Source organism: Oscillospiraceae bacterium CM, from assembly GCA_022870705.1.
Classification (GTDB): domain Bacteria; phylum Bacillota; class Clostridia; order Oscillospirales; family Oscillospiraceae; genus Sporobacter.
The window spans coordinates 950,734-1,007,869 of the sequence record CP072107.1 but is presented as its reverse complement, the minus strand read 5'-3'; the positions used below and the strand labels follow the sequence as shown (position 1 = coordinate 1,007,869).

Here is a 57,136-nt window from a genome sequence, read left to right as displayed (position 1 = left end):
ATCGGCGGGACGGTTCATGCCCACGGTGACCACCGCATCGCGATGACGGCCGCCGTGGCTTCCGCCGTCTGCGACGGCCCCGTCGTCATCACCGGGGCTGAGGCCGTCTCCAAATCGTACCCCGGATTTTTCAGTGATTTTGCCGCGATGGGCGGCACTTTTGAGGAGGTCGTTTAAATGGCATCCGTCTATGGGCAGAACATAAAAATTTCGATTTTCGGGCAGTCACATGGTGCGGCGATCGGCGTTGTCATCGACGGGCTGCCTGCCGGTGAAAGGCTCGATCTGGACGCGCTCGACCTGTTCTTATGCCGCCGTGCGCCGGGCAATAACAGCTATTCAACGCAGCGTAAGGAGCTCGACAGGCCGGAAATTCTCTCCGGCCTTGTGGACGGCGTGACGTGCGGCGCGCCGCTGGCGGCCGTCATCCGTAATACGAATACACGCTCCGGCGATTACGGCGACCTTCAGGATGTACCGCGCCCGGCGCACGCCGACTTTACGGCGCATATGAAGTTTCAGGGCGCCAATGATATTCGCGGCGGCGGTCACTTCTCCGGCCGCCTGACGGCTCCCCTCTGTATCGCCGGCGGCATCTGCCTTCAACTATTGCAGCGAGAGCAGATTCAGGTTGCCGCGCATATTGCCGCGCTTGGCGCTGTTGCCGACCGGCGCTTTGACCCGGCTCATATCACGTCCGGTGACCTTGCGCTGTTGCACGGTGCCGACTTCCCCGTACTTGACGACGCGGCGGGCAGCGCGATGCGCGCCTTGATTGACACGGCACGCGCAGACGGCGACTCTTTAGGCGGCATTATTGAATGCGCGGCTGTCGGCCTGCCTGTCGGGCTCGGTGACCCGATGTTTGACGGCATGGAAAGCCGCATCGCCGCCATTGTCTTCGGCATTCCGGCTGTGAAGGGCCTTGACTTCGGCAGTGGTTTTGACGGTGCGCGCCTGCGCGGGTCGGAGAACAACGACAGCTTTTACATGGACGGCGACACCGTTCGAACACGCACGAACAACCACGGCGGCATTCTTGGGGGCATTACGTCCGGTATGCCGCTTGTCTTCCGCGCCGCCGTCAAGCCGACGCCGTCGATTGCCAGGGAGCAAAAAAGCGTGAGCTTTTCCGGTAAAAAAGACGTGACGCTCTCCATCCACGGCCGTCACGACCCCACGATCGTCCCACGGGCCGTCCCTGTTATCGAGGCGGCCGCCGCTATTGCCGTTTTAGACGCGTTTATCGCCTTTAAGGGCTATCAAAGATAAGGAGCAACACCATGGATATCAACGACCTCCGAACAGAGATTGACCGTGTCGACGAGGACATCATCCGGGCATTTACGCGCCGGATGGAAATTTCAGCAGCGCTTGCAGCCTACAAGAAAGAAAACAGCCTGCCGATCTTTGACCCGGCGCGCGAACGGCTGAAGCTCAATGCCATCGTCGAAAAAACGCCGGAAGAACTGCGCACATACACGGCGTCTCTTTACACACTCCTGTTTGACCTCAGCCGGTCGTATCAGGAGAAATACTATCACCCCGTTTCGCCGCTTGTCGGAGACATCACGACCGCCGTTGAGGAGACAGCCAAACTCTTCCCGCGGGACGCCGTCGTCGCCTGTCAGGGCATCGAGGGCGCTTACTCGCAGCTGGCTTGCGAAAAGCTTTTCGCTCTGCCGAACATCCTTTACTGCTCAACGTTTGACAGCGTTTTCGCTGCCATTGACGCGGGCCTTTGCAAATATGGTGTTTTGCCGCTGGAAAACAGCACGGCGGGGTCTATCAATAAAATCTACGACCTCATGATGAACTATCACTTTTACATTGTGCGCAGCGTGCGGCTGAAAATCGACCACAACCTGCTTGCCAAAAAAGGCACCGCACTCAAGGACATCAAGGAAATCTACTCCCACGAGCAGGCGATCAACCAGTGTGCGGCTTTTATAAAAACACTGACCGGCGTCACCATTACCGCGTGTGAAAACACGGCCGTTGCCGCCCAGCTGGTCGCAGACTCGAGCCGGAAGGACGTTGCGGCGCTTTCCTCCCGCAATTGCGCCGACCTGTACGGGCTCTTAAGCCTTGCCGATTCCGTTCAGGACAAGGGCAACAACTATACGCGCTTTATCTGCATTTCGAAAGCGCTTGAAATCTACCCTGGGGCTGACAAAACGAGCATCATGCTGGCGCTGCCGCACAAGCCGGGCTCTCTGTACAGAATCCTCGCCCGCTTTTACGCGCTTGGCATCAACCTCATCAAGCTGGAAAGCCGCCCCCTCCCCGACCGCGACTTTGAGTTTATGTTCTACTTCGACCTTGATACGCCCGTCTACTCCCCGCAGTTTACCGAGCTCATCGGCGAGCTTGACGCCATCTGCGACGAGTTCCGGTATCTCGGCAGCTATTCGGAAATCGTATGAAACAGTATGGTCTGCTCGGGGAAAAGCTCACGCACAGCTTTTCCCCGCTTATCCACGCAAGCCTTGGCGATTATGCGTACAAGCTCTATGAAGTCGCGCCGGAGAATGTCGCCGCCTTTTTGAACCAAGGGGATTTTGACGGGCTAAACGTGACGATTCCCTATAAAAAAACGGTCATCCCGTTTTTGTCCGGCTTGACCGACAAGGCCAAAGCCATCGGCAGCGTCAACACGATCACGCGGCGGCCGGACGGGGCGCTTGTCGGTGACAATACCGACTACGACGGGTTTTTGTACCTGCTCAAAAAGGTCGTCAAAACCGCTGCGGGCAAAAAGACGCTCGTTCTTGGCAGCGGGGGCTCTTCCCTCGCCGTTCGGGCCGTCCTGACAGACGATAAGGCCGCCGCCGTCGTTACCGTTTCGCGCGGCGGCGCGGACAATTATGACAATCTGTCAGGCCATGCGGATGCCGCCCTCCTCGTCAACACAACACCCGTCGGTATGTACCCCTATAACGGCGCGTCACCCGTTGACCTCGGCCTGCTTCCGAATCTTGAGGCCGTCATCGACATTATTTATAATCCGGCGAAGACATCATTGATGCTTGACGCCGCGGCGCGCGGTATGCCCTGTATCGGCGGGCTTCCCATGCTCGTTGCGCAGGCCAAGCGCGCCGCCGAGCTCTTCACCGGCAGGCCGATCGACGACGGCGTTATTGACGAGATCACCGAAAACATCGCCGGGACGACACGCAATATCGTCCTCATCGGCATGCCGGGCAGCGGCAAATCAACGACGGGCAAAGCGCTTGCACGCGCGATAAACCGCCCGTTTGTCGACACCGACGAGCTCATTGCCACGCGGGCCGGGAAAAGTATCCCCGCCATATTCAGCCAACTGGGAGAGTCGTCGTTCCGTCGGCTGGAGACGGATATTTTGCGTGACGTTTCCAAGGAGAGCGGCACGGTGATTGCAACGGGCGGCGGCATCGTCAAATCGCCCGAAAATCTGCAGCTCATCCAGCAAAACAGCGTCTGTGTCTTTCTCGACCGCGCGCTGACTGATCTCCCCGTTTCCGGGCGGCCGCTGTCGCAGCAGCTGGGTGTCTCGGCGCTTGCCGAAGAGCGTTTGCCGCTTTACAGCAGCTGGTGCGACCATCGCATCACCGTCACGAGCGTTGATGAGACCGTCGCGTCCATCCGGGCGGCAACGGGCATTTAACGGGTATCCCGCTGTCTGATTCTGAACAAAAGAAGGGCTAAACGATGAAATTTCTTGTGATTAACGGGCCGAACCTCAACCTATTGGGTCTACGCGAGCCGGGCATCTATGGCAGCCAAAGCTACAGCGACCTGCTCGATTTCATTGGCGGCGCGGCCAACAACGCCGGTGTCGCAGTCGAGCTGTTTCAGTCAAATCATGAAGGTGCAATCGTCGACGCCATTCAAAACGCGTACGGAACGGCCGACGGCATTGTCATAAACCCCGCCGCTTATACGCATACGAGCATTGCCATTTTGGACGCGCTCAAAGCGGTGGCGCTGCCTGCCGTCGAGGTGCATATCTCCGACATCACAAGCCGGGAAGCTTACAGGCAGCGCTCCTACACGTCGGAAGCGTGCCTGAAAACGATTGCGGGCAAGGGCTTTGAGGGGTATCGGGAAGCGATTCTATTCTTAAAAGAGCATATCGCAAAGGCCGCCGACTAACGGCGGCCTTTATCATAAGAAAAGAGCCTGCAAAGCAGGCTCTTTTGTTTTAAGCGTTATTCGGCAAAATCGGAGTCAATCAGCTGGCAAAGCGTGTCGACGGCCTCGACCTCGTCCGGCCCGTCGCCGACGATGCTGATGACCGCGCCCTTGGCAACGCCGAGTGATAACACACCAAGAAGGCTTTTCGCATTGACCTTGCGCTCGTCTTTTTCAATCCAGAGGCCGCTTTTAAATTCGTTTGCTTTCTGTATTAAGAAGATGGCCGGTCTTGCATGGAGCCCAACCTGATTCCTGATCGTCGCGTTTTTAATATACATGAGCGTTTCCTCCTAATGAATACGGCAGGTTCTGATAATTCACGCTTCAAGTCGTTGTTCTAACTCATACTTTACCAAACAGGTGCGGCATCGTCAAGTCGATAATACGAATTTCAGTACAAATGACAATGCGTTTATTATCCCTTGAGTTCGACAATGGTGACACCCATCTCCCCTTCGCCGTAGCGGCCAAGACGAAATGATTTGACGTTGCTGTCTCGCCGGAGGCTCTGATGCACGGCTTGGCGCAAAGCGCCGGTGCCCTTGCCGTGAATAACCGTGACTGTCTGGAGGCGGGCAAGCCGTGCGTTGTCCAGATAACGTTCCAAAATGGGAATCGCCTCATCCGTCATCATGCCGCGCAGGTCGATTTCCGAACTCGCGCCGACCGTATGGAGCTTCGCCGATGATTGGATAACTGCCTTTTGGCGCTGTGCCTTCGGCGTTTCAACAAGACGTACCTCTTCCGGCCGGGCTGTAATTTTCATGGCACCCGCCTGAAGGGACAGCGTCCCGTCGGGTGAAATGTCGGCGACCGTCGCCGTTGTGCCGAGCCCGACGAGCATCACCGTGTCCCCCGGTGCGACGGGGCGCTGCGGCGTCTCGGCTACGGTCTCCCACGTACTGTTGCGCCGGGCGCTTTCCGCCTCGTTAAGACGGCGGTAAACGTCTGATTTCATGGCGTTCGCCTTTTGCCAGCCGTCGGCCTTGGACGATGCACGGCGGACTTCTTTAAGTTCCTCCATCACGTCGTCGGCCGTTTGGCGCGCCGATTTTAAAATGCGATCCGCCTCGCGCTGGGCAATAGCCGCCGCCTTTTCCCGCTCACGCGCCGTCGCGGCTAAATTTTCCTCGGCTTTTTGAGCCTTTTCAGCGGCTTCCCGCAAGAGACAGCGCGTTGTTTCGCGCTCAACTTCCACGTCGCGCCGCAGCTGCTCTAAGTTCCCAAGGACCTCTTCAAAGGTCGCGCTGCCGGTGTCAACGCGCCGGGCGGCGTCACGGATGATCTCTTGCGGCAAGCCGAGTCGGGCGGAAATGGCGAAGGCGTTTGATTTGCCGGGCACGCCGATTAAAAGCTTATAAGTGGGGCGGAGCGTCTCCACATCAAACTCGCAAGCGGCGTTTAAAACGCCCTTTGTCGTCATAGCGTACAGCTTAAGCTCCGGATAGTGCGTCGTCGCGGCGGTCACGGCACCCTTTTGGCGCGCGTTGTCAATGATCGCGGCAGCCAGCGCCGCGCCTTCAACGGGGTCTGTGCCCGCGCCGAGCTCATCGAACAGAAGAAGCGATCCGTCTGTACAGTGTTCAAGGATGGCGACAATATTCGTCATGTGCGCAGAGAACGTTGACAAAGACTGCTCGATGGACTGCTCATCACCGATATCGGCGAGAATGTTTTTGAAAACCGGCACGCTGCTGCCGTCCTCCGCCGGCAGGTGGAGGCCGCACGCGGCCATTGCCGACAAAAGGCCAAGTGTTTTCAATGCGACGGTTTTGCCGCCCGTGTTTGGGCCTGTAATCACGAGCGTGTCCGTCTCCCCGCCGAGGCGCACGTCGATGGGAACGGCGGTTTTGGGGTCTAACAGCGGGTGGCGGGCGCGGCGGAAATGAAGCCGCCCGTCCTCGGAAATGGCGGGCTCGCAAGCGTTTTGCCGGTATGACAGCTTTGCTTTGGCAAAGATGAGGTCGAGGGCGGACAGCGTTGTCACATTGCCAATGATCGCTTCCCCGAACGTTGCCGTTTCGGCTGAAAGCTCCGCCAAAATACGGTCAATCTCCTGTTTTTCCGCGGCGAGCAGTTCACGGATTTCATTATTGAGCTGCACAACGGCCATCGGCTCGACAAATAACGTTGCGCCGGAGGCGGAGACGTCATGGACGAGGCCCGGGACGGCCGATTTCTGCTCGGCCTTCACCGGGACAACATACCGGTCGTTTCTCAGCGTGATGATGGGGTCCTGTAAGGCTTTTGCATACGTTGGCGACGCGATGATTTTCTGAAGCGTCTGACGGACCCTGTCACCGGCAAGGCGCATTTTCCGGCGTATGTCCGACAGCGCGGCGCTCGCTGAATCGGCAATTTCGTCAACGGCGACGATGCTTGTCGAGATTTTCCCCTCGAGATATTTATTGGGCACGAGCGCGTTAAACAGATCATCAATCGGTGTTTTTTCCGCTCTGTCGCCGGCGGCATAGGCAACAGCGTCGGCGGCGGCACGCAAGACAGCCGCGACGTCGAGAAGTTCGCCGGTCGATAATACGCCGCCCCTGTCCGCCCGGCGCACGGCGCTGCGCACGTCGCGCACGCCGGAAAAGGACGGGCTGCCGCGCAGGACCATCATCGTCTTCGCGGCCGTCGTTTCCGCCAGAAGCGCACGCACAACCCAAGGATCGTCCGACGGGGTCAGCGCGAGCGCTGCCTCCTTGGCCCCGGGGGTGTACGCCTCGGCAGCCAGAAGCTGCAAAACAGCCGGGAGTTCAATTGTTTTCAGTGACTTTTCAAACAGCGTCATGTGTGATACCTTCAAGGCCTATAGTATGTATCCTCCGCCCATTTTGCCGGATTGTCATCGATATACTTCCAGACATCGCTGTAATCCCGCTCATTTCGGATGATATGCTCGTAGAAATTTCTCTGCCAGAGGATTTTATTTTTTGCGCCGCTCATCTCGTTGTACCGTCGCGTTGTAAATGATTTGAGCTGACCGACAAGATTCGGTAGGGGCGGGTTTCCATGCCCGCCCTGGCGCAATTGCTTACAGCAACCCCTTGTAATAGTCCAGCGTTTTGAAGCCGCGGCCAAGCTGGGCGAGCGCGTAGGACTCCGCGGCGCGGGACAATCGCAGGAGCGCCTCAGGCTCAAGCTTGAATGAGAAGACTTTTTTCGCGTCGGCTGAGACGATATAGCGCAGCGCTTCAAGCGACGCATTGCAGAGCGGTAACGCCTCCCCGCCACCGCACACGCGGCAGCGAACGCCCCCGCCGACGGGGTCAAGAACAGGCGACTGAACATCCGCCCGCGAGCAGACATGGCAGGAGAAGACAGCCGGTTCAAAACCGGCCAGGCACAAAAGGCGTGTTTCAAAAGCGGCCTTAACGCGCTTTTCGTTATTCTCCCCCGTGCTTAAAAGATACAGGGCGTTGAGCCCGAGCGACAAGATATCCGGATTCGGGCTGTCCTCATCGGATACGGCTTCCAGGAGCTCGGCAAAATACGCGCCGAGCGATAAAAGCGTCACATCGCGTGACAAGCCGGAAAAGAGCTCAATCGTCCGCGCTTCCGTCAGCGTCCAGCGGTCACGGCTTTGAAAGAGCGTCATTTCGGAATACGCCAGCGGCTGCGCGGCGGCGGCAAGCGCACTGCTCCGGCGCATGACGCCGCGAGCCGACACCGTGAGCTTTCCCTCTGTCGACGTCAGAACCGTTAATATTTTGCTTGAATCCTTATACGCCGTCTCGCGCAGAACAAGCCCCGTCGTGTTTATGTACATCGGTTTTTATTCCTTTGACAGCGAGGCCTGCCTGTTATTGCGGCAGGCCTCTTTATGTTGCACGTTGATTTTACGACGCCGCCGGGCGGTCTGTCATGTCGCTTTCCATAACAGGCGCTCTGTCCCGGTTTGCTGCGGCATACAAAAGGTAATAAGAAACGTCGCCGGTCTCGGCGAAGAGATCCCAAAGATTTTCCGAAGTCACCGCCGGTCACCTCCGATAAGTTTATTGTTATCGGGCAACTTGCGAATATCAGCGGTAATTTTTTCAGCATGTCGAAATGTGTTGTTTCGACGACACACCTTAAAACTCAGCTATCCGTATAACCGAAATTGCGGAGCAGCGTCTGGCTGTCGCGCCAATTTTCCTTCACCTTAACCCAAGTCTGCAAAAAGACTTTTGTACCCATGAATTTTTCGATGTCGATACGCGCGAGCTGGCCGATTTTTTTGAGCATCTCGCCGTTTTTGCCGATGATGATGCCTTTGTGGCTCTGCTTTTCGCAGTAGATTGTGACGTCAAGGTCGATGATGCCGTCGTCCCGTTCTGAAAACTTCGTCACCTCGACGGCCGTCCCGTGCGGCACCTCGCGGTCAAGGCAGACGAGAAGCTTTTCGCGCACGAGCTCAGCGACAATCTGTTTTTCCGGCTGATCGGTCACCATGCCCTCCGGAAAGAGCGCCGGGCCGGGCTCGGCAAATTTCTCCAGCTCATCAAGAAGATCTGTCAGGCCGTCGCCCTGCTTTGCCGAAATGGGAACGACTGCGCCAAACGCATACGCTTCGGTATAGCGCGCAATGACCTGCAGCAAGGCCTCTTTTTTAATCGTATCGATTTTATTGATGACGAGGATGGCTGGAACACCGTTTTGTTTCAGCTGTTCCAGGAGGAGCTGCTCCTGCGTGCCGACCGTTTCAACCGGCTCGACGACGAGGGCGACGGCGTCAACCTCGGCAACGCTTTCCTTGACAATACCGACCATAAAATCGCCGAGGCGTGTTTTCGCCTTATGAAAACCGGGCGTGTCTAGAAAGATAAACTGTGTGTCCCCCCGCGTGACGACGGCTGTGATTCTGTTGCGCGTCGTCTGCGGTTTATTTGAAACGATGGCGATCTTTTCTCCGGCAAGGGCGTTTAAAAGCGTCGATTTACCGACGTTCGGTCTCCCCGCGATGGTGATCATGGCTGTTTTTGCTGTCATTATCATATCTCCTGATTACAAGTGCGGCCGCAGCCGGTAGCGAGGCAAGCATGAATGCCGTTACGGCGATGTGCGAGGCTGTAAACGCAAAAAACCGCGTCAATTTTTCACCGTTGAAAAAAATGATCCCACCGACGGCGGCGCTTAAAAGAGCGGCCATCAAAACGGCGCCTGCCGCCATATCTTTGACGCGTCCGATGGCGGCGCTGTATTCGGGATTGAGCGCGTCACAGAGTTTTTCAACTGCCGTGTTTAGAAGCTCCGCGCCGGTCACAAGGCCGATACAGAGCAAAACGAGTGCCCACTCACCGGCCGACAGGCGGCAGATGGCCGACGACAGCAACACATAGATCGCCGCGGCCAGATGAACGCGGCAGTTGCGCTCGGACTTCAGGCAGAAAATAACTCCAGAAAACGCGCAGCGAAAACTCTTTTTCATCCGCTTATCCAAACCTTTTCCAAAATGGCCTCTTCGCGGGCACGCATACGCCGCTTCTCTTCCCCTTCGTCGAGGTGGTCATAGCCCAATAGGTGCAAAACAGAATGGATCGTGAGATACGCCATCTCTCTGTCGAGCGGCTGGCCGAATGCTCTAGCCTGGCTTTTGAGCCTGTCCAGCGACAGGACAATATCACCCAGCGGCAGAAGGCCCGTATCCCTGTCGATTTCCGACAAGACGGGGTCAAAAAAGCCCGGCGTCAGCACCTGCTGCGGGAAGGACAAAACATCCGTCGCGCTGTCCTTGCCACGATACGCGCTGTTGAGCGCTCGGATACCCGCATCGTCGGTAATAAGGACGCTGACAAAACATGGCCTGTCCACATCTTCCATAGAAAGCGCCGTCACGATACTGCGGCGCAGGAGGGCGATATCAAGTTCCAACCCGGCGGTGAGGACGCGGCTTTTCACGTCAATGCGGTGCTTTTTCACTTTTTCTTCTCCTGCCCGGCGCCTGCTTGCCGGTTTCCGGCTTCACTTTCTCATAGCGGTCATATGCGTCAATAATCCGCTGGACAAGGACATGGCGGACAACGTCGGCCCCTGTCAGGCGGCAGATGGCCACATCGTCGACACCCTCCAGCACACGCATGGCCTCTTTGAGGCCGCTCGTCTTATCGCTTGGCAGGTCGATTTGCGTGATATCGCCCGTGATGACGATTTTTGACCCGAAGCCGAGGCGCGTTAAAAACATTTTCATCTGCTCGCGGGAGGTGTTCTGCGCCTCGTCTAAAATGATAAACGCATCGTCCAGCGTCCGTCCGCGCATATAAGCCAAGGGGGCAACCTCAATGTTGCCGCGCTCGAGGTATTTCGTGTACGTCTCAGCGCCGAGCATTTCAAACAGCGCGTCATACAAGGGGCGCAGGTACGGATCAACCTTGCTTTGCAGGTCGCCGGGCAAAAAGCCGAGGCGCTCGCCCGCCTCGACGGCCGGGCGCGTTAGAATAATCCTGTTGACAGACTTGTCCCGAAACGCGGCGACAGCGGCGGCCACAGCGAGATACGTTTTGCCGGTACCGGCCGGGCCTATGCCGAGCGTCACGGTCTTTTTTCCGATTGCCTCGACATATGTCTTCTGCCCCAGCGTTTTGGCCTTGACGGGCTTGCCTTTGGCGGTGATGCAGATCACGTCGCGCGCCAGCTGGCCGATTTTGTCGTCCTGCCCCTCTCGGACAAGCCCAATGATATACCGGACGCTGCGCGCGTCAATATTTTCACCTTTCGCCGCTAGGGACAAAAGGCCCGATATGGCCCGTTCGGCATAGGCGACGTTTTCATCATCGCCGGAAAGGCCGAGCTCGGAATTTCTGTCGGTAATTTTAACGCTCAGTTCCTCTTCAATCAGGCGCAGATTTTCGTCGAAGGAGCCGAACACGCTGATGATATGCTCCAGCCTGTCGACACTCATCGTCTTTTCCGCCATGGTCAGTTCTCCGTTTCATTTGTTTTTGGTGGCTGCTCTTTTGCCTGCTGCTGCTCTTCGGCCGTGAAGGGGCGCAGAGCGGCAATCTGCTCGGTGCATTCGGCCTTCAGCGTGACGACAACGATGTCCCCGTTAACGGCCGTGTCAAACGTTGTTGTGATGACCTGCCCGTCGTCACCGATTGTTTTATTCAGCCGGTCGAGCAGGCGCTTTTCCAAAAGCTCCGTCGCTGTTAAAAGGGACATCTGCGTACCGGACGGCTTGTAGTCTGTATACGTCTCTTTAACAAACGCGATCGGCAGGATATTTCCCGTCGGCAGCCGCAAAACTGTTGTTTTTGTTATTTTATCATAATCATCAAACACAATTCCACCGTTTAAATATAAATTTATCCTTTTTCCGGCAATGATAACCGCTGTTTTTGTCTGTGTTTTACCCGTATAAGCTTTTTCCGATGCGGGCAGGACGATCTGGGCGGAGAACGCATACCATGTCCGCGCGGTGACTTCCCCCATCGCGTGGACGGTTCGCCGCCCGGATGATATTGAATCCATAATGCCGCTCACGAGGACGTCGCCCGCCTCTACCGTCGCGCCTTCCTGGACGGCGCGCGCGCCTTCCAGAACGCTCATTTTCGTGATGACGCCGGATTTTGTGGCGTAGACCATGGACGGGGTATTTTCATCGACGATTTCCGGCTTTGGAATGCGCTCGCGCACCAAAACGTCTGCCCGGCTCCCGCTGACGTTGATGGCAATCCAGGATAGACGCGGGAGCTTCATCAGCAAGTCGTTTGATATGGCCTCCGACGAGATAGACGGGCCGAAGGTGCCGATGCCGATACCATGCGCTTTCAGTTCAGACAAAATTTCCGGCGTCGTCACCTTATCGTTGCCTTCAACGTGAATTTCCCAGATGAAAAGAGACGAGCTCCAGACGGCGGCAAACATCAAAACCATCCCGGCGAGCAGGACATAGCGTTTGCGGATTTTCCACAAAAAAAATGGGACGCCCGTCTTTTTGACCGGTCTTGCATCAAAACCGGCCTTTTCGGCGAGCGCCCGCAACTTACTGTAGCCTTTTATGGGCAGCGTCAGACGGACGTCCGTCTTTGAAATGCAGTGTAAATCCCAGAATTCAATACCTTCTTGCGCGCAAAGGTTAATAAACCGCTCCGGGTACGGGCACGCCACCTCGGCCCGGATGCTGCCGCGGACGAAATTGATGGCTTTTTTCATGATATCCCTCTATTCAAAGTCGATGGCGGCGATGAGCCCTTTAACGAGCAGCTCCTCGGCGGTCATTGAAACGAGCTCCAGCCGCTCGCCGGTGATTTTGACGACGACGGCCCCGCCGTTTACAGCAATCAAACTGCCGTCATATTCAATGAGGCCTTTATGGCACTCGATATGCACTTGCCGGTTCCCCGTGACCGTCAGCTTCGGCTGCCCCGCGAGTACTTCACCCGGAAGGTCGAACATTTCGACGGCGCGGTCTATGAGCCTGTTTCTCACTTTGTCTGACTTCACCGATTGCTACCTCCCCGCGCGTCTGTACGGCGCTATTAATGTTTATGCGCCGGACGGAAAAAATACGCCCTCCGGCGCATATGCTTTTCCGGAAGGTGTTGACATCATGATGCGTATCATGTTTCATAAAAAAGTTTTTGACGCGCTCATATGCCTGGCGCTGTTGACGGCTGTCGCGGCACTTGTCGTCTATCCGGCCGCGTCTATCAAGGCCGCCAGCGATGGGCTGTCGCTATGCCTCAACGTCATCATTCCGTCGCTTTTCCCGTTTTTCGTCTTGTCGACGCTTATCGTTGAGCTTGGTATCGCGCGTTATTTCGGACGCTTTCTGGAGCCTGTCATGCGCCCTTTATTCAACGTCGGCGGGACGTGCGCCACGGCATTTGTTCTGGGCTTTGTCGGCGGCTATCCCGTCGGTGCCAAGACGGTCATCGCGCTGTATCAAAACGGCAGCTGCAGCAAAAACGAGGCTGAGCGCCTCTTGTCCTTCTGCAACAACTCTGGGCCGGCGTTTATCCTCGGCGTCGTCGGGGCGGGCATTTTTTCGAGCAGCGCCGTTGGCCTCGTTCTCTATCTGGCGCACGCCGCTGCGTCCGTTGCCGTCGGGGTGATCTTCCGCTCCTGGGGGGCCGCTGCCGACCGCGGCAGCGACGCCCGGCTGCCGGAAATCGCCGCCAAGCGTTTTACCGCCGCGTTTACCGACTCTGTCGTTTCAGCCTTTCAGACGACACTGAACATCTGCGGGTTCGTCATCTTTTTTACCGTATTCATCCGGCTGCTGTTTTTTGCCGGTGTGATCCCGTTTTTCGCCGGTCTGATCGGCGCTGTTTTCGCGCCGCTCGGTTTTGACGCCGCGTGGGCCGAGCGCCTTTTGACCGGCTTTATTGAGCTGACGAGCGGCGTTTGGAGCCTTCAGGGGGCGTCTGGGACGCTGTCGGGCTCGATGGCGATGGCGGCATTCATGCTCGGCTGGGCGGGTCTGTCCGTCCATTGTCAGGTTCTCTCGTTTATCGGGGACAGCGGTTTGTCCGTCCGAACCTATATTTACGGTAAAATCATTCAGGGCGGCTTGTCAGCCGTCCTTGCCTATTTTCTGGCAAGGCTGTTTGTTTTTAAGCTCCCGGCGGCCGTTTATCTCGCGCAGCAGGTCAAAGGCATCGCGTCGCTTAATTTTACCGCCGCGGCCCAGGTCTCGTGTCTGAGCGCTCTGGCGGTGCTTATCTTATTTATTTTGGCGGCGCGTCTGGCAGAAAAAAAGCGCCGCGGTCGTCTCCGGCCATGGCGATAATCAGGTCATCTGTTGCGGCAAGTGGGAATTGGTGTTAAAAATATATTTCTATGTGCGAAGAATCGAGCCGTTTTTATTGAAAGTGCCTGTCCGGCGCGGTATAATGTGACGAGATGGCGTTATCCTGCGGGAGGTTTTTGTCATGCTGTTCAATCGTCATATCGCCCCGTCGTGTTCCCATTGCCGCTATGGAACCATCATCAGTGACGGCGAGGTCGCCTGCGTCAAACGCGGGATTACGCCGGCGCACGGCGCGTGCCGCCGATATATTTACGATCCTTTAAAGCGTGAACCGGAGCGGCCGCAGTTTCTTCACAAAAAGAAGCCGGGCGAGACGCCCGGTGAGGACGCGTTTGAAATTTAGCCAAAATTTTATTCCATCACAAGTCAATCGCCCGGCAGCTGACGGCACCGTGTTCGATCTCGAGCACGGCGCCTGTTTTTTTGCCCATGCCGGCGCTGCCGGGGTTTATGACAAGTACGTCCTGCACCGTTGTCGCAAGCGGCCTGTGCGTATGCCCGAACAGAACAACATCGGCCCCACGGCAAAGAGCTGTATTCACAAGCGAATCGAGCGACATTTTGACGCCGTATAAATGACCATGCGTCATAAAAATCCGTTTGTTGTCGATGACAAATTCATCGATGTCCGGCTCATGGCCGTGATAGTCGCCGTTGCCGCGGACGGCGCGGCAATATACATCGGGATACGCCCGGCGCAAACCGGCGGCGTCGCGCTCATAATCCCCGAGATGAAGGATAAGATCGGGCTTTTCATCAAAAACGGCGTTGAGCATGGGCTGCAACTGGCCGTGGGAATCTGACAGCACGAGGATTTTCATAAACATCTCCACCAACGCGGGCTATAGAGTCACCACATTGTTTTTCCGGAATATACTGATTTAGAACGGTCTGGGCTGGTCTGCTTTAAAATCACGCTTTAAGCACACCGTCATGAAAGGATGAACTTTAATGGGATTTGACTATGGGAAAGCGACGAACGACTTTTTAAACACCGCAGCCGGCGCGCGGTTTTCCGGCAAGAAGGAAGAATTGGAAAAGCTGATCGACTCACCGGAGGGCAAAAGCGTCCAGAACCTGCTCAGCGGCAGCGAAGGTGACCTCATGAACGCGCTGAATAACGGTGACACCGCGACCTTGAAAAACGCGTTATCCACTATTTTAAAAACAGAGGAGGGCGTACACCTCGCAGAGCAAATTCTTAAAATGATGAAGTGACGACATAATATATCGCGGAATGGAGGTGCAGTATGAGCGAGCTTGAAGATAAAATCAATAAAATCCTGACATCTCCTGAGGATATGGAAAAAATTATGGGCATTGCCCGCTCCCTCTCCGGTTCGATTGGTTCCGGCTCATCGCCCAGCGGAACGGGCGGCGATGTGGCGAGTATGCCCGACCTGACAAAAATCGCCTCAACGCTCGGCGGCCTCGATCCGAAAATGACGCGGCTGATGACACGGCTGATCGGCGAGTACTCAACAGGCAGTAATGACAAGTCCGTGCTGTTAAACGCCATTAAACCTTATCTGAAGGAAGAGCGCCACGCCAAAATCGACAAAGCGGCGGAGATCGCAAAACTTGCAAAGCTGGCGAAAATCGCGCTGGCCGAATTTTCCGGAGGTGGCGGTGGTGTATAACAGGTACATCGGGAACACTGGCAAATACGTTCGCGTTCAGGACGCGCCAACCATACAAAGCGCGCGGCGCGGCGCACCGGGCGCCGGTGCCGCGCGGCCAACACCCCCATCACCTGCCCACGGCGATGCCGGTATCAAAAGCAAGCCCATCAACGCGGGTGCTGCCGGTAACGGGCTGGGCAGCCTTTTCGGCGGTATCAGCAGCGGTCTTGGGAGCCTTCTCGGTGGGCACGGCGGGCTAAACAACCTCTTTGGCGGGTTCGGCAATGGTCTCAAGGGGGCTTTTGACAATCTGCCCTTCGGGCTCGATATTGGCGACCTGCTTTTGTTCCTTCTGCTTTTGTTTTTCTTTATAGAAAGCGGTGATGAGGAGTTTCTCATCATTCTGGCCTTTTTGGCGTTCAGTATTATTAATGAGCACTGACGGGATTTGTACCATCCGGCAGGGTAAACGCCGCCTTGTCCGCCGAGGCAGTGTAATCCATAGCCGTTTGGCGGTAGACGAGCTTTTGCCCGTCATACTGCTCGGCCCCAATGAGCAGGCCGCTGGCAACGGCGATATGACAGATGGTCTTATACCCCAGCAAGGGCGATTTAAAAGTGACGGAAATGCAGCCTTCACCGGCATATGTATCATAAACGGCATCTGTAATGCTGCTTTTGTCGAGCGATAAAACATCTTCATATGTCAGCAGCATTTGATAGCTGTCCAATACAGTCCTGTCATCCCCCGATGCCTCAAACGGCATTTCGCGGGGGTTTTTTTCGCCGTTATACCAGATATAAACCGTCCCACCGGTGATGACAATATGCTTTTTCGAGCCTGCCATCTCGACGATGAGTGCCTGTAAATCGTCTAAGACGACGGTGCTGATGCGGCTCGTCGCGCTGCCGCCGGAATAGGCGCTTTCCACAACGACGGTTCTCGAATATTCAGCCGGTCGCACAAGCGTTGCAATCACGTTTTGAACATTATCCGGCGTTACCGCAACGCGGTCCGATCCAAAAAGGCCGCCGTCGGCAGATAAAACGCCCGTCGTGCCGGGCAGGTCACCCGTCGATGACGGCAGCGATAAAACGCGCGCGTCACGCGCGGCATATGTCAAAATAAACCCGACGGCGACGACGAGAACGATCAGCACGACGCCGAGCAGGCTGATAAAACGAACACGTTTAGCGCTCATCGTTCTCCTCCGGCTTTTTTGCCGCGGTCTCCTTTGGCGTGTCTTCCTTACCGTCGCATTGTGACGGCTCGGTGGGCGTCTCATCCGGCGCCGTTGGCTTTTGCTCCAAATCTTCCGGGCTGTCGGCCGGGACGTCTTTTCCAACACTTTTGAGGACGATGAGGCCGATGACGGCGGCGACGACGAGGGAAGCCAGCATGATGATCGCCCGGATTTCTCCCTTCGTCGTGATGACGACAGCCGACAAGCCTAGGATGCCACTGATGGCGTAAGCGATAGCGACAGCCTGCTTCTGGCTGAAGCCGATATCAATGAGGCGGTGGTGGAAATGGCCCCTGTCCGGGGACATTGGGTTTCTGCCGCTGAAAAGACGGCGCATGAAGGCAAACGTGGTGTCAAACAGCGGCAGGCCGACGACGAGAAACGGCACGGCAAACGAAATGATCGCGTAAAACTTGAACAGGCCGATAATCGACACAGTCGCCAGCACATAGCCGAGCAGGAGCGCGCCGGTGTCGCCCATGAAAATCTTGGCGGGGTTTTTATTATACGGCAGAAAGCCGACGCAGGAACCGAACAGCGCCGCCATCATCAGTGCGACATTGACGTCCGCAACGAGGACGGCAATAATGAGCATTGTGAGTGAGGAAATGGCCGAGACACCGGCGGCAAGGCCGTCCAGCCCGTCTATGAGATTGACGGAATTGGTGATGGCGACAATCCACAAAACCGTGACCGGGATGGCCATGAAGCCGAAATTAAAATATTCCGAGGCACTCCAAATATTCGGATTCGTGACAATGTTGATGATGATGCCGTGATAGACGGCGATGAGCGCCGCGAAAATCTGAACAACGAATTTAACAAGCGCGGGCAATGGCATAATATCATCAATCACGCCGACAATGACGATGACGACAGAACCTAATAGGATGCCCTGCACGTACCGGTCGATATCGGCAAACAGGACTACGCTGAGTAAAAAACCGAGAAAGATGGCAAGCCCCCCAAGGCGCGGGATGGGCACCGAGTGCATCCGGCGGCCGTCTTTCGGCACGTCGAGCGCCCCGACACGCTGCGCAAACGACTTGACGATCGGTGTGGCGGCAAAAGTGATGATGAAGGACGCCGCAATGGCAAGGCCCGCCTGCAGAAAAAGTTCCGTTGACATAGACGCTCCAGTTGCGTATCATGCGTTGGCGTTTCTTACGCCGTTTTGTGATACGAACGCCGCTGTTACGGCACGCGGCCCGCCAATTCTCGTCAGCCCTTTTGGATAAAGCCGACCTTTTTATAAACCTTCCGCAGCGTTCTGTTCGCCGCCGCGGCCGCTTTTTGAGCCCCTTCCGTATAAACGCTTTCGAGATAGGCTTTGTCGGACAAGAGCCGCGCGGCCTCCTCGCGAATTGGGCGCAGCAGCTCGACGACGGCCTCGCCCACGGCCGTTTTAAACGCACCGTAACCCTGCCCGTCAAACGTGCGGGCGACATCATCAAGCGTTGTGCCGGTGGCGACGGCATAAATCTGCATCAGATTTGATACGCCCGGTTTTTTCTTGACGTCATAGCGGATTGCCGTTTCGCTGTCCGTCACGGCGCGCTTAAAAGCGCGCATAATGTCCTCCGGCTTGTCCATCAGGCAGATGCAGCCGCCTGCGTCCTGCTCGGACTTTGACATTTTGTTCGTCGGCTCCTGCAGGCTCATCACCCGCGCGCCGACCTCCGGGATGAACGGCTCCGGCAGCTTAAAAACGTCGCCGTATATGGCGTTGAAGCGCCCGGCAATGTCCCGCGTGAGCTCGACGTGCTGCTTCTGATCCTCGCCGACGGGGACAAGGTCGGCCTGATAGATGAGAATATCCGACGCCATCAAAACGGGATAGGTAAAAAGCCCCGCGTTGATATTTTCCGTGTTTTTCGCCGATTTGTCCTTAAACTGCGTCATGCGGGACAGCTCGCCGTACATCGTAAAACAGCTGAGCACCCAGGTGAGCTCGGCGTGTGCCGGGACATGGCTTTGGATGAAGATGGTATTCTTTTGAGGGTCAAGCCCGCAGGCGATGTACTGCGCGATCTGCTCCAGCGTCGTTTTGCGCAGTACGGCGGGGTCCTGCCGGACGGTAATGGCGTGCAGGTCTGCCATCATGTAATAGCAGTTGTAGGCCTCCGACAGGGCAACCCAGTTTTTAATCGCGCCGACGTAGGAGCCGAGCGTTAATGCGCCGCTTGGTTTAATGCCGGAGAGAATAATTTTTTTGTCTTCCATAAGCTATTCCTTTTGACGGGGGCGGCAAGCCGCCCCCCCTGTTTTTTCATCATACAGCGGCTTTTACCGGCGCACCCGGTCTATTGGCCGCTGTTTTTCTTTTTTACATCGTCAAGCGCCCGCTTCATGGCCTTCTTGCCGCCGAACATGTTTTTGATTTTTTCCTCTTCAATCCGGCGCGCGTCAAGCCCGGAATAAATAAGCTCTTTTTGGAGCTTAATATAGCTCTCATAGCGGCCGTTGGCAAGTTTGCCCGTTTCGAGCGCGCGGCACACCGCACAGCCGGGTTCGACCGTATGCGTGCAGTCAGCAAATCGGCAGGATAACGCAAGCGCTTGGAAATCTTCAAACGTTTTGGAGAGGTCTGCCGAGAAAAGCTGCAATTCGCGCATACCCGGTGTGTCGATAACGATGCCGCCGCCCGGCAGCAGCATCAGCTGTCGGTGCGTCGTCGTGTGGCGGCCGCGCCCATCTTGCCGGACAGCGCGTGTTTCAAGCACATCACGGCCCAAAAGGCCGTTAATAAGCGTTGATTTGCCGACGCCGGAGGAGCCGACAAACGCGACGGTTTTCCCTTTTAGAAGGTAGCGCTTAAGCGCCGTATATCCCGTGCCGTCTGCTGCCGACGTTGCGACGATATCCGCGCCGGAGCTGGCGGCGGAAACCGCCGCTATGCGCGCCGGGGCATCTGGGCAGGTATCGGCTTTCGTCAGGACGACAACGGGTGTCGCCCCGCTATCCCACGCGACGGAGAGATAGCGCTCTAAACGCCGCAGGTTATAATCGCCGTCCATCGCCATGCAGAGAAAAACAGTATCGATATTCGACGCGACGACCTGCAACGCGCCGGATGTCCCGGCGGCGCGCCGCTGGAAAACACTTTTTCGCGGCAGTATACTGCGGATGACCGCCTCACCGGCTGATGTATTGCCCCTGTCGATCATGACCCAGTCACCGACAGCGGGGTAATCGCCGCTCCCGACCGCCCTGTGGGACAAGCCGCCCGACACGCGGGCCATCGTTTCACCGTATTGGCTGATAGCCCCGTATATGTCGTGGTGCTGCGTTGTGATGCGGGCAATATTCAAGCCGTCATACAGGGCCGCTTCACGGCTTATACAATCATCCAGCCCGTAGTCTTTCAGGTTAATTTCCATTTCTGTATCCTCCAAATTTCATACGGTTTTTGGCGTTCTTGGAGGGCACATACTTTTGTTTATGCCCTCCCGGGGAGGACACACTCCGACAATATCATATTAAAGAACAAAAATTAGTCTCCTTTCATCGGCGCGCCGGTGGCGCGTGGTACTCGGCGCGGTTCAGCCAAGGCCGAACGACGCGGCAAGCTTTTTAAAGGCGGGCAGGGACCGCTCAATCGCCTCTTTTGCCACGCAATAGGCGATTCGGATGTAACCGGTGCAGCCAAAAGACGTACCCGGTACGACGAGGATATTAAACTTTTTCGCTGCCTCGCAAAACACCTTATCGTCGACAGGTGTTTTAACCCACATGTAAAACGCGCCCTGCGGATAGACACAGTCAAAACCACAGGCGACAAGGCCGTTGTACAAAAGCTTTCTGTTTTGGTCATACGCGCCGATATCCGTCTTCTCATTCAGGCAGCGGGCCACGGCCAGCTGCTGGAGAGACGGCGCGTTGACAAAGCCGGAAACGCGCGTTGCGATACTGGCGGCGTCGTAGACAAGCTGAAAATCATCAATTTCCGAGGGAATGACGATATAGCCGATGCGCTCGCCGGGGAGCGAAAGCGACTTCGACCACGAATAACACACGAGCGTGTTTTTATAGAGCCTTGTGAGATATGGCACATCGACCCCGTCATAGCAGAGCTCGCGGTACGGCTCATCGGAGATGATATAAATCGGCGCGCCGAATTCCTTTTCCTTAGCCGATAGCACCGCGGCAATTTTTTCGAGCGTTGCTTTGGTATAGAGAACACCCGTCGGGTTGTTCGGGGAATTGATGATGACGGCCTTTGTTCTGCTTGTTACGGCGGCGGCCAGCGCCTCGGCTTCAGGCTGGAAGTCCGTCGTGTTGGGCGGAACGACGACGAGCGCGCCGTCATAATTGGCAACATAATTGCCGTATTCGACGAAATACGGGGCAAAGACAACGACTTCGTCACCGGGGTTTAAGAGCGTTTTGAGGACGACGTTCAGGCCGCCGGCCGCGCCGACGGACATGATGATATTACCGTCACCAAACGATGTGCCGAAGCGGCTGTTGAGATGCGCGGCAATCGCCGCGCGGACTGGGGCGTAACCGGTATTTGACATGTAGCCGTGGACGAAAATGGCGTCCTCTTCGTTTAAAATATCAATCATAGCCTTTTTAACGGCGTCGGGCGCCGGAAAGTTTGGGTTGCCGAGGCTGAAATCAAAAACGTTTTCACGCCCGTATAAGGCTGCCAGCCTGTTGCCCTCTTCGAACATGGCGCGGATGGCCGAGTTGTTTTGGGCCAGCTTTTTCATTTTTTCAGAGATCATGGCTCTCTCTCCATTCTATGGATGCACTTTTTTACAATGAAATATTTTAGCATATCGTTAGCGGATTCACAATGTCAAAATCGGCGGGAATGCGCTGGGCGATTGATAATAGCCCCTACGGGACGGCGGCGGGATTGGGGCGGGGCGATGTGGGCATAGCCCCCTACTCTCGTGCCCGGGATAAGGGCAGACACAAGGTCTGCCCCTACGCATGATGTTAGACAGACGAGCGAAAATATTTCACCCCCATGAAGATAATTGGGGGTCATAGGGGGCGCAGCCCCCTATACATCTATTGGGTGGGCGGGTGGGTTATTTTTGATATTCAAACTCGAGATTATAGATGCTGACCGTATCGCCCTCATGAATCCCCAACTGCTCCAGTCGGTCATAAACACCGGCCACGCGCAGAGACCTGTCAAAAAACATCATGGACTCATTGTCGGAGAAGTTGACGTTGCGGACAAGGCGCTCCATCCACGGGCCCTCGACGACCCACACGTCGTCATACGTTTCAATTTTTATATCGTCAGGCGTGACGGAGACGGGTTGCTCCACGTATTCCGGCTCATAGACATAGACAGGCGGCAAGTGCGCGAGCTTCGCCGCTGCGGCCTTCATGAGTTCTTTCACCCCGCTGTTAGTCGCGGCTGAAATTTCATATAGTGGGAGCCCCTGCTCTTTAATATAAGCACGGAAATTTTCAACAAGTTCCGTGTTTTCCGCGATATCGGTCTTATTGGCCGCAACGAGCTGTGGGCGCTCGGCAAGCGCTGGGCTATATTGCTTCAGTTCCTCGTTAATCGTTTTGAAATCCTCGACGGGGTCACGGCCTTCGCTGCCGGAAACGTCCACCACGTGGATGAGCAGTCGGCAGCGGTCGACATGGCGGAGAAAAGCGTGGCCGAGACCGGCTCCTGTGTGCGCCCCCTCGATGATGCCGGGGATGTCCGCCAGGACGAAGGAAACGCCTTCGTCAATGTAAACGACACCGAGATTCGGAAATAGCGTTGTGAAGTGATAGTCGGCAATTTTGGGGTGCGCTTTGGAGACGACGGACAACAGCGTCGACTTGCCGACGTTGGGAAAGCCTATGAGACCGACGTCGGCCAATAGCTTGAGCTCCAGGACGACCTCTTTGTCCTCACCGGGCAAGCCGCTTTTGGCAAAGCGCGGGGCTTGGCGCGTCGGCGTCGCGAAATGACGGTTGCCCCAGCCGCCGCTGCCGCCACGGGCTAAAACATACGACGCCTCTCCCGTCATATCCTTGATAATAGCGTTTGTCTCTTTATCCCGAATGAGCGTGCCGTCCGGCACCTTGATTATGAGATGCTGGCCATCCTTGCCGGTGCAGACTTTGCTGCCGCCGTCGGCACCGTTTGGCGCAGTGTACTTGCGCTTATAGCGAAAGTCCATCAGGGTAGACATGTTCTTGTCCGTTTGAATGACGATGTCCCCGCCGCGGCCGCCGTCCCCCCCGTCGGGCCCGCCGGCGGGAACGTATTTTTCGCGGTGGAAGGAGACGGCACCGTTGCCGCCGGCACCGGCTCTGACGCGGATGGTCGCTTTATCTACAAACATATAAATTTTCCTTTTCCATATTTTCCTTAATTCAGTCTGCCCTGTTTTCAGAACCTTTACGCGAGCCGGATGACAACGTCCAGGATCTTTGCCATTTCGCCGCGCGTGATGTTGGCCTTCGGCAGCAGCTTGCCGCCAGCACCCGAGATGACACCGGCTGATACAAGCGTTGCCGTTGGCACGGTGGCATAATCGGCCACCGATTGATAATCCGAATAAGCGGCCAGCGCTGACGCCGGGGCGTCCGGCAGGCTGTGCTTCAGCGCGCTGAGCGCACGGTACAAAAACGAGAAGGCCTGCTCGCGTATTAATGGCCCCTTCGGGTTAAACAGCGCGCTCCCGTCACCCTTGGCAATGCCGACAGATTCCGCCCAGGCGATGGCCGCGGCATTATAGGCGTCAGGCGCGACGTCCGTAAAGGAGGATGGGCCGCTCACAGCGGGTTTTCCGGCCGCCCGGTAGAGCATCAGGATAAAATCGCCGCGGCTGATTTCGTCATTGGGCGCAAAAAGCGTGGGTGTGACGCCGGAAACGATACCCTTTTGGAAGAGATCCTTAATATACGGCCCGGCCCAGTGCGTCGTCGTATCTGTGAAGCCGGTTATTGTGACCGGGATCGAAACCATCGCGCCACCGACCCTGACCGTCACAGCGCCTGTCACGCCCGCCGTTGCCCCGGCTGTGAAAAGCCCGCCGGAAGACACGCTGCCGACGCCGCCTGCTGCTTCATATGTAAAGGCGGCGGTGTCCGCACAAACAGCGCGGCCGTAATACGACGCCGCCGACGACAGCTGCACCGTATCGCCCGGCCAAAGCGTCAGTGCCGTCACGGGCTTTCCCTGTGCGGTGACGCTTATATCAGTCGGTTTGCTGATGATGAAAACAGCGCCCGTCCCGCTCGCGCCCGTTGACGGCGACGTGAGGGTGAGCGTCTCCGTGCCGGCTGCGGCGCCGGCTTTATACACCATCCCCGTCACCGCACCGAGGGCGGCACCCGACATTTTCATGTCGGACGGCGTCGTCACCGGTTTATACCCGCTGTCCGACGCGGCGGGCTGCAGCGTCACCGAGGAACCCGTGAGCAAGATGACGCCGTCATTGACAAGCCCGAGGTTTTTCGCTCTCCCGTCGGGCACTTTGTCGGTGACGAAGAGCAGATACGCCGCGCACTTTCTCTCCGACCCGTCGGACGGTTTATTGACGAGTGTTGCCACCGACTGCCCCGTCAGGCGGACGCTGAGTACCGACGAGCCGCCGCCGTCAAAATTGACGGCGTCAACACAGCCGCGCGCACGCATCTCCTCGGCGAGTGCCTGCAGCGTCAGACCGGCTGAATTCTCTGTTCCGTCGATGACGTAGCTGATGACGGTGCCGTCGGCCTTGACACCGAAAGCCGTGCGCGGATTTTTAGCGGATATGGCCTTGTCCCACGCCGATTGATCGGTGACGGCACCGTCTTTAACAAGAATGTCGCCGCCGCCAGTTGCCCATTTGGCATTTGTCAGCTGCGGGTCGGTGCACGTCGTCGTTAGCGTAACGGCGTCACCAACCTTAAATTTATTAAATTCCGAATCATAGCCGCAGACATCCGAGGCCGATAAAATAAGATACCCGTCCCCGATTGGCATCGCCCCGTCGGACTGCACCACCTCCGTCACAACGAGTGACATCGTCCCGGAAACGCTCGGCGAGCCGCTCTCAATGTGAAATTTGACGAACCAGCCCGGCGTTGACGTGCGCGTTGACACGGTGGAAAAGGCGGAACTGAACAGATACAGGCCGCCCGTGTCAGCCCTGTATTTATTGAAATGCGTGAGGGTGACGCTCTGGCCGCTGTTCGACGCGTCAGACGCGCTGCCGTTGTTAAAAAGCGTCATCGTGACCTCTGGGCTTTCTGAAAAGCGAACGCTCCCATCGGCGTCAAACGCGACGGCCGTGTTTCCCTCCGGGCTTGACTTGTAAACACCGTTTTCAATGTCAATCCCCATCGGGACGCCTGTTTTCATGGAAAAGAAGTCGGTATTGACGGCAGCCAAAACGTTTTTGCCCTGCTTGGCGGCATACGAAACCATCGCGTCAACCGTCAGGCTGCCGTAAATCGTATCGCACGCCATGACAATGGGGTACGCGTCACCGCTGCCCGTCAGGCTGAGGGCATAGCTTTCCTGCCGCTGCGTCCCGTTTATGTAGGAAACCGTGTTCGTATAAGACAGGTTGTTGGCGACGTGGCGCGTGTTCACGTAGACAGCGTCGCCAGCGCCCAATGCCATGGCAGTCGCCGTCGTCAGGACAGCCAACGCCAGGACGGCGGCGGTGAACGCAGTAAATTTTTTCATATGTACCTCTCCGGCGGCGTTTTCATCTGTGCGTATTATATAGAAATCCGGCCGCTATTTCAACCGACGGCCCAGCGATTCATAAATATTTAAAACTTATCGGCTTGAATTCTGTTGAAAAATAAGGGCGGTTGGGGTAAAATATCACAGTTACGGCACTTGGTTTACTTTTTTTACCTGTAATTTTTGAAGGCTGGCGGGATATGGCAGAAAAAAACAACCATCATGTAAAAACAATCAGCCTCGTGATGCTCCTCACCCTCATCGGTAAATTCATGGGGCTTTTCCGTGATCGTCTCATGACGGTTCATTTCGGCAGCGGCATGGAGACAAACGCTTTTTTAACGGCCAGCCGTATACCGCGCGTCTTTTTCGACGCCGTCTTTGCCTCGGCGATTGCGGCCAGTTTTATCCCTGTGTTCAGCGAATACGCGGCGAAAAAAAGCAAAAAGGACGCTGTTTTGTTTTCCGGAAACTTCATCACCGTCATCGGCCTTTTGTCACTCGCTTTAACCGTTCTCGGCATTGTCTTTGCCGAGCCGCTCGTCCGCCTGTTTGCAGACGGGTACGACGCGGCGACGACGGCATTGTGCGTTTCTCTGACGCGGATGCTCTTCCCAACGGTTTTGTTCACTGGCGTTGCCTATTCGTTTGTCGGCATCCTGCAGTCGTTTGACGAATTCAATGTCCCGGCGCTCATCAGCGTCATCGCCAACTTTATTGTCATCGCGTATTACTATACGTTTAACGCCCGGTTCGGCATCTACGGCCTGGCGGCGGCGTTTTTAATCGGCTGGTTTGTGCAGGCGCTCATACAGGTTCCTTCCTTAAAGAAAAAAGGTTTTTTTTACAGGCCGTCACTTGATTTCCGCTCGGAGGGCATGCAGAAGGTTTTTGCCTTGATGCTGCCTGTTATGATCGGCACGTGGGTGCAACCGATTAATTTGACGATCAATACGAAATTTGGTTCCCATTTGTATAACGGTGCCGGTGTTACCGCTATTGAACTGTCAAACAACTTATATCTGATTATCATTGGCGTATTCATTTTATCGGTCACAAACGTTATATTCCCGCGTTTGTCGCGCCTGACGGCCGAAGACGAGACGCACGCCTTCCGAAACACGATTGCGCAGACGGTTCACGCCTCACTGTTTTTCGTTATTCCGATGACGGCCGGTGTGATGGTGCTCGCCCGCCCACTTATCAGCCTGATCTACGGCGGCGGCAAATTTGACGACGCCGCCGTGTCCATGACATCTGCGGCCCTGACATTTATCAGCCTTGGCATGGTTGGTTATGCGTTGCAGGCCATTTTATGCCGCGCTTGTTTTGCGCGGCAGGACGGTAAAACACCCCTTATTTCCGGCCTGATTTCTATCGCTGTTAACATCGCGCTCTGCGCGCTGCTAACAGGGCCATTGAGCGTCACAGGGCTGGCCGTTGCCTCCGCCGCCGCTGCCACAGTCGGCGCCGTTGTCTTAATAATTCCGCTCCAGTGGCGCGGTGACGGCTTTCTCGACAAGGCCTTTGTTTTTGATATCGTTAAAATGACAATTGCCGCCCTTCTGATGACCGCCGCCGTCTTTGGCGTTCATACCGCCGCGGGCGGACTTGAACAGAATCTCATCGGCAAAGCGCTGGCTCTTTTGGCGCCCGCGGCAGCCGGTCTTCTTGTCTACGCCGCCGCAACGCGCCTCTTCGGTGTTTCCGAGGCGAAGGCCGCCTCAGCGCTGCTTCTGCGGTTTTTTTCCAGGCGGCGCGCAACCGATATCCAGCAGTAAGGAAGTGACTTGATGCAAAAAATTTTGGAGCAGAGCGCCGTTTTCAGGCTTTTGAGCGTCTTTTTCGGATGGATCGGTGCCAAATGGCACAAAAGCCGCCTTGTCACCTGGTTTTTATCACCGTCCCGCAGTTTGGCACGCGTTAAAAGCAGCGTTTTTTTTAAAGCCGGGCAAGCCGGGCACCGCGCGTGGAGCACCGCTTTTCAAAAGCTTGGTTTGACGAGGGTTCTTGAGGGCAGTATTTTTAAACAGCTTTACATTTGGTGCCTGATTCCGGCCTTCCTGGCCCCGTTTCTGCCGACGATGGCACTCGTCTGCTGTGTGCTTGTCGCCTTTTTTTCCTATGCTGTCCGGCTTGGCACCGAACCGGAAATACGATCCGCTCTGTCGCCGGTCAATAAGTATGTGCTGTTGTTTGCTGCCGTCTATCTGATCGCGACGATGACGTCCGTCACGGTCTCCGGCAGCATTTTCACCGGTCTCATAACGGTTTTGTTCGTTTTGTTCACGATTGTTTTCAATAACGCCGTCACGACGAAACGGCAGGCTGATTTCGCCGTCGGGCTCCTTGTCACAGCGGGCGCGGCCGTTGCCGCTTACGGGGTATATCAGTATTTGTTCTATACGCCGGAGACGGTTGGGGCATGGGTTGACAATGATATGTTTTCCGATATCACAAACAGGGTGTATTCAACACTTGGAAACCCGAACGTTCTGGCTGAATACCTGCTGCTGGTGACACCGTTTGCCGCCGCGTGCGCCTTAAACGGCAAAACATGGCTGCAGCGCCTCTTTTTTGCCGGCTGCTTTGTCCTCATGGCCGTCTGCATGGTTGTCACCTATTCGCGCGGGGGTTATATCGGGCTGATTCTAGCCGCCGCTGTCTTCCTCGTTATGCTTGACGCGCGCTTTATTCTTCTGGGCATCGCGGCGATCATCGCGCTGTACTTTTTCCTGCCCCAAACGGTGATTGAGCGTTTTGCCAGCATCGGCAACATGTCCGACAGCTCGACGTCCTACCGCGTCTCCATCTGGCTTGGGACGCTGTCCATGCTCAAGGATTACTGGTTTTCGGGTATCGGCCCCGGCACGGCCGCCTTCAATCTCGTTTACCCGGCCTATGGCTACAACACCATCAGCGCCCCGCACGCCCACAACCTCTATCTCCAGCTCATCTGCGACGCCGGTATCCTCGGTATCGTTTTATTTCTTCTCATGCTTTTCTCCTATTTCAGAACCACGCTTGCCGCCTTTTCTAAGGAACGTGACAAATCGTCGCGCATTTATCTGGCCGCTGCCGTTTCCGCTGTATGCGGTTATCTGCTGCAGGGCATGACGGATTATTCCTTTTATAATAACCGCGTAACGTTTTTATTCTGGGTTGTTCTGGCGCTTGGCCTTGCGCTGGCGCGGCGGTCGTCGATGACGGAGGGACAAATATGGTCAAGGTCCTGAACATCATCAGTGACGCGAACATCGGCGGTGCCGGGCGCGTGCTTTTAAACTACCTCCGCTTCGCCGACACAAACGCTTTTGAAACGGCCGTCTGCCTGCCGCGCGGGAGCCTCTTGGCCGAGCCGCTCCGTAACGCGGGCGCCCGCGTCATCGAAGCCGACATTAAACCCAACGCGTCATTTTCTCCGGCCGATATCAAAACACTTCAGAAAATAATCCGGCAGCTCAGCCCCGATATTGTGCACACGCACGGCTCGCTCTCCGGGCGGATTGCAGCGCGCCGGTGCCATAGGGCCGTTATCACAACGCGCCATTCCGTCTTCCCTGTCAGCCCGCGGCTGAAATCAGGCCCGGGGCATCTTTTGAACAAACTTATAAACGAGCATTACGCCGACCGCTTCATCGCCGTCTCCCCTGCCGCGAAGGAAAACTTAACAGACGGCGGCATCCGCGGCGATATGATTGATGTGGTAATGAACGGTGTTGAACCCATCACGCGCGTCAGTCCCAACGAGCGCACAAGAATCCGCGCTGAATACGGGCTTCGTGATGACGATTTTGCCGCCGGGATTCTCGCGCGGCTTGAACCGTACAAGGGACAGGCCTTGATTCTTGACGCCGCAAAAATCTTAAAGGACGACGGCCTTCCCATCCGCATTTTTATTGCCGGTGCCGGGCCGGACGAGCAGGTGCTCCGTCAGAAGGCCCTGTCGCTCAGCCTCGACGACACAGTGACGTTTTTGGGCTTCGTGACGGACGTGGCGCCGCTCTTAAACGCGCTCGACGTTCAGCTCAACGCGTCGTACGGCACGGAGGCGTCCAGCTTGTCACTCCTCGAGGGCATGAGCCTTGGCCTGCCCGCCATAGTTAGCGATTACGGGGGCAACCCCTTTGTTATCGAAAACGGCGTCAACGGCCTTGTTTTTAGAAGCCGCGACACAAAAGCGCTGGCCGGATGCATTCGGCGGCTGGTCGGCAATACAGACCTCTTGTCACGCCTGAGCGCCAGCGCAGAGGTTGTTTTTAGAGAGCGCTTCACCGGCGAGACCTTTGCTGGAAACATCGAACGAATTTACCGGGACGTTTTGAAGGGAGATCACGATGGATAATAAAACAAAAAAAACAAGGTGGCGGCTGAACGTCTTTGACATTGTCATCATCGCCGTTGTTTTGATTGCGGCGGCGGCGCTACTATACTTCTGGCGGGCCTCCGGCAAGAGCACGACGGCCACAACGGGCACGAGACAGATTCACTATACGATTGAGCTGAGTGATATGCTTGATACGGCCACTGCTAAAATCCAGCCGGGCGACACGATGCTCGACAGTACAAAGAAATTTATTATGGGGACGGTCGTCTCCGTCACAATGGGACCGACCGTGACACCTGAAAAAAACCTGAACACCGGTGACACCGTCTTGTCCGAGGTTCCCGGCAAGGTGACGGCAACCATAACGCTTGTCACCGACTGCTCGGTAAGCGAATCCGAAATCAAAGCCGCGAGCGGATACCTGATCCGCGTCGGCGAGGAGGTCGCGGCCGCCGGGCCGGGTTACGCGGGTAAGGGCTACATTGTCGCGTTTGAACGGGGGGATCTCACATGAAGAAAATCATCGATGAAAACGGCAGACTCTTCGGCAAGGTTAGCATCATTGATTTTTTCGTCCTTCTGATCGTCCTCGTGATCGTGGCGGCCCTCGTTGTCAAATTCAATCTTCTCGACGTTACGCGCCAGGGCGCTGACCTGAAACCGGTCACGTATACCGTGGCGGTTAACGGTGTGCGCCAGTATTCCGTCGACAGCCTGAAACCCGGCGACGTTCTTTTTGACAAAGGCAACGGCGGAAACGCCGTCGGCACGATTACGGCCGTCGACTACAAGCCCGCCGTCACGGCTTCTGAAAAAATTGACGGCTCACTCGTCAACGGCAGCTACGAGGGCTATTTTGACGTTATCCTGACAATCAAAACAGATGGTATTGTCACCGACGGGCGTACTTTTTCCGGCAAGACGTATGAACTCAATGTCAACTCAAACCGTAATTTCTACACAAAATACACGTCTTTTGAAGCGACCATCACGGGACTGGAGTAAGAGATGAAAATCCTGATGGCAACGATGAGTCTTGGCATCGGTGGCGCTGAAACACATATCATCGAGCTGGCCTGCGAGCTCAAGCGGCGCGGCTTCGACGTTGTTGTCGCCTCAAACGGCGGTGTTTTCGTCGCGGACATTGAAGCCAAGGGCATCCGCCATTATCAGATTCCGATGAACAGGCGTCATCTCTTTTACATGCTCAAATCATATTTCCTGCTCCGGAAAATTATCAAAAAGGAAAAGCCCGATATTGTCCACGCGCACGCGCGTATATCGGCGTTTATCTGCGGTCTTCTCCAGAAAACGATGCGTTTTCCTTTTGTAACAACGGCGCACGGCGTTTTTCAGCTTGGCCCCGGTCTCAACCAGCTGACAAACTGGGGGCAGAAGACAATTGCCGTCTCCCCTGACATACGAGATTATCTGATTACAAACTACCACGTAAGCCCGCGCGACATCATCATGACCATTAACGGCATCGACACCGACAAATTCTCCCCAGACGTCTCGTCTGAAAAGATTGACGCGGAATTCGGGCTTGACCGTAATAAGCCTGTCGTCTGCCACGTCAGCCGCCTTGACGAGAGCGCGAGCCTCGTAGCGCGCCAGCTGATTGACATCGCCCCACGGCTGAACAAGGCGCTGCCCGGCGTTCAGATTCTTATTGCCGGCGGCGGCGACGTTTATGATGCGCTTTTAGAGAAAGCAAAAGAGGCCAACAGACTGACGGGGCATCAAACCGTCGTCATGACGGGCCCGCGCACCGATATCAGCGACATTGTCAGCGCCGGAGATGTTTTTGTCGGCGTCTCACGCGCGGCGCTGGAGGCGATGGCGGAAGCGAAACCCGTCATTTTGGCCGGTGCCGAGGGCTATATCGGGCTTTTCACGCCGGAGAGCGTGCAGCAGGCGCGGGAGAGCAACTTCTGCTGCCGCGGCAGCGCCCTGCCTGACGGTGAGCGCCTGCTTGGCGAAATCGTCCACACAATGACAGTTTTGACGCCGCGTGAACGCGCTGCGCTCGGTGATGACGGACGATCTCTCGTTTTAAGCGATTACTCCGTCAGCCGCATGACAGATGACTGCGAGGCAGCGTATGAAGCCGTCCGCCGTCGCCGCTTTAATGTCGTTATGAGCGGTTATTATGGCTTCGGCAACGCCGGTGATGAGGCGATTTTACAGTCGATCCACGCAACCATTGACGATTCGGGCGGTGATATTGCCATTACCGTCTTGTCAAACGATCCGACCGACACAACAGCGCGTTACGGTTATCAAGCCGTTGACCGGTTTGACTTTTTCGCCGTCCTCGGCGCGCTGCGCCGCTGTGACGCGCTCGTCTCCGGCGGCGGCAGCCTCCTGCAGGATCATACGTCAACGCGGTCACTCTTTTACTATCTCACGATCATTTTGGCGGCGGAGCTTTTGGGTAAGAAAGTCATGATATACGCCAACGGCATCGGGCCGGTGCGGAAAAAAACAAATCGCCGTCTCGTCCGGCACATCGTCGGGCGGGCCGACGTCATCTCCCTGCGGGATGACATGTCTGCCGAGGAACTCACTAGCATGGGCGTTCAGCGGGACGACCTCCACGTGACAGCCGACCCCGTTTTTACGCTAAACGCCGTCCCGACGGACGAAGCCCATGCCCTTCTCCGCGACTGCGGGCTGCCCACGGGTGAGAACTTTGTCTGTATCTCGGTGCGCAACTGGGTCGGCGGCCCGGCGTTTAATCAAAAAATTGCGCGCCTGTGCGACGAAATTGCCGAGACGTATCGCCTCTCTGTCATTTTTATCCCCATGCAGGTACCGAACGACGTCGCCATCAGCCTGGAGATCATCGATCAGATGCACCGCCCGGCGTATTTATTAAATCCAAAGAGCACGGCACGCCAGATTATGGGCGTCATTGGTCTGTCCGATTTTGTCGTTGCTATGCGCCTGCACACGTTGATTTTTTCGGCGCGGATGGGCGTCCCCGTCGTCGGGATTATCTATGACCCGAAGGTCAAGGCGTATATCCGGGCGCTTAATATGCCATCCGCCGGAGACGTGGTCGGTTTTAACACCGTGTCGGCGATGAACGCCGTGCAGTCACTGCAGATGCGAAAGCGCGATTATACTGCGTGTCTTAAAGCGTGCTCGCTCGACTATGAACAGCTGGCGCGCGACGACGCTGCGCGCCTATTGGAACTTTTGAATACCCCGAAAAACAAACGCCGGGCATAAATGCCCGGCGTCAAATTGTTGCTATCATTTTTTTTGAAATACTTCCTTCAGAACATCGTCTGTATAATCGCCAAATAAAGGACCGTTATTGAACTGCATGAAGTCGATCTGTCCATGGTTAACGTTGGCCTCGATCAAAATCGGTTCTCCGTCTTCATCGATGGCGATGTCCCATGCGATGAGCCGATGGTCCGGAAACTTTTGGGCAATGCGCCTAACCATCTCTTCTGCTGCATCGATGGATGGGATATGGCCTTTGCCGAATTCAAATCCCTGCGGGTGCCTGTCAAACCTGACGCCTGCTGCGGAATACGCGCAAGCCTTCAGCCGGCCGTCAGGCAGTATCCCACAGACAATGCCGCCGGAGCTGGCGTTATCGACACGGCTGTTATTGACGCCCATGCGGAGTACCGGCGGCAGGATGACAATTTTTCCGTTGATCAGAAGCGTCATAATCCGGATGGTGTTGACAGATGCCGAATGGATCGCGCTGATCTTCGCGTGTTGCCTTATAACGTTCTGAACAACATAATAAGGAAAGCCGCTGTATTCGTCGAAAGCCTTTCTAATCCCTGACGGGTCGCCGGTCTCAAAAATCTTCACGTTTTTGCCGCCGCAGCTGTCAACGGACGGTTTGAATATCACGGCATCATACCCAAAACATCGCCGTAAAGCCTCTTCTTCCGTGATGAGTTCAAAGCTTGGACTTAAATAGATGCCGTTGACCCTACTGAACACAATTTCGGGCATTTTGCAGTCAAACATCATGGGAAAGTAGGATTTATTGCCAAAGGTCTGCTGATGATTATTCAGATACGGTTCAATGATATTGAAATACAGGTCCTCCGGAATATAGCGCACGTCAAAGGTCCCGTTGACGGTTGAAAACCGTTTGCAGAAATTTGCGCTGTACTCCTTCGTGAACCGGCGCCAGTAATCCTTGGCCTCATTGAGCTGCGCTGCCGTGAGCTTATGCCTGTTTTTGCGACACCAGCTGTTTGTCTTAATTCTATGCGCATACTTTGTCTTGAGTTTGACACATCGTTTATAAAGCTTGAATATTCCATCCAGAGAGCCAGATACGACCGAGCGAAATCCCATCGACAAAAGCCGCCCTTCATTTTGACAATTTACGTCACAATACTAACATATATTTCATAAAATGGCAGTACTAAAAATGATCTAAAATCTCAACAAAAGGACGCCTTTCGGCGTCCTTTTGTTTTACAGCGCTTTGTCATTTTTATTCTTGGCTCAAATCTTTGAATATATCTTTTCCTGCAAAACGCGCTTGCCCTGGACAAATTTATTGTCGGTCATCAACTTGTTTTTGGAGGAAATCTGCGTTTTGAACTGCTCGATGCCATGCCCAGTTTTGTTTTTCGAAATATCGCGCATTACAAACAAATTATTTCTCTTTGCCGACGACATAACATCACGCCCTTTCTATTCTTATTATAGCACGCATCAGCCATTTTGAATACCGAGATTTTCATTCTCCGCCTGTAAAATATTGAGCGCAATTAAAACCTCAAAATAATCAACTGCATCAAACAGCATCAGGTGCTCGTTGTCAACAAGAAAATCGCTGCTGAAAACAACGATAATGTCGCTTGTTGTATATTTCGTCTTGTATTTTGCAAAAATATAGTCTTTTTTCCGAAACGCCTTCGGGATGCAGTAGCCGTAAAGGCTGATGGCATACATCAGGGCGGTCATCACATCTTTGCTGATCGACAGCTCTTTTGCCATCTGCTCTGTCTCGTGCTCGAAATATGCGAAAACCTTGATGTTTTTACGCTTTTTTTCATATTCCCTGATGATGTCTTTATATGACTGCTCCGGGTTTAAATCCGAGTTTTTAACGTAATCGTCCACAAACTTTGCCATCTCGATTCTGGCGTTGAGGACGGCATCCAACGAGGCAATCTGTCTGTCCTGCGTTTTATCGACATATTTGACCTGATCCAGTTCGGTCATATCGAGCTCAATGTCTTTGAATTTGAAGTTTTTGAGCGTCCGGCAGGAGATAAATAAATATTCCCAGACGACTGCCAAAACCAAGAATATGGCGTAATTGACAAAAAGGTTGTTGACGTTATCAATATGGATGATGACAGTGTTTTCCACCTGGCTGCGGTAAAAAAGGAATAAAACTGCCAGATACAAAAGGACGAATATGTAATAGACTCGTCTCGTCAGTTTCAGGTCATAGACATCCGGCAGCTTTCTGTAGCTGAAGAGCGTATAGCAGGCAAAGGCAAGGATCGGTGTGAAGATTAAAAAATAGATTGCCAAATGCACTCTTTTACTCCCCCCAAGCTTCATCTCTGTATAATTATATCATTATTTCCACTATTTTCAACATCTTTCTTCACGCCGTCATTTTAGCGGCATGAATGTCAAAAGGACGCCTTACGGCGTCCTTTCCTCTTACAGCTTTGAAGCAATCGCGTCCAAGAATTCCTCGGTGTTGACGGCGGTGGCCTTGAAGCCGTCTTCCGTCAAAGCGGCAAGCTCCTTCGGCATCGTGCCGGACTCCAGCGTGTCGATACACGCTTTTTCAAGCTGCTCCGCGAAGGCGGCAAGGTCGGCAATCCCGTCAAGCTCTCCCCTTTTGCGCAAAGCACCCGTCCAGGCAAAAATTGTCGCCATCGGGTTGGTGGACGTCTTTTCGCCCTGCAGGTATTTGTAATAGTGCTTCGTCACGGTACCGTGCGCGGCCTCGAACTCGTACACGCCGTCCGGTGAGACGAGCACGCTCGTCATCATCGCCAGCGACCCAAAGGCCGTTGAGACCATGTCGCTCATCACGTCGCCGTCATAGTTTTTCAGCGCCCAGATAAAGCCGCCCTTCGATCGCATGACACGTGCCACGGCATCGTCTATGAGCGTATAGAAATATTCGATGCCGAGCCGGTCAAAGTCCGCTTTAAACGCCTTAAACTCCTCTTCGAAAACGGCCTTGAACTGCCCGTCGTAAAGCTTGGAGATCGTGTCTTTCGTGGAAAACCAGAGGTCCTGCTTTGTGTCAACGGCGTATTTAAAGCACGCGCGCGCAAAGCTTTTGATGCTCTCTTGCGTATTGTGCATGCCCTGCCACACGGCGGGGCCTTTGGCCTTGTGGACGGAAATTGACTGCACAGCGCCGCTCGCGCCTTTAAACGTCAGGGTGCATTCCCCCGGCTCGTCTGTAACGAGCTCTGAGGCCTTATACACGTCGCCATAGGCGTGACGGGCGATGGTAATCGGCGCCTGCCACGTTTTCACAACAGGCTTCACACAATCGAGCGTGATCGGCGCCCGGAAAACGGTGCCGTCAAGAATCGAGCGGATAGTGGCGTTCGGCGACTTCCACATCTCCGTCAGCTCCGGGTATTCCTCCATGCGCTGGCGGTTTGGGGTGATGGTGGCGCATTTGACGGCGACGCCGTATTTCTTTGTGGCGTTGGCCGCGTCAACGGTGATCTGATCCTGCGTGGCGTTGCGGCTTAACAGCCCAAGGTCGTAGTATTCTGTCTTCAAGTCGATGTATGGCAGGAGGAGCTTGTCCTTAATCATCTGCCACAGCACGCGCGTCATTTCATCGCCGTCCATCTCAACAAGCGGCGTTGTCATTTGTATTTTTGGCATGGGGTACCTCCGTGAATGTGAAAATTAATGAAAGGCTACGGCACGCCAAATCGTCGCGCCCTATGGGGTCTGTCTGTAATAGTCATCCGCCACCCAGTGGGCGGGGTTTGTATTGATGTAGTTCCATTTTGTCAAGTAATCGGCTTCGTCACGGATAATGTGGTCATAGTAAGATTTTTGAAATAACGGATAACCAATTTTCTTGGTAACCGAGCCTTTGAATTGCTTGATTGCGCGTGACACCGTAGGGGCGATCTGTGATCGCCCGCTATTTTCATGAATTTCAATGATCATATGAATGTGATTAGGCATGATGACATATTTGTCGACGATAAGTTGTTCGTATGTTTGGGACAAAATCATGATTTCTTTATCGATGATTTTGCCGATTGGCGACAAGGGCAGACAAACGTATTTCGCCTCTTTGTTGGGTTCCTCCCACAGCAAGTTATTCCTATCCATCACGCAAATCGTCACAAAATAGAAACCTGTTTTTGCATAATCGTGGTTTTCTAATCGGTTGTTTTTCCGAACAGGCAAAATATTCATGAGACACCCTCGTGAAATCGGTGGGCGAACAAAGTTCGCCCCTACGGTTCGATGAATACTCGCATAGCCCACGTCAATACGTGCGGGCGAACAAAGTTCGCCCCTACGATTCGATGCGCAGGTAACGATTCCTATTTCCCATACCCTGCGGCGTAGTAGTTCATGAGGCAGCCCTCGGTTAAAATCAATTTTTCGTCGGGGCTGAGGCCGCGGCAGTGGAGCGTTATGTCGCGGACGCCGGATTTTGTGACGACCTTGCCCGTCACCGTCTCAACACCGTCCAGAATCGCCGTGCGGATGCCGGGGACATAAACCCAGTCGCCGTCGGTATAGTCAAACGGCTCGGACTTGTCGATCGTAAACGGCACGAGGCCCCAGTTGAGGCAATTGGAGCGGTAGCGCTTCGTTGCGTACTCGTAGCAGATGTTTGCAAATCCGCCCAGAACCTTCTGGCAGGAGGCCGCCTGCTCGCGCGCGCTGCCGTCCCCCGGCTTTTTGGCAAAGACGCAGGAGCCGACCGTTGTTTTCTTAATGTCACCGCCGACTTTTTGGAGAACAGCCGTGATTTCAGCCGGTGCTTCCCCGCCACGGCGTGCTTCCTCCAGCGCGCGGACTTCCTTGCTGCGCCCGACGTATTCGGGCACGCGGCGCGACAGCGTAAACTCCGACAGCGCGATGGGGTTCGAGCGGTAAGAAGACGTCTCGCCGGAGGGGATGAGCTCGTCCGTCGTCGTTACATCGTCGCGGATGACGGCGCAGAGGCGAACAAGCAAGTCGTCATCCATTCGATGCATTGTCGGCCAGTCGGCGATATTGGGGCCGAAGCGCAGCTCGACCGACGGGTCGGGCTTGCCAAATCCGTTATAGACGCGTTTTTCGTAGATCGAGGGGTCGTAATGATAGGTGCGCGGGGTGACAGTGTAGTCGATATCCGTCGCCGCCGTTAAAACGCCGCCGTTTGCCGCCGTTGCCGCAATCGAGCGCGCGTCCATCAAAGCCACCGCCGCGATCTGCCCGCCGGACGGCTTGGAGCCTTCGCGGTTAGCAAAATTGCGCGTGGCGTGGCGGATCGAGAGCGTATTGTGCGCCGGTGTGTCACCCGCGCCGAAGCAGGGGCCGCAGAAAGCAGACTTAATAAGCGCCCCGGCTTCCATCAGCGTTTCGGAAATGCCGTCCTTTGTCATGGCAAGGCCGATGGGCGTTGACGACGGGTAGACGGACAAGCTGAAGTAGCCGTTGCCCACCGACCGGCCGTTCATGATATCGGCGGCCTCCGAAATGTTTTCATACATACCGCCCGAACAACCGACGATGACGCCCTGCTCGACGACAATCTGGCCTTTATCATTTATACTGCGATGCAAATCCAGCGTGACGCGCCCGCCGAGCTCCTTGTTGCAGGATTCCTCAATCTCTTTAAAAATGCGGTCCGGCTCTTTTTGAAGCGCGTGAATAGTGTACGCCTTCGAGGGGTGAAACGGCAGCGCGATCATCGATTCCATCGCACTGAGATCGATTTTGACCATCGAATCGTAATAAGCACCGTCAGCCGGAACAAGCCTCTGATACGCCTCAGGCCGCCCGACATTTTCATAATAATCTTTGACCTTCTCGTCCGTCACCCAGATGGAGGACAGGCAGCTCGTCTCCGTCGTCATGACGTCGACGCCGATGCGGAAGTCCATCGGTAAGGCTTCAATGCCGGGGCCGACAAATTCGAGTATTTTGTTTTTCACAAAACCATTCGGGAACGTCGCGCCGACGAGCGCGATGGCCACGTCGTGCGGGCCGATGCCGTGCGGGACCGCACCCTCAACCCAGACGAGGACGACTTCCGGCGCGTCGACGTCGTACGTATTTTCTAAAAGCTGCTTGGCAAGCTCTCCCCCGCCCTCGCCAACGCCGAGCGTGCCGTAACAGCCGTAGCGCGTGTGCGAGTCTGACCCGAGGATCATCTTGGAGCACCCAGCGAGCGCTTCGCGCGCGTACTGGTGGATAACGGCCTGATTGGCAGGGACGTAGATACCGCCGTATTTTTTTGCGGCGGATAAGCCGAAGGCGTGGTCGTCCTCATTAATGGTGCCGCCGACGGCGCACAGGCTGTTGTGGCAGTTTGTGAGCGCATAGGGTATCGGAAAGCGCGTCATCCCGGAGGCGCGCGCCGTCTGAATAATGCCGACATAGGTGATATCGTGCGACACGAGCGCGTCAAACTTCAGGCGCATCTTTTTGGGGTCTGCGCTTTTGTCGTGCGCTCTTAGAATCTGATACGCCATCGTCTTCTCGCGGGCGTCGGCCGGGTCAGTCGCGCCCTTTGCGTCCGCTGCTGTGACGGGTTTGCCGTCAATCAGATAAACGCCGGTGCTATACAATTCGGTCATGGACATGTGGTGGTCTCCTTCGGTGATTATTGCGATTATGCAATTTTTATTATTTACTTTACATGGGCGGATATGGAATCCGCCCCTACGAAGACGGGGGCATACGCTGGGAGCGGGGGTAAAACTGCCTCATCCGTTGCGGCTACGCCGCGCCACCTTCCCCACAGGGGAAGGCTTGGCGGGCGATTGATAATCGCCCCTACGGAAATATTACCGGTTTGTACGGGCTTATATGGAATCTACCCATTTTTATTGGGGTTATAGGGGCGAAGCCCCTATACTTCTTCTGGGTGGGGGGTGGGTTTAGATTACATATTCCCCGTTGCGTACATGACAGCGGACAAAGCCGCGAGCGGTGCCGTTTCACAGCGAAGAATGCGCGGGCCAAGCGACACGGACCTTAAGCCGCTAACAACAGCAAAGGCGGCCTCCTCGGCGTCAAAGCCGCCCTCGGGGCCTGTAACAATTGAAATGGTTTTAACGTCCCTGGCGCTTGCCAGAACATCTTTGAGGCTTTGCTGCTTTTCAGCCTCATAAAAAAACAGTGGCAGGTCGGCCTCTGCGGCGGCGACAATCGCCGACTCATACGAGGGCGACGATGTGACACACGGGATACGGCCGCGGCCGGACTGCTTGGCGGCCTCCTCGGCAATTTTTTGAAGGCGGCCCGTCTTGTGCAAAGCGGCAGCGCCTTCCGGCCGGGAGACACAGCGTGCCGATGGGTATAAGATAACGGCAGCCGCGCCGAGCTCCACCGATTTTTGCACGACAGTCTCCAGCTTGTCCCCTTTGGCATAGGCGGCAAAGACGGTACAGTCAACCGAGGGCTCCGCGCCGGAGGCCGCGATATCAATCACTTCGGCTTCGGCGCCGTCCTCCGTCAGCGTCGTAAGGCGGCAGGTGTAATCCTTGCCGTCACCGTCGCAGACGGTGAAGGACTCGCCGCGGCGGATGCGCAAAGCGCGGATGTGATCTGTTTCTTTCGCGCTTAAATAGGCCACGCCGCCGAAAATGTTCGACGCGGTAACAAAAAATCGCGGCATTGTAAGCACCTCCCGCCATTGCTTATCGATGTATTTTATCAGATTCGCCGCACTCTGGCAATAATCTTTGCATAAGATGCAGTACATCTGGCCATTAGCACAAGGTGCTGTACGGTGCCGGTATCTCCTTGAAGGATGATGCTTTATGGAAAACGAGACAACCTATTTTGACAGAGCAAAATTTGACGACGTCTGGCAGCGTGTGCTCGCCGAGGGATCAAATCCCCCTGATATTGGCGTCACGGCGAACCCCGGTAATGCACACGGCGGCGTGGATGACGCCGCGCAGCTGCGCGACTTTATGGACGATGAGGCAAACGACGCACAGATATACTGTACGCTGGCGTCACTGTGTACCGGCAGCGCGCGGCGGGAACTGCTTGCCATTGCCGCCGATGAACGCTGCCATCTTAAGCATCTGCGGGCACGCTATTTCATACTGACCGGCGAAACGTACACGCCGCCGGGCGCCTGCCCGCTCATCTATTCGGTCAGCCAGACGCTCCGACGGAAATACACAGGCGAACTTGAAGGCGCGGCCGCCTACCGAAGCGCCGCCGCCGCAACATCTAATCCGGCGCTGCGGGATATTTATCTGGCACACGCAGAAGACGAGGCGCGCCATTCAAAAATCATCGGCTGCCTGATTGAAAACATGATGTAATTTGTTGAATATAATTTTATACATACCGCACCGAAAACCGGCACGGTATGTATTTTATTTATAGCGAACGGTTTGTATTTTCATCTCATGAAACAATTTGTCTCATAAATCATACTATGTAATGTTCCCCCTTGTTATTTTTGATCTTTATCATTAGAAGGAGATATTTTTATGCTAGACCCAAATGTTGAAATTTTCAAAGATGAGCTAAAAGCCATCATCAAAGCCGAATTAAAAGCCGAGCTCGAGGCCGAGCAGGAAGTTGAGATAGAGGAAAAAGAATATTCGAGCCAAAGTCAGTACAACAAACAGATAAACCATAACACATTGATACAGAAGCAGATTCAGGGTCAAAGCGCCGAAAACGAAGCGGAGAATAAAGCAGAGGCTGAGGCTGTATCTGATGCTGATGCTGATGCCAAAGCCGAATCTGAATCTGAAGCCGAGGTAGAACAGGAAAAGAAAAGTTATTGTTAACCAAGCAATTTATATAGTGGGGTTTTTACCTCACTATTACTTAGATCATATTATAATCTAACTATTTAAAAAATGGGGTTAAACAATGGCATCGCAAGACAATTTTTATGACGATCCGGCAAAAAGTAATCTCAACCAGCAAGAAGAAAGTATCCAGTATAATAAACAAGATTTGGATCAAATACAAAAGGTCGACTTAAACCCGATACAAAAAAATACTCAAAATATCAACATCCATTTAACAGACGATATCAATAAATATTGCGGAAAAATAACCGGGATTATATGCTTGGAACGGAACGGCGAGATTATTAGCAACGGAACCGTCCTTCTTTATTTCGGCAATGAAAGAACTATTCCGGTTTATCGGACAAATTCAGATTTAAACGGCAACTTCGTTATCGAGGATATCCCTCCGGGGTTTTATACTTTGGTCGTCGATCATGGTGCGGATTCGAGCTACCGTTCACAATATGTCAAAGTCCTCCCTGGCCAAACGGCGCATCAAGCCATTCGTCTGAAAGATCATTACCAAAACCCGCAGACCAAATGTTATTTGTGTCAGAAATGACAGAAATATACCGTACCGCGCCGGAAACCGGCGCGGTATTTTTTTGTTTCGGCGGAAAGCAGCATTCAAGAATTCAGCTTAAAAGATTTTTACGCAGGGGGCTTGAAAAAAATAGTCAATGGCGTACAATGCTTGTAGATTGACTGGGATAGTTAAACCGTATTAGTCAGGAGGTGTATTCAGTGAACGGCAAATTTTATGAATTGCCGGAGGAAAAACGGCTGCGGATTATCAATGCCGGTTTTGAGGTGTTCGGCCAGAGTGACTATCGGCACGCCTCAACGGAGCAGATCGCTTCAAAGGCCGACATCTCCAAGGGCTTATTGTTCTATTATTTTCACGATAAAAAATCGCTGTATCTTTTCCTATTCGAATACGCGGCTAACCGGATTAAAGAGCATGTCGTTGACGCGCGCCTTTCGGAAATCACAGATTTTTTTGAGCTTTCTGCATACGCCGCCGAACGTAAATGCCAAATGCTCCGTGAAAGCCCTTTTATTCTGGCGTTTATCATGCGGGCGTTTTATTCAGAGCGCGAAGCCGTTTCCGACGCCATCAGAAGCAAAATACAAGCGGAAACAGCGGCGATTTACGGCACCTATTTTTCAAAAATCGATTATTCAAAATTTAGAGAAGACATCAGCCCGCAAGACATTTTCCAGATGCTCACCTGGCTCATCGACGGCTATCTGCATGAAAAGCAAGATGCCGGTCTTCCGGTTGAACTTGGCGACGTCATGGATAAGTACCGGTTGTGGTCGTCACTTTTAAAAAAAGTGTCATATAAGGAGGAATTTTTGAATGAGCGCAGTCATTGAAACGACAAACCTGACGAAGTATTATGGCAAGGCGCGCGGCATCATCGACGTCTCCCTGACGGTCAATGAGGGGGAAATTTTCGGCTTTATCGGCCCCAACGGCGCGGGCAAGTCAACGACAATCCGAACACTTTTGTCGCTCATCTTCAAAACAAGTGGTACGGCTAAAATTTTCGGGCTCGACTGCGAGCGTGACAAAGTAGCCATTTTGCAGGACGTCGGATACCTCCCAAGCGAAGTATTTTACTACGACAATATGCGTGCCATTGATCTCTTCAAGTATTCAGCAAGCTTTTATAAAAAAGACTGCTCGGAAAAAATCCAGGAGCTGGCTGAGCTGCTTCAGCTCGACCTGCGCAAAAAAATTGAGGACATGAGCCTCGGCAACAAAAAAAAGGTCGGTATCATTCAGGGGCTTTTGCATTCCCCCCGCCTCATCATTCTCGACGAGCCGACGAGCGGCCTTGATCCCTTGATGCAGAAGACGTTTTTCGACCTCATCAAAAAGGAAAACGCGCGCGGCGCGACCGTTCTCTTCTCCTCGCATATTTTGAGCGAAGTGCAGCGCATCTGCGACCGTGTGGCAATCATTAAGGATGGCCGAATCGTCAATGTTCAGAAAATCAGCGAACTGCAGCAAAACGCCTACAAAAACGTCAGCCTTTCGGTGAAGGACGGCGCTCCCCTGAGCACATTCAACCTACCCGGAGCCATGAATATCAGCATGAACAGCCACACAGCAAGCTTTATCTACAGGGGCGACGTGAATCTGCTGCTCACTGCGCTCGGCAAGCTCCCGCTTACGAATGTCGATATCACCGAGCCGACGCTGGAAGATATCTTTATGCACTATTACGCAGAATGAACGGGAGGTGTCAGCTTGAACATCTATGTGTTTGAATTAAAAGCACAGCTGAAGAGCTTTATTATCTGGACCGTCAGTCTCCTGCTTGTGCTGCTGATTTTCATGTCGGGTCTCTTTCCTGTTTTTATGGACAGCAAAGACGCGGTGATCAAGGCATACAACGGCTTTCCGCCGCAGTTTGCCGCGGCTTTCGGCATCTTTGTCGATCAGCTTTTTTCCTATGGCGGTTTTTTTCAGTTCATTTATTCCTACATCTCTGTCATCGGGGCGATTATGGCCTCTATCTTTGCCATTGCGGCCTTTTCCCGTGAGAAGCGCTCCAAGTGCGTTGATTTTCTGCTGACGAAGCCGGTAACCCGCGACGATATATTTGGTGCAAAATTTCTCTCCGGCCTGACGCTGCTCGGCGTTGCAAACATCCTGTTTGTGGCCTTGTCCGTTCTCCTCTATCACAGCAGCAATACAGGCGGCGACACCTGGCGCGTCATCTGGGCATCGTGCGCGCTATTTTTCACGCAGCTCGTGTTCTATGCCATCGGCACGCTCTACGCCGTCTTAGCCAGAAAGGTTCGTTCCGTCTCGGGGATTGCAACGGCCCTTGGCTTCGCCGGTTTTATTTTAACGGCTCTGAACAACATGCTGCACGAAGACTTTCTCCATTATTTTGCGCCGCTTATTTACTTTGAGCCGTACACCGTTTTCGCAAACGGCGGGTTTGAAGTGAAATACGCCGTGACGGCGGCCGTTGTCTTTGCTGCCTGTGTTGTTTTTTCCTTCGTGAAATACAGGTCGGCCGACACACCGGCGCTTTAAGGAGGGATGATTCCATGAATATTATTAAGCGTGAGCTCCGCGCCGGGCTGAAGCCTTTTATCTTTTGGATTATCGGGCTGTTTGTGCTCGTTTTTATCGGCATCGTCAAATATCAGGGTCTTAGTTCCAGCGGCACGGATATGGCGCAGTTTGTCACCGTTTTCCCCCGTATTGTGCGGGCGGTGATGGGGATTGTCGACGTCAATCTCAATACGCTTACCGGGTATTCCGTCATCCTATCCTACTACGTTCTCATCTTTGTCATCATTTACGCTGTTCATCTCGGCGCGGCGGCCGTTTCCCGCGAATCTGTCGACAAAACGTATGAATTTCTCTTCACGAAACCGTGCTCCCGTACGCGCATTCTGGCTTTGAAGCTTGTATCGGCCGTCATTTTCCTCGCGCTTTTCTGCGTTTTCAACGCGCTGTTTTCTGTGATGGCCGTCGCCACGCTGAAGTCGTCGGAAAGCGTGACGGGGCAGATTATGGCGTTTACCGTCTCGGCCTTTTTCATTGGCCTGCTGTTCATCGCCCTCGCCGCTTTCATGGCGGCTGCTACCAGCCGGGCTGAAAAAGGCTCGCTTTATGGCAATCTGGCCTTTCTGTATGCGTTTGTTCTGGGCGTTATTTACAACATGCTCGAAAACCCCGGCGTTTTAAAGCTTTTCTCCCCTATGTCTTACTTCACGCCGGCCGACCTGATGCAAAGCAGGCTTGACCCCATTTATTCAGGCCTAACGCTTTTTTTGGCCGTCGCGTTGTTCACAAGCGCTTTTATTGCTTTTAAAAAGAAGGATATGTTATAAGCCTTGCTCCCACAGTATGTGACCAAGACCGATTGCGCATGAAAAGGGTGGCCGTAGCCGCCCTTTTTTGCGTCATTTACACGTCCTGCTCCGATAAAAGGCGCTCCACTGTCTCGCGCAGCTTGATCCATTCCAACGTCAGCGCGTCATAAAGCGCCCGGCCGTCATCATTGAGCACATAATATTTGCGCGGGCGCGGCGATGACGTGTCCCACGTGTTCTCGACAAGACCCTGCGCCTCAAGGCGGCGCAGAAGCGGATAGAGTGTATTGGCTTCGATTCGGATGCCCTTTTCCTCCAGGCACTGGTGGAGCGCATAGCCATAGCGCGGCGTTGTCAGCCGACTGAGGACAGCCAGCGTCAGTGAGCCCCGCCGCAATTCGCCAATCAGGCCGCTCAGTAATGACGGATCGGTCACAATCGTCCCTCCTGATGTGTTCTTATTATATAAAACACAGCTCGGGCACAAATTATGCCTCTTTTTTTACATTTACAATAAAATAGTACCGGTACTATTGCTTTGCTTATTTAAAACGATAAATATATTAATCGGACCAGAATGACGAAAGGCGGTGCTTTTATGCCGGAAACAGGCGCTGTGCTCGACGCGATGATCCGCTATTATGCGGGTGACGCCAGACGAATCGGCCACTTTTTAAAAGTTTACGGTTTTGCCAAGGCGATCGGCGAGAAGGAAGGCCTCGACGCGCAGACGCAGCTGATTCTGGAGGTCGCCGCGCTGACACACGATATCGGCATCAAAAACAGCGAATTGAAGTATCAGAGCGCAGCCGGGCCGTATCAGGAGACAGAGGGCCCCCCGGAAGCCCGGAAAATGCTGTCTGCTCTTGGGTATGCCGCGCCGCTGATCGACCGTGTATCCTGGCTGATTGCCCACCACCACACATACGGACAGATTGAGGATTTGGATTTACAGATTCTTATTGAAGCCGATTTTATTGTTAACGCCATTGAAGACGATATGACGCCATCCGCTGTTTCAGCGGTCAAAAATAAAATTTTTCGCACGCCGTCCGGCACAGACTACCTCAATGCCGTGTGCCCTGATTCATAAATAACAAGACTATATTGACTTATGCAGGAGGGAGATGACATGCCGATGCATGGACAGCCAGCAAACGCCAACATAACAGGCACCGAGCCCGCTGACAAAACGCCGCCAAAAGACGCTGCCGTCAGCGTTATTATCAAAAACAGCGCGATGTCTGCCGGTTTTATTTTAACAGCCCCTGCCGGTGGCGGCCGCCTTTTGACGGCGGAGACACTGAAAGCGGCGCTTGCCCGACAGGGCGTGACGACCAATATTGACTGGCAGGCCATTGATTCTCTTGCCGAGAATCCTCGATACGATACGGAAGTCGTTGTGGCAACCGGCACAGAGCCGATTGACGGCGTTGACGGCACGGTGACGTTTGCCGTCAGAACGGAAAACAGGGGCAAGCCAAAAATGCTAGAAAACGGCCGGGTTGACTATTATGACCTCGGCCTGATCGAAAATGTCCGCGCTGGTCAGATTCTTGGCAAAGTCACGCCACCGATTGATGGGACCCCCGGACTGACAGTAACAGGACAGGTCGTCCGCCAAAAGCCCGGCAAACCGGCACCCATCGTCTTGGGGCCGAATACGGAATGGAGTCAAGACGGCAGCCAAATTCTCTCAAAAATTAACGGCCAGTTTGAGTTTGACGGCAAAAAGGTCTCCGTCGGCGAGACGTATACACTCAATCAGGACGTTGACACCTCGACCGGCAACATCAAGGTCGCGGGTAATCTCGTCATTCGCGGCATGGTGACATCCGGCCTGACCATCGAAGCGGGCGGGTTTATCACCGTTGCCGGTATTGTCGAATCGGCGACGGTCAAATCCGGCGGTGATTTAAATTTGCAGGGCGGCGCACTTGGCAGTTCCATTGAGTGCAAAGGAAACATGAAATGCCGCTTCGTTGAAAATTGCAGCGTTTATGCCAGCGGTGATATTCGGGCCGAATACATTCTCAACAGCACCGTTCGCTCCAAGAAAAGCCTGAAAACAGAAGGCGTCATCTCGAAGATCATCGGCGGCACCTGCATTGTGATGCAAAACATCGAGTGCCGGACACTCGGATCATCATCAGGCATCAAAACAAAGCTTCAGATTGGTAATGACCCCGATCTCGTTGAACGTCAGCGCAGCCTTTCCGACATGATACCCGATCTGGAAAAGCAGCTACAAAGCTTAGAGCCGCTTTTAAAACTTCTCCGTCAGCTGGAGGAGGTCGGTCGATTGACGGAAGAGAAACAGCAGATGCTTCAGAAAGCTTCCTATAGCCACAATACGATTTCAGCGACACTTCAAAGCGCCGTCGCCGAGCTCAACGACCTCAATGCCGCACTGTATAACAGAAACTACGGTAAGGTCATCTGCACTGGAACAGCCTATCCGGGCACCGTTGTGACAATCGGCTCTGCCCTCTATGTCGTGTCAAGTAATCTGATGAACACCTCCTTTTATTACAGTGACGGCGAGGTGGCCATCGGCTCGGCGCGCTGACAAATAATATAAGAAGAGAGGGGCTGCCATGCAGCTCCTCTCTTCTTGTGTCTTGACGAATAGGTTACGCCTTCAGAATCTTCTTCAGATCCGCTTCGGGTGTGGAAACCGGCGTGATGTTGAAGTTTTCAACAAGGAAGTTTAAAACGTTCGGTGAGACGAAGGCCGGGAGCGTCGGCCCGAGGTAGATGTTTTTGATGCCGAGTGCCAGAAGCGTTAAGAGGATGCAGACGGCCTTCTGCTCGTACCAGGAGAGCACAAGCGTTAAGGGCAGCTCGTTGACAGAGCAGCCGAACGCCTCGCTGAGCGCAACGGCAACCTTGATAGCGCTGTAGGCATCGTTGCACTGGCCCATGTCCATCAGGCGCGGCAGACCGCCGAGTGTCCCGAGATCGAGGTCGTTGAAGCGGTATTTGCCGCAGGCCAGCGTCAGAACGACGGTATCGGCCGGTGTTTTCTGGACAAATTCGGTGTAGTAGTTACGGCCGGGCTTTGCGCCGTCGCAGCCGCCGACGAGGAAGAAGTGCTTGATCGCACCGGCCTTGACCGCGTCAATGACCGTCCCGGCGACGGACAGCACTGTGCCGTGGCCGAAGCCTGTCATGACGGTTTTGCCGCCGTTGATGCCGGTCATCTCTTTGTCTTCCTGATAACCGCCAAGCGCGAGCGCCTTATTGATGACGGGTGTGAAGTCCTTGTTGTCATCTATGTGGACGAGGCCGGGGTAGTCGACAACAGCTGTTGTGAAAACGCGGTCGCGGTAACTGTCCTTGGGCGGCATGAGGCAGTTTGTCGTAAACAGCACCGGCGCGGGCAGCGCGTCAAACTCTGTCTGCTGATTCTGCCAGGCCGTGCCGAAGTTGCCCTTAAGATGGCTGTAGGCCTTGAGCTTCGGATACGCGTGCGCCGGGAGCATCTCGCCGTGCGTGTAAATATTGATGCCCTTCCCTTGCGTCTGCTCTAACAGCAGCTGAAGGTCGTGCAGGTCGTGGCCGGAGATAACAATAAAGGGGCCTTTTTCAACCGACAGTGGTACAGTCGTCGGCGCGGGTGTGCCGTACGTATCGGTATTGGCGCGGTCAAGGAGCTCCATGCATTTGAGGTTAATATTGCCGACTTCCATTACGACAGGCAACAGGTCGTTCATTGTGGCATCCGTCTTGCTGATGGCTTCAAGGCCTTTAAAGAGCATCTGGTCGACATCGTCGTCCTGATAGCCGAGCGCGAGAGCGTGGTAGGCGTAAGCGGCAACGCCGCGCAGGCCAAGCAGGATGAGCGACTTTAACGACCGGATATCCTCGTCAACGCTCCACAGGCGGAGCGGCTCGCCCGGTGCGCCGCAGTCAAGCTGAAGGTTCGGGTTGGCGGCTTTTTTCTCAGCCGCCGCGCGGCTTGTAAGCGATGCGATGGAGTCGGCGTCGAAGTTAACATTTGTGACGGTTGTGAAAAGCCCTTCCATCATAACGTTGACAGCCTGACGCGTCGGCTTTTTGCCGCTGTAGGCAACAGCCAGTGCGATGAGTTCCCGCGTTAAATCGTCTTGCAGATTGGCGACGTCCTCCGGTTTGCCGCAGACGCCGATTTTACCGGTACAGGCCTTGCCGCCCGCCGTCTGCTCACACTGAAAACAAAACATGCTCATTTTTTTGTTCCTCCTAATAATTTAACTATAATTTTTTATTTTTAATGGGGCGTTGCCCCGGTTTCGTAATTGAACGGGGTCATAAGGGCCGGGCCCCTATACCTTTTTGGGCGGTGGGTGGGATGAGATTTAACCTTCTAAAATCTTCCCATCCGTTGAGATGACAACGACAGACCATGGAATAAACTTCCCGCTGTTTTGAAGCGCCTTTTTGACGGCGTTTTCAATCCCGCCGCAGCACGGCACTTCCATTCGGACAACCGTAACGCTTTTGATATTGTTACGCCTTATAATCTCCGTGAGCTTCTCAGCATAGTCGCCCTCGTCGAGCTTTGGGCAGCCGATCAGCGTCACATGGTTTCGGATAAACTTTTTGTGGAAGTCCCCATAGGCAAAAGCCGTGCAGTCGGCCGCAATGAGCAGATTGGCATTGTCAAAATACGGCGCGTTTATGGGCACGAGCTTGATCTGAACGGGCCATTGCGTCAGTTCGCTCTCGGCAGCAGTGGTTTGAGCCGGCGCTTGCACCGCCCTTGCCAGCGATTTCGCCTGCGAACCCGGGCAGCCGCACGGCAGCGGCGCTTTCTCGGTCTTGTCGCCTTTGGCCGCCATCACGGCCGCGTGGTCGTACGCCGGTGCCTCGCGCTCTTCAAAAGTAATGGCGCCCGTCGGACAGCCGGGCAGACAGTCTCCGAGCCCGTCGCAGTAATCCTCGCGGGTCAGCCGTGCCTTCCCGCCGATCATCTGGATGGCGCCCTCGTGGCAGGCCTGCGCGCAGATGCCGCAGCCGTTGCATTTTTCTTCGTCGATCTTTATGATTTTACGGATCATCACCGTGCACCTCCTTGATTTCTTGTGCCTATCGTACTACAATAGGCTCACCGTGTATGTTGCATTTACAACATATTAAAATATTCGGAGGAATTTTTATGACGCCGTATCTCTCCACATTAAAAAAATGCCCGCTCTTTGCGGGCATTGACGACGCCGATATTGACAATATTCTGCCGTGCCTGTCAGCAAGCGTCCGCCAGTACGAGAAAAACACATTTGTTTTTTCAGCGGACGACAGCGTCTTCACAGTCGGAATCATTTTGAGCGGCAGCATTCATATCATTAAGGAAGACTTTTGGGGCCGGAAGGATATCCTATCTCAGGCGGAAGCGGGAGACCTGTTTGCCGAGTCGTTTTCCTGCGCTCAGTCGGAGCGCATCGCCGTCAGCGTCCTTGCTGCCGACCGGTGCGAGATTATGCTCATAAATTGCCGCAAAATCATTAAAACATGCTCGTCGGCCTGTCTCTTCCACTCACAGCTGATTGCCAACCTCTTGCAGATCATTGCCAACAAAAATATCCTGCTTATGCAGAAGATTGAGCAAATGTCCAAGCGCACAACACGCGAAAAACTTTTGGCGTATCTCTCCGCCGAGGCTGAAAAGGTCGGCAGGAGCGCCTTTGACATTCCATTCAACCGGCAGGAGCTGGCCGATTATCTCGCCATCGACCGCAGCGCCATGTCGTCCGAGCTTGGCCGGATGCGCGACGAGGGACTTCTGACGTTTGAGCGGAATCATTTCGAGCTGATATTATAAAATTGTAAAAACTTCGACAAATATCTTGTATTTTCCATGCTATATATATACAATATAGGATGTTAATAGGAAACACGCTATCTTCTGGAATCTGGGGAGGGTTCTATATGAAAAAGCGCGTTGCAACGATCATCCTGTCATTACTGCTCATCGTAACCATTTTGCCGGTTACGGTGCTCGCGGGAACGCTCTCAAATTTTACGAAAGTCAATACATATAGCAGCGGGCAATTTACCGACGTATCAAATCAGTGGTTTGCCCCGTACGTCCAGACGGCTTATGAATACGGCCTGGTCAACGGGTCCTCCCCCACAACGTTTTCGCCCGGCAACAACCTGACGATCGCCGAGGCGATCAAGCTCGCCGCCTGCCTGCACAGCATCTACAATACCGGCTCGGCGAATTTTCCGTCCGGCTCGCCTTGGTATCAGCCGTACGTTGATTATGCGCTGTCAAACGACATCATCCCGGTATCATATCCAAATTACAAAGCCAACGCCACACGTGCCGACTTTGCCGTCATCCTGGCGGCCGCGCTCCCCGACGAGGCACTGATGGCCAAAAACCAGATCGACGACAATGCCATCCCCGATGTCTCCGTCACGTATTCATATGGCCCCGCCGTCTATAAGCTCTACCGTGCCGGCGTCCTAGCCGGCAGCGACAGCGCCGGGACGTTTTACCCCGGCAGCTTCATCACGCGCGATGCCGTCGCAGCCATCGTCACGCGTATGGCCAGCACCGATTTCCGCCAGTCTTTGACGCTGACGGAAAACGAGCTGACGGCGACGGAAATTTCCAAACTATGTTGCCCTGCGGTATTTTATATCGAAGTTTATGATTCAACAGGTAAAGTATCAGGGTGCGCCAGCGGCTTTTTTATCAGCAGTTCCGGCCTTGCCGTGACAAATTTTCACGTCATCAGCAGAGCCTCCTCCGCGAAAATCGTCACGAAAGATGGCGGTATTTACAACGTCTCCGGCGTATATGATTATAGTGAAACCAATGATCTGGCGTTATTGCAGATCAGCGGGTCCGGTTTTCCATACCTGAATTTGGGCAATTCCGATACTGCTGCCACAGGGTCGACGATTTATGCCATCGGCTACCCGCTTGGCGTGGATCAGACGTTTTCTAAGGGGACGATCACAAACGCCGCACACCTCATTGACGGCGTCAGTTATATTATGATTGACGCGTCCATCTCACACGGCAGCAGCGGCGGCGCGCTGATCAACACCGCCGGTGAGGTCATCGGCGTCACAAGCGGTGGGTATGAAGACGGGCAAAATCTGAACCTGGCCGTACCGATCAATTTGGTTAATAACATGAAGCAAACGTCGACCGTGCCGTTATCGACGGTCGCCTCGTCAACGTCAGCGCTGAAAGTAACGGCTTCGCCCGCTGCCGTTACAATTAATAAGGGCTCCAAAACAACCGTGACGCTGACCGCCAGCTCCGGGAATTTTGACTCTATCGCCTATCAAATAGGAAATTACTCTATCGTAGCATGTGCCTGGGGGGATTGGTCTGGTAATTCGATTCCGCTTACATTTACCGGTCTTGCACCGGGAAGCACAGCGGTTATAATCGGCCTGCTGGATGAAAATGATAACGCGCTGGCAACAACGTCAATAAATGTTACTGTTGTCGGCAGCGGAACTTCCACCGCTTATTATTCGGGGTACTATCCTGCGCCGGACTATGGGGCTTACGTCAATTGCGCGCCATATTATCAAAATTATGACCCCAGCACCGATTCGGAATTTTTCGCCTATCGAATTTCCGATTTAACGGTAGACAGTCATTATGCCATTGACGGCTATTTTGATTTATTAAGTGACAATGGTTTTCACTATTTCTCTTCCTTCTACGATGACTACGGAGATTTAGTATACGTCTTCAGGAATTCATCCTATGGTTTGGATGTGTATTATTCCATCGGCGAATTTTATAGCTCTAATTGCGTCCTCATATTTGTTGTCCCTATTTAGTAGCGAGAGCGAGGCGTTCATGCCTCGCTCTTGCTTTAGATATACATCATCCCCGGCAGGTTGACCTCGTGAACGCCGAGGCCGGGCATTTTACGGTTTTCCATCAGGCAGGCCGCATAAATGGCGCCCTTGCCGAAGCGCTCGCGGATATTGTACATCGCCGCCTCTACCCGCTCTCGCTTTTCCCGGCGGACGGGGTCGTCGTACAAAAGCAGCTGCACCGGCTGAGACCTCGGGATAAGGTTGATGGCGCGTATCGTGACCGCCCGGACGGGCAGGTGCCAGTCGTAATTTTTTTCAAACAGCCACCGCCCCTTTTGCGCCAGCTCCAGCGGGCTCTGCGTCGGCACGTCCAGCGGCGCCTGATACTGCCGCCACGCCAGATTATTGTCCTTCACGGTAATCTGGACGCCGCGGGCGAGAAAATCGTTTGTGCGCAGCTTGCGTCCGACGTCCTGCACAAGCTGCAGCATCACGAGAAAGACTTCCTCCCCACTCAAAAGGTCTTCCGTGCAGGTGATCCCGTGCCCGATAGATTTAATGGGTACCTCGAAGTCTTCGTGCATCACGCGGGACGTGTCACTTCCTGTGGCATACGTCCAGAGCGCCACACCGTTAACGCCAAGCAGGCGCTTTAAAAAGTCCGGCGAGGCACCGGCGATGTCCCCAATCGTGCGGATACCGTAGGCGGCGAGCTTTTTTGTCGTCGCCCGGCCGACATAGATGAGTTCCGAGGCCGGGAGCGGCCAAACTTTTTCCTTGAAATCCTCTTGGCCGATCACTGTAACGGCGTCCGGCTTCTTCATGTCGCTACCGAGCTTGGCGAAGATTTTATTAAACGACACGCCGATGCTCACCGTCATCCCCAGTTCCGTCGAGACGGTCCGGCGGATCGTTTCGGCTGTTTCCGCGCCGGAGGAAGCCCGGCAGCCCGTCAGGTCGAGCCAGCACTCGTCCATGCCGAACGGCTCGACTTTATCGGTAAAGCGGGCATAAATATCCCGCGTCAGCTTAGAGTATTTCAGATACTGCTCAAAATTCGGGCGCAGGACGATGAGCTCCGGGCACAGGCGCTTGGCCTCCCAGTTGACCATGCCGGTTTTGATACCGGCTTTTTTTGCTTTTTCCGACTTGGCCAGCACGATCCCGTGGCGATCCTCCGTCGACCCGCAGACAGCGACGGCCTTGCCGCGCAGGCTGGGGTCGAGCATGATCTCCACCGAGGCGTAAAAGCTGTTTAAATCGCTGTGAAGAATGACGCGCGGCGCGTTCACCCAAGGGCACCTCCCAAAATAATTTATTCTTGACAGATGAAGTTTTCACGACTATAATGAGATTAAACTTCGTAAACTTCGCTTATAATATACGTTGCAGGCGACGTTTTGTCAAGAGAAAAAGCCATGTTTGGGAAGCCTGTCGGGCGGATATGGAATCTGCCCCTACACAGGGACGACTGCAAGAGGAGCATGATACGGATGAAAACCTTTTCCGACAAGGTGCGCGAGGCGCGGCAGCTTTTAAATTTAACACAGGAAGAGCTGGGTGCGCTCATCGGCGTTTCCAAGCGCGCTGTCCTTGCCTATGAGACCGAGGGCGTCCGCCCGCGGCAGAGCGTCAAAACGAAACTTGCCGACGCGCTGCGCGTCTCGGTTGACTATCTCGACCGGGACGAGATCGACGACCCGGCGTACGGATTAGAAAAATCCGATTATGTTGAGGAGACGCGCGCGCGCTATGGGCGGCGCGCTGCCCGCGAGATGGATTTTCTTTTAGAGCGCAACGCCGCGCTGTTTGCCGGCGGTGCGCTGGAGCAGGAGGCCAAGGACGCGTTTTTCGAAGCCGTCACCAAGGCATATTGGGCCGCCAAGGAATCTTCACGCAAAACGTACGGGAAAAAATAAAATGGTATACGCCGTTGACTTTGACGGGACGCTGTGCGTCAACGCCTTTCCGGATATCGGCGCGGCGCGTCATCACATCATCGATTTTGTGAAAAATCGGCGGGCCGGGGGCGACCAGATCATCCTCTGGACGTGCCGGAGCGGCCCGGCGCTTGACGCGGCCGTCACTTGGTGCCGCGCGCATGGGCTGGAGTTTGACGCCGTCAACGATAATCTCGCCGAAAATATCGCCTGCTACAACAACAACAGCCGCAAGGTCTGTGCCGATTTTTACATTGACGACCGGAATTTTCCGTTTGACATCGCTGGCGATTTGCTGCGCCAGACGGGCTGAGGCATTATCACCGCTCTGAAGGGCAGACACAAGGTCTGCCCCTACGACGGCAATCCGCGGGCGATTCGGCGGGCGGGCCGCCCCGACGGTGGATGATTCGGCGGGCGATTAATAATCGCCCCTACGGAGGACAACGGAGATCGGGCGGATATGGAATCCGCCCCTACGGTGGACGACGGAAATCGGGCGGGTGTGGAAACCCGCCCCGACGGAGGACGGCATTGATGCCAGGCCGACATGAGGGACTTGGGGCGAAGCCCCATGAGCGCGAGCGTGCCGCGCCGGGTGGCGCGTCAAATCGAGCGACAGCGAGATTTATGCCGGGGCGGGATTCATTCCCGCCCGGCAGATAAAATAAACCGGGGGTCCCCGCACGGCCTGCCGAGCGGGGTGTGGCGGGCGGATTGAGATTCAATTTTGGAGGTGAGCGGATGACCATTGCGCAGATAGCAGAAGCCGTTAAAACGATCCGGCAGAAATATGGCGAAACAGACCTGTATGACCTCTGCCGGGCTATGGGCATCCTGCTTTTGAACGAGCCGATGGGCGCGCTGCCCGGCGCCTGCAAGGGCTTTTATCTCACCCAGTCACGCGCGCAGGTCATAACGATCAACAGTGACCTGCCGGAAGAGCTCCGGCGCGTCGTCCTCGCACACGAGCTCGGCCACAGCGCCCTGCACCGGCACCGCGCCGGTGTCAAGGCGTTTCACGACTTTGCGCTGTTTGACGAGACGTCCGCCTGCGAATACGAGGCCAACATCTTTGCCGCCGAGCTGTTAATGGCCGACGGCGACGTGCTCGGCCTGTTAAACGACGATATCTCCTTTTTTGGCGCGGCTGCCGCGCTCGGCGTCCCGCCGGAGCTGTTGGATTTCAAATTCCGCGTTTTAAAGCGCCGGGGCTATAAGGTCATCGACCCGCCGATTCAGGCGCGCGGGAACTTTCTGAAAGACATCCATTAGAGTTGGCGGCGCGATTTATGAACGACAAAAAGGTTTACGTCCGTGTGACAGCCGCTTTTTCGGAGAACGGCTTGCTGATGCCCCTCTCCCTCATCTGGGAGGATGGGCGGGAATATCCGATTGACCGCGTCTTAGACATCCGCCCCGCGGCAGCCCTGAAGGCGGGCGGTCAGGGCGACCGGTATACGATCCGCACAAGCGGCCGGGAGAGCTTTCTGTTTTTTGAGCGCAGCCCGAAGATCAGTGACCCGACACTTGGGCGCTGGTTTGTGGAACGGCGCGGGTAATGTCGGCGGGCGATTCATAATCGCCCCTACGGCTAAATGAGATTGGAGGGAACCACCATGCGCGTCAAATCTGCTGTCGGCACCTTATTTAAAGCGATCATCGTTGTTGCCATTGTGATGATGGTCTCGGCCGCAGTTCTAACGACAGCTTTGACCTGGCATGATACGCTCGACCTGCTAATCAACGATGCGGCCGTTTTGGCCATGGCGGGGCTGTTGATTTGGCTGTTGTTCGGGACTTATTACGAGCTGCGCCCGGAATAT

59 protein-coding genes (2 of these 59 running past the window's edge) are annotated in these 57,136 nt (G+C 54.7%); 32 read left to right on the top strand and 27 right to left on the bottom strand.

The window, feature by feature from the left end; translation table 11 throughout:
• The 5 genes in view from aroA to aroQ are tightly spaced (at most 44 nt apart) and all read left to right on the top strand, a layout consistent with a single transcriptional unit that may run on beyond the window.
• Positions 1-177, top strand: the 3' portion of a protein-coding gene (gene aroA, locus IZU99_05055) for a 3-phosphoshikimate 1-carboxyvinyltransferase (protein ID UOO38615.1). It extends 1,092 nt beyond the left edge of the window; the window shows 177 of its 1,269 coding nt (coding positions 1,093-1,269); its start codon lies off the left edge, out of view; its stop codon occupies positions 175-177.
• Positions 178-1,272 (top strand): chorismate synthase, encoded by a 1,095-nt coding sequence (aroC, locus tag IZU99_05050; protein ID UOO38614.1) that lies wholly within the window; start codon positions 178-180, stop codon positions 1,270-1,272. It begins immediately after the preceding gene.
• 17 nt (positions 1,273-1,289) lie between these two features.
• Positions 1,290-2,426, top strand: coding sequence for a chorismate mutase (locus IZU99_05045; protein ID UOO38753.1), 1,137 nt, complete (start codon positions 1,290-1,292; stop codon positions 2,424-2,426).
• Positions 2,423-3,646: a shikimate kinase gene (locus tag IZU99_05040; protein ID UOO38613.1), complete on the top strand. Its 1,224-nt coding sequence runs from the start codon at positions 2,423-2,425 to the stop codon at positions 3,644-3,646. The genes IZU99_05045 and IZU99_05040 overlap by 4 nt, the downstream gene beginning before the upstream one ends.
• Before the next feature lie 44 nt (positions 3,647-3,690).
• Positions 3,691-4,134, top strand: coding sequence for a type II 3-dehydroquinate dehydratase (gene aroQ / locus IZU99_05035; protein ID UOO38612.1), 444 nt, complete (start codon positions 3,691-3,693; stop codon positions 4,132-4,134).
• A gap of 56 nt (positions 4,135-4,190) precedes the next feature.
• Here the strand turns inward: aroQ and IZU99_05030 are convergent, their stop codons facing one another.
• The 9 genes from IZU99_05030 to IZU99_04990 all read right to left on the bottom strand — a co-directional run bounded on the left by IZU99_05030 (position 4,191) and on the right by IZU99_04990 (position 12,600).
• Complete coding sequence (locus tag IZU99_05030) at positions 4,191-4,454, bottom strand: HPr family phosphocarrier protein (GenBank protein ID UOO38611.1); 264 nt, start codon at positions 4,452-4,454, stop codon at positions 4,191-4,193.
• Between the two features lie 137 nt (positions 4,455-4,591).
• Complete coding sequence (locus tag IZU99_05025) at positions 4,592-6,967, bottom strand: endonuclease MutS2 (GenBank protein ID UOO38610.1); 2,376 nt, start codon at positions 6,965-6,967, stop codon at positions 4,592-4,594.
• Between the two features lie 243 nt (positions 6,968-7,210).
• Positions 7,211-7,945 (bottom strand): DNA repair protein RecO, encoded by a 735-nt coding sequence (gene recO / locus IZU99_05020; GenBank protein UOO38609.1) that lies wholly within the window; start codon positions 7,943-7,945, stop codon positions 7,211-7,213.
• Positions 7,946-8,256: 311 nt separating this feature from the next.
• Entirely contained in the window at positions 8,257-9,129 is an 873-nt protein-coding gene (era, locus tag IZU99_05015) for a GTPase Era (GenBank protein UOO38752.1), read from the bottom strand.
• Positions 9,095-9,586, bottom strand: coding sequence for a diacylglycerol kinase family protein (locus tag IZU99_05010; GenBank protein ID UOO38608.1), 492 nt, complete (start codon positions 9,584-9,586; stop codon positions 9,095-9,097). The genes era and IZU99_05010 overlap by 35 nt, the downstream gene beginning before the upstream one ends.
• The gene (ybeY, locus tag IZU99_05005; protein ID UOO38751.1) at positions 9,583-9,978 is read right to left on the bottom strand and encodes an rRNA maturation RNase YbeY; all 396 of its coding nucleotides are present in this window, start codon (positions 9,976-9,978) and stop codon (positions 9,583-9,585) included. The genes IZU99_05010 and ybeY overlap by 4 nt, the downstream gene beginning before the upstream one ends.
• Before the next feature lie 79 nt (positions 9,979-10,057).
• Positions 10,058-11,071, bottom strand: a complete 1,014-nt coding sequence (locus tag IZU99_05000; protein ID UOO38607.1) for a PhoH family protein — start codon at positions 11,069-11,071, stop codon at positions 10,058-10,060.
• Between the two features lie 2 nt (positions 11,072-11,073).
• Positions 11,074-12,309 carry a sporulation protein YqfD gene (gene yqfD, locus IZU99_04995; protein UOO38606.1) on the bottom strand — a complete coding sequence of 412 codons (1,236 nt, stop codon included), beginning with the start codon at positions 12,307-12,309 and terminating at the stop codon, positions 11,074-11,076.
• 9 nt (positions 12,310-12,318) lie between these two features.
• Positions 12,319-12,600, bottom strand: coding sequence for a YabP/YqfC family sporulation protein (locus IZU99_04990; GenBank protein ID UOO38605.1), 282 nt, complete (start codon positions 12,598-12,600; stop codon positions 12,319-12,321).
• 106 nt (positions 12,601-12,706) lie between these two features.
• Between IZU99_04990 and IZU99_04985 the strand changes: the two genes are divergently transcribed.
• Together IZU99_04985 and IZU99_04980 are read left to right on the top strand one after the other, a co-directional pair.
• Positions 12,707-13,888 carry a sporulation protein gene (locus IZU99_04985; GenBank protein UOO38750.1) on the top strand — a complete coding sequence of 394 codons (1,182 nt, stop codon included), beginning with the start codon at positions 12,707-12,709 and terminating at the stop codon, positions 13,886-13,888.
• 142 nt (positions 13,889-14,030) lie between these two features.
• Entirely contained in the window at positions 14,031-14,252 is a 222-nt protein-coding gene (locus IZU99_04980; protein ID UOO38604.1) for a hypothetical protein, read from the top strand.
• A 16-nt stretch (positions 14,253-14,268) separates the two neighbouring features.
• Here the strand turns inward: IZU99_04980 and IZU99_04975 are convergent, their stop codons facing one another.
• Positions 14,269-14,730, bottom strand: coding sequence for a metallophosphoesterase (locus IZU99_04975; protein ID UOO38603.1), 462 nt, complete (start codon positions 14,728-14,730; stop codon positions 14,269-14,271).
• A gap of 130 nt (positions 14,731-14,860) precedes the next feature.
• Here IZU99_04975 and IZU99_04970 point away from each other — a divergent pair, with 130 nt between their 5' ends.
• From IZU99_04970 to IZU99_04960, 3 genes are read left to right on the top strand one after another with little or no spacing between them, the layout of a single operon-like run.
• Complete coding sequence (locus IZU99_04970; GenBank protein ID UOO38602.1) at positions 14,861-15,127, top strand: hypothetical protein; 267 nt, start codon at positions 14,861-14,863, stop codon at positions 15,125-15,127.
• Between the two features lie 32 nt (positions 15,128-15,159).
• Positions 15,160-15,549 carry a hypothetical protein gene (locus IZU99_04965; protein ID UOO38601.1) on the top strand — a complete coding sequence of 130 codons (390 nt, stop codon included), beginning with the start codon at positions 15,160-15,162 and terminating at the stop codon, positions 15,547-15,549.
• Positions 15,542-15,973 carry a hypothetical protein gene (locus IZU99_04960; protein ID UOO38600.1) on the top strand — a complete coding sequence of 144 codons (432 nt, stop codon included), beginning with the start codon at positions 15,542-15,544 and terminating at the stop codon, positions 15,971-15,973. Before IZU99_04965 ends, IZU99_04960 begins: the two co-directional genes overlap by 8 nt.
• On the opposite strand, the gene IZU99_04955 is transcribed toward IZU99_04960, so the two are convergent.
• From IZU99_04955 to IZU99_04925, 7 genes are all read right to left on the bottom strand, one after another.
• Complete coding sequence (locus IZU99_04955) at positions 15,960-16,733, bottom strand: hypothetical protein (GenBank protein UOO38599.1); 774 nt, start codon at positions 16,731-16,733, stop codon at positions 15,960-15,962. The genes IZU99_04960 and IZU99_04955 overlap by 14 nt on opposite strands.
• Positions 16,723-17,904, bottom strand: coding sequence for an undecaprenyl/decaprenyl-phosphate alpha-N-acetylglucosaminyl 1-phosphate transferase (locus IZU99_04950; GenBank protein ID UOO38598.1), 1,182 nt, complete (start codon positions 17,902-17,904; stop codon positions 16,723-16,725). Before IZU99_04950 ends, IZU99_04955 begins: the two co-directional genes overlap by 11 nt.
• Before the next feature lie 92 nt (positions 17,905-17,996).
• On the bottom strand, positions 17,997-18,998 hold the full coding sequence (gene trpS, locus IZU99_04945; GenBank protein UOO38597.1) for a tryptophan--tRNA ligase: 1,002 nt from the start codon (positions 18,996-18,998) through the stop codon (positions 17,997-17,999).
• Between the two features lie 80 nt (positions 18,999-19,078).
• Entirely contained in the window at positions 19,079-20,155 is a 1,077-nt protein-coding gene (gene rsgA / locus IZU99_04940) for a ribosome small subunit-dependent GTPase A (GenBank protein UOO38596.1), read from the bottom strand.
• A gap of 162 nt (positions 20,156-20,317) precedes the next feature.
• The gene (locus IZU99_04935; protein ID UOO38595.1) at positions 20,318-21,505 is read right to left on the bottom strand and encodes a pyridoxal phosphate-dependent aminotransferase; all 1,188 of its coding nucleotides are present in this window, start codon (positions 21,503-21,505) and stop codon (positions 20,318-20,320) included.
• A 312-nt stretch (positions 21,506-21,817) separates the two neighbouring features.
• Positions 21,818-23,086, bottom strand: coding sequence for a GTPase ObgE (gene obgE, locus IZU99_04930; GenBank protein UOO38594.1), 1,269 nt, complete (start codon positions 23,084-23,086; stop codon positions 21,818-21,820).
• 56 nt (positions 23,087-23,142) lie between these two features.
• Positions 23,143-25,422: a phosphodiester glycosidase family protein gene (locus tag IZU99_04925; protein UOO38593.1), complete on the bottom strand. Its 2,280-nt coding sequence runs from the start codon at positions 25,420-25,422 to the stop codon at positions 23,143-23,145.
• Positions 25,423-25,625: 203 nt separating this feature from the next.
• On the opposite strand from IZU99_04925, the gene murJ reads away from it, so the two are divergent.
• Genes murJ through csaB form a run of 6 tightly spaced genes read left to right on the top strand, consistent with a single transcriptional unit; the run spans position 25,626 to position 32,989 of the window.
• A complete protein-coding gene (gene murJ, locus IZU99_04920; protein ID UOO38592.1) occupies positions 25,626-27,206 on the top strand; it encodes a murein biosynthesis integral membrane protein MurJ in 1,581 nt (526 codons plus the stop codon).
• A 12-nt stretch (positions 27,207-27,218) separates the two neighbouring features.
• Positions 27,219-28,661: an O-antigen ligase family protein gene (locus IZU99_04915; protein UOO38591.1), complete on the top strand. Its 1,443-nt coding sequence runs from the start codon at positions 27,219-27,221 to the stop codon at positions 28,659-28,661.
• Positions 28,646-29,770 carry a glycosyltransferase gene (locus IZU99_04910; protein UOO38590.1) on the top strand — a complete coding sequence of 375 codons (1,125 nt, stop codon included), beginning with the start codon at positions 28,646-28,648 and terminating at the stop codon, positions 29,768-29,770. The genes IZU99_04915 and IZU99_04910 overlap by 16 nt, the downstream gene beginning before the upstream one ends.
• Positions 29,763-30,266, top strand: a complete 504-nt coding sequence (locus tag IZU99_04905) for a DUF4330 family protein (GenBank protein UOO38589.1) — start codon at positions 29,763-29,765, stop codon at positions 30,264-30,266. The genes IZU99_04910 and IZU99_04905 overlap by 8 nt, the downstream gene beginning before the upstream one ends.
• Positions 30,263-30,757, top strand: a complete 495-nt coding sequence (locus IZU99_04900; GenBank protein ID UOO38588.1) for a DUF4330 domain-containing protein — start codon at positions 30,263-30,265, stop codon at positions 30,755-30,757. Before IZU99_04905 ends, IZU99_04900 begins: the two co-directional genes overlap by 4 nt.
• Positions 30,758-30,760: 3 nt before the next feature.
• Positions 30,761-32,989: a polysaccharide pyruvyl transferase CsaB gene (csaB, locus tag IZU99_04895; protein UOO38587.1), complete on the top strand. Its 2,229-nt coding sequence runs from the start codon at positions 30,761-30,763 to the stop codon at positions 32,987-32,989.
• Positions 32,990-33,013: 24 nt separating this feature from the next.
• Here the strand turns inward: csaB and IZU99_04890 are convergent, their stop codons facing one another.
• The 6 genes from IZU99_04890 to IZU99_04865 form a co-directional block, all read right to left on the bottom strand.
• Entirely contained in the window at positions 33,014-34,090 is a 1,077-nt protein-coding gene (locus tag IZU99_04890) for a hypothetical protein (GenBank protein ID UOO38586.1), read from the bottom strand.
• Between the two features lie 366 nt (positions 34,091-34,456).
• On the bottom strand, positions 34,457-35,287 hold the full coding sequence (locus IZU99_04885; GenBank protein UOO38585.1) for a hypothetical protein: 831 nt from the start codon (positions 35,285-35,287) through the stop codon (positions 34,457-34,459).
• A 135-nt stretch (positions 35,288-35,422) separates the two neighbouring features.
• Positions 35,423-36,622 (bottom strand): NADP-dependent isocitrate dehydrogenase, encoded by a 1,200-nt coding sequence (locus IZU99_04880; protein UOO38584.1) that lies wholly within the window; start codon positions 36,620-36,622, stop codon positions 35,423-35,425.
• A 60-nt stretch (positions 36,623-36,682) separates the two neighbouring features.
• Positions 36,683-37,171 (bottom strand): transposase, encoded by a 489-nt coding sequence (locus tag IZU99_04875; GenBank protein ID UOO38583.1) that lies wholly within the window; start codon positions 37,169-37,171, stop codon positions 36,683-36,685.
• A gap of 131 nt (positions 37,172-37,302) precedes the next feature.
• Positions 37,303-39,552, bottom strand: a complete 2,250-nt coding sequence (locus IZU99_04870; protein UOO38749.1) for a hydratase — start codon at positions 39,550-39,552, stop codon at positions 37,303-37,305.
• Positions 39,553-39,860: 308 nt separating this feature from the next.
• Positions 39,861-40,595 (bottom strand): 16S rRNA (uracil(1498)-N(3))-methyltransferase, encoded by a 735-nt coding sequence (locus tag IZU99_04865; protein UOO38582.1) that lies wholly within the window; start codon positions 40,593-40,595, stop codon positions 39,861-39,863.
• A 145-nt stretch (positions 40,596-40,740) separates the two neighbouring features.
• On the opposite strand from IZU99_04865, the gene IZU99_04860 reads away from it, so the two are divergent.
• The 7 genes from IZU99_04860 (at position 40,741) to IZU99_04830 (ending at position 45,609) form a co-directional block, all read left to right on the top strand.
• Positions 40,741-41,259, top strand: coding sequence for a hypothetical protein (locus IZU99_04860; GenBank protein ID UOO38581.1), 519 nt, complete (start codon positions 40,741-40,743; stop codon positions 41,257-41,259).
• Between the two features lie 171 nt (positions 41,260-41,430).
• Positions 41,431-41,736 carry a hypothetical protein gene (locus IZU99_04855; GenBank protein UOO38580.1) on the top strand — a complete coding sequence of 102 codons (306 nt, stop codon included), beginning with the start codon at positions 41,431-41,433 and terminating at the stop codon, positions 41,734-41,736.
• An 85-nt stretch (positions 41,737-41,821) separates the two neighbouring features.
• On the top strand, positions 41,822-42,307 hold the full coding sequence (locus IZU99_04850; GenBank protein ID UOO38579.1) for a carboxypeptidase regulatory-like domain-containing protein: 486 nt from the start codon (positions 41,822-41,824) through the stop codon (positions 42,305-42,307).
• Between the two features lie 182 nt (positions 42,308-42,489).
• On the top strand, positions 42,490-43,125 hold the full coding sequence (locus tag IZU99_04845; protein ID UOO38578.1) for a TetR/AcrR family transcriptional regulator: 636 nt from the start codon (positions 42,490-42,492) through the stop codon (positions 43,123-43,125).
• Positions 43,109-43,990, top strand: a complete 882-nt coding sequence (locus tag IZU99_04840) for an ABC transporter ATP-binding protein (GenBank protein UOO38577.1) — start codon at positions 43,109-43,111, stop codon at positions 43,988-43,990. Before IZU99_04845 ends, IZU99_04840 begins: the two co-directional genes overlap by 17 nt.
• Before the next feature lie 15 nt (positions 43,991-44,005).
• On the top strand, positions 44,006-44,803 hold the full coding sequence (locus IZU99_04835; GenBank protein UOO38576.1) for an ABC transporter permease subunit: 798 nt from the start codon (positions 44,006-44,008) through the stop codon (positions 44,801-44,803).
• A 14-nt stretch (positions 44,804-44,817) separates the two neighbouring features.
• Complete coding sequence (locus IZU99_04830; protein UOO38575.1) at positions 44,818-45,609, top strand: ABC transporter permease subunit; 792 nt, start codon at positions 44,818-44,820, stop codon at positions 45,607-45,609.
• Positions 45,610-45,685: 76 nt separating this feature from the next.
• On the opposite strand, the gene IZU99_04825 is transcribed toward IZU99_04830, so the two are convergent.
• Positions 45,686-46,027, bottom strand: coding sequence for a helix-turn-helix transcriptional regulator (locus IZU99_04825; protein UOO38574.1), 342 nt, complete (start codon positions 46,025-46,027; stop codon positions 45,686-45,688).
• 162 nt (positions 46,028-46,189) lie between these two features.
• Between IZU99_04825 and IZU99_04820 the strand changes: the two genes are divergently transcribed.
• On the top strand, positions 46,190-46,684 hold the full coding sequence (locus IZU99_04820; protein ID UOO38573.1) for an HD domain-containing protein: 495 nt from the start codon (positions 46,190-46,192) through the stop codon (positions 46,682-46,684).
• A 39-nt stretch (positions 46,685-46,723) separates the two neighbouring features.
• Entirely contained in the window at positions 46,724-48,160 is a 1,437-nt protein-coding gene (locus tag IZU99_04815; protein ID UOO38572.1) for a DUF342 domain-containing protein, read from the top strand.
• A 64-nt stretch (positions 48,161-48,224) separates the two neighbouring features.
• Here IZU99_04815 and hcp read toward each other — a convergent pair whose 3' ends face one another.
• A complete protein-coding gene (gene hcp, locus IZU99_04810; protein ID UOO38571.1) occupies positions 48,225-49,802 on the bottom strand; it encodes a hydroxylamine reductase in 1,578 nt (525 codons plus the stop codon).
• A 129-nt stretch (positions 49,803-49,931) separates the two neighbouring features.
• A complete protein-coding gene (locus IZU99_04805; GenBank protein UOO38570.1) occupies positions 49,932-50,633 on the bottom strand; it encodes a 4Fe-4S binding protein in 702 nt (233 codons plus the stop codon).
• A gap of 98 nt (positions 50,634-50,731) precedes the next feature.
• Between IZU99_04805 and IZU99_04800 the strand changes: the two genes are divergently transcribed.
• Together IZU99_04800 and IZU99_04795 are read left to right on the top strand one after the other, a co-directional pair.
• A complete protein-coding gene (locus IZU99_04800) occupies positions 50,732-51,394 on the top strand; it encodes a Crp/Fnr family transcriptional regulator (protein UOO38569.1) in 663 nt (220 codons plus the stop codon).
• 107 nt (positions 51,395-51,501) lie between these two features.
• Complete coding sequence (locus tag IZU99_04795) at positions 51,502-53,388, top strand: trypsin-like peptidase domain-containing protein (protein UOO38568.1); 1,887 nt, start codon at positions 51,502-51,504, stop codon at positions 53,386-53,388.
• 35 nt (positions 53,389-53,423) lie between these two features.
• Here the strand turns inward: IZU99_04795 and IZU99_04790 are convergent, their stop codons facing one another.
• Positions 53,424-54,599, bottom strand: a complete 1,176-nt coding sequence (locus IZU99_04790) for a DNA polymerase IV (protein UOO38748.1) — start codon at positions 54,597-54,599, stop codon at positions 53,424-53,426.
• Between the two features lie 264 nt (positions 54,600-54,863).
• Between IZU99_04790 and IZU99_04785 the strand changes: the two genes are divergently transcribed.
• From IZU99_04785 to IZU99_04765, 5 genes are all read left to right on the top strand, one after another.
• Entirely contained in the window at positions 54,864-55,289 is a 426-nt protein-coding gene (locus tag IZU99_04785; GenBank protein UOO38567.1) for a helix-turn-helix transcriptional regulator, read from the top strand.
• Between the two features lies 1 nt (position 55,290).
• Positions 55,291-55,623: a hypothetical protein gene (locus tag IZU99_04780; GenBank protein UOO38566.1), complete on the top strand. Its 333-nt coding sequence runs from the start codon at positions 55,291-55,293 to the stop codon at positions 55,621-55,623.
• A 431-nt stretch (positions 55,624-56,054) separates the two neighbouring features.
• Complete coding sequence (locus IZU99_04775) at positions 56,055-56,585, top strand: ImmA/IrrE family metallo-endopeptidase (GenBank protein ID UOO38565.1); 531 nt, start codon at positions 56,055-56,057, stop codon at positions 56,583-56,585.
• Positions 56,586-56,602: 17 nt separating this feature from the next.
• Positions 56,603-56,872 carry a hypothetical protein gene (locus IZU99_04770; protein UOO38564.1) on the top strand — a complete coding sequence of 90 codons (270 nt, stop codon included), beginning with the start codon at positions 56,603-56,605 and terminating at the stop codon, positions 56,870-56,872.
• 57 nt (positions 56,873-56,929) lie between these two features.
• On the top strand, positions 56,930-57,136 hold the start of the coding sequence (locus tag IZU99_04765; GenBank protein UOO38563.1) for a PH domain-containing protein. 234 nt of this gene lie beyond the right edge of the window; only the first 207 of its 441 coding nucleotides appear in the window; its start codon is at positions 56,930-56,932; its stop codon lies off the right edge, out of view.

Excerpts from the sequence above, each read along its gene's own strand:
- aroC (UOO38614.1), top strand. The coding sequence starts at position 178 with ATGGCATCCGTCTATGGGCAGAACATAAAAATTTCGATTTTCGGGCAG.
- IZU99_05040 (UOO38613.1), top strand. The coding sequence starts at position 2,423 with ATGAAACAGTATGGTCTGCTCGGGGAAAAGCTCACGCACAGCTTTTCC.
- aroQ (UOO38612.1), top strand. The coding sequence starts at position 3,691 with ATGAAATTTCTTGTGATTAACGGGCCGAACCTCAACCTATTGGGTCTA.
- IZU99_05030 (UOO38611.1), bottom strand. The coding sequence starts at position 4,454 with ATGTATATTAAAAACGCGACGATCAGGAATCAGGTTGGGCTCCATGCA.
- IZU99_05025 (UOO38610.1), bottom strand. The coding sequence starts at position 6,967 with ATGACGCTGTTTGAAAAGTCACTGAAAACAATTGAACTCCCGGCTGTT.
- recO (UOO38609.1), bottom strand. The coding sequence starts at position 7,945 with ATGTACATAAACACGACGGGGCTTGTTCTGCGCGAGACGGCGTATAAG.
- era (UOO38752.1), bottom strand. The coding sequence starts at position 9,129 with ATGATCACCATCGCGGGGAGACCGAACGTCGGTAAATCGACGCTTTTA.
- IZU99_05010 (UOO38608.1), bottom strand. The coding sequence starts at position 9,586 with ATGAAAAAGAGTTTTCGCTGCGCGTTTTCTGGAGTTATTTTCTGCCTG.
- ybeY (UOO38751.1), bottom strand. The coding sequence starts at position 9,978 with ATGGAAGATGTGGACAGGCCATGTTTTGTCAGCGTCCTTATTACCGAC.
- IZU99_05000 (UOO38607.1), bottom strand. The coding sequence starts at position 11,071 with ATGGCGGAAAAGACGATGAGTGTCGACAGGCTGGAGCATATCATCAGC.
- yqfD (UOO38606.1), bottom strand. The coding sequence starts at position 12,309 with ATGAAAAAAGCCATCAATTTCGTCCGCGGCAGCATCCGGGCCGAGGTG.
- IZU99_04985 (UOO38750.1), top strand. The coding sequence starts at position 12,707 with ATGATGCGTATCATGTTTCATAAAAAAGTTTTTGACGCGCTCATATGC.
- IZU99_04980 (UOO38604.1), top strand. The coding sequence starts at position 14,031 with ATGCTGTTCAATCGTCATATCGCCCCGTCGTGTTCCCATTGCCGCTAT.
- IZU99_04975 (UOO38603.1), bottom strand. The coding sequence starts at position 14,730 with ATGAAAATCCTCGTGCTGTCAGATTCCCACGGCCAGTTGCAGCCCATG.
- IZU99_04970 (UOO38602.1), top strand. The coding sequence starts at position 14,861 with ATGGGATTTGACTATGGGAAAGCGACGAACGACTTTTTAAACACCGCA.
- IZU99_04965 (UOO38601.1), top strand. The coding sequence starts at position 15,160 with ATGAGCGAGCTTGAAGATAAAATCAATAAAATCCTGACATCTCCTGAG.
- IZU99_04955 (UOO38599.1), bottom strand. The coding sequence starts at position 16,733 with ATGAGCGCTAAACGTGTTCGTTTTATCAGCCTGCTCGGCGTCGTGCTG.
- IZU99_04950 (UOO38598.1), bottom strand. The coding sequence starts at position 17,904 with ATGTCAACGGAACTTTTTCTGCAGGCGGGCCTTGCCATTGCGGCGTCC.
- trpS (UOO38597.1), bottom strand. The coding sequence starts at position 18,998 with ATGGAAGACAAAAAAATTATTCTCTCCGGCATTAAACCAAGCGGCGCA.
- rsgA (UOO38596.1), bottom strand. The coding sequence starts at position 20,155 with ATGGAAATTAACCTGAAAGACTACGGGCTGGATGATTGTATAAGCCGT.
- IZU99_04935 (UOO38595.1), bottom strand. The coding sequence starts at position 21,505 with ATGATCTCTGAAAAAATGAAAAAGCTGGCCCAAAACAACTCGGCCATC.
- obgE (UOO38594.1), bottom strand. The coding sequence starts at position 23,086 with ATGTTTGTAGATAAAGCGACCATCCGCGTCAGAGCCGGTGCCGGCGGC.
- IZU99_04925 (UOO38593.1), bottom strand. The coding sequence starts at position 25,422 with ATGAAAAAATTTACTGCGTTCACCGCCGCCGTCCTGGCGTTGGCTGTC.
- murJ (UOO38592.1), top strand. The coding sequence starts at position 25,626 with ATGGCAGAAAAAAACAACCATCATGTAAAAACAATCAGCCTCGTGATG.
- IZU99_04915 (UOO38591.1), top strand. The coding sequence starts at position 27,219 with ATGCAAAAAATTTTGGAGCAGAGCGCCGTTTTCAGGCTTTTGAGCGTC.
- IZU99_04910 (UOO38590.1), top strand. The coding sequence starts at position 28,646 with ATGGTCAAGGTCCTGAACATCATCAGTGACGCGAACATCGGCGGTGCC.
- IZU99_04905 (UOO38589.1), top strand. The coding sequence starts at position 29,763 with ATGGATAATAAAACAAAAAAAACAAGGTGGCGGCTGAACGTCTTTGAC.
- IZU99_04900 (UOO38588.1), top strand. The coding sequence starts at position 30,263 with ATGAAGAAAATCATCGATGAAAACGGCAGACTCTTCGGCAAGGTTAGC.
- csaB (UOO38587.1), top strand. The coding sequence starts at position 30,761 with ATGAAAATCCTGATGGCAACGATGAGTCTTGGCATCGGTGGCGCTGAA.
- IZU99_04890 (UOO38586.1), bottom strand. The coding sequence starts at position 34,090 with ATGGGATTTCGCTCGGTCGTATCTGGCTCTCTGGATGGAATATTCAAG.
- IZU99_04880 (UOO38584.1), bottom strand. The coding sequence starts at position 36,622 with ATGCCAAAAATACAAATGACAACGCCGCTTGTTGAGATGGACGGCGAT.
- IZU99_04875 (UOO38583.1), bottom strand. The coding sequence starts at position 37,171 with ATGAATATTTTGCCTGTTCGGAAAAACAACCGATTAGAAAACCACGAT.
- IZU99_04870 (UOO38749.1), bottom strand. The coding sequence starts at position 39,552 with ATGACCGAATTGTATAGCACCGGCGTTTATCTGATTGACGGCAAACCC.
- IZU99_04865 (UOO38582.1), bottom strand. The coding sequence starts at position 40,595 with ATGCCGCGATTTTTTGTTACCGCGTCGAACATTTTCGGCGGCGTGGCC.
- IZU99_04860 (UOO38581.1), top strand. The coding sequence starts at position 40,741 with ATGGAAAACGAGACAACCTATTTTGACAGAGCAAAATTTGACGACGTC.
- IZU99_04855 (UOO38580.1), top strand. The coding sequence starts at position 41,431 with ATGCTAGACCCAAATGTTGAAATTTTCAAAGATGAGCTAAAAGCCATC.
- IZU99_04850 (UOO38579.1), top strand. The coding sequence starts at position 41,822 with ATGGCATCGCAAGACAATTTTTATGACGATCCGGCAAAAAGTAATCTC.
- IZU99_04840 (UOO38577.1), top strand. The coding sequence starts at position 43,109 with ATGAGCGCAGTCATTGAAACGACAAACCTGACGAAGTATTATGGCAAG.
- IZU99_04830 (UOO38575.1), top strand. The coding sequence starts at position 44,818 with ATGAATATTATTAAGCGTGAGCTCCGCGCCGGGCTGAAGCCTTTTATC.
- IZU99_04820 (UOO38573.1), top strand. The coding sequence starts at position 46,190 with ATGCCGGAAACAGGCGCTGTGCTCGACGCGATGATCCGCTATTATGCG.
- IZU99_04815 (UOO38572.1), top strand. The coding sequence starts at position 46,724 with ATGCCGATGCATGGACAGCCAGCAAACGCCAACATAACAGGCACCGAG.
- hcp (UOO38571.1), bottom strand. The coding sequence starts at position 49,802 with ATGAGCATGTTTTGTTTTCAGTGTGAGCAGACGGCGGGCGGCAAGGCC.
- IZU99_04805 (UOO38570.1), bottom strand. The coding sequence starts at position 50,633 with ATGATCCGTAAAATCATAAAGATCGACGAAGAAAAATGCAACGGCTGC.
- IZU99_04800 (UOO38569.1), top strand. The coding sequence starts at position 50,732 with ATGACGCCGTATCTCTCCACATTAAAAAAATGCCCGCTCTTTGCGGGC.
- IZU99_04795 (UOO38568.1), top strand. The coding sequence starts at position 51,502 with ATGAAAAAGCGCGTTGCAACGATCATCCTGTCATTACTGCTCATCGTA.
- IZU99_04790 (UOO38748.1), bottom strand. The coding sequence starts at position 54,599 with ATGCTCGACCCCAGCCTGCGCGGCAAGGCCGTCGCTGTCTGCGGGTCG.
- IZU99_04785 (UOO38567.1), top strand. The coding sequence starts at position 54,864 with ATGAAAACCTTTTCCGACAAGGTGCGCGAGGCGCGGCAGCTTTTAAAT.
- IZU99_04780 (UOO38566.1), top strand. The coding sequence starts at position 55,291 with ATGGTATACGCCGTTGACTTTGACGGGACGCTGTGCGTCAACGCCTTT.
- IZU99_04775 (UOO38565.1), top strand. The coding sequence starts at position 56,055 with ATGACCATTGCGCAGATAGCAGAAGCCGTTAAAACGATCCGGCAGAAA.
- IZU99_04770 (UOO38564.1), top strand. The coding sequence starts at position 56,603 with ATGAACGACAAAAAGGTTTACGTCCGTGTGACAGCCGCTTTTTCGGAG.